At 68.1% G+C, this 57,671-nt stretch carries 36 protein-coding genes and 1 pseudogene (1 of these 37 running past the window's edge); 23 read left to right on the plus strand and 14 right to left on the minus strand.

Annotated features, from left to right (window positions below):
* The 4 genes and pseudogenes from ASD38_RS17435 to ASD38_RS17445 form a co-directional block, all read right to left on the minus strand.
* On the minus strand, nucleotides 1-1,803 hold the full coding sequence (locus ASD38_RS17435) for an IlvD/Edd family dehydratase (RefSeq protein WP_056461960.1): 1,803 nt from the start codon (nucleotides 1,801-1,803) through the stop codon (nucleotides 1-3).
* Nucleotides 1,804-1,807: 4 nt separating this feature from the next.
* A pseudogene (locus ASD38_RS25155) lies at nucleotides 1,808-1,903 on the minus strand (hypothetical protein); the annotation flags it as partial.
* 75 nt (nucleotides 1,904-1,978) lie between these two features.
* On the minus strand, nucleotides 1,979-3,877 hold the full coding sequence (locus ASD38_RS17440; protein ID WP_056461963.1) for an NPCBM/NEW2 domain-containing protein: 1,899 nt from the start codon (nucleotides 3,875-3,877) through the stop codon (nucleotides 1,979-1,981).
* Nucleotides 3,878-3,910: 33 nt separating this feature from the next.
* Nucleotides 3,911-5,014 carry an alpha/beta hydrolase gene (locus ASD38_RS17445; protein ID WP_056461965.1) on the minus strand — a complete coding sequence of 368 codons (1,104 nt, stop codon included), beginning with the start codon at nucleotides 5,012-5,014 and terminating at the stop codon, nucleotides 3,911-3,913.
* A 254-nt stretch (nucleotides 5,015-5,268) separates the two neighbouring features.
* Between ASD38_RS17445 and ASD38_RS17450 the strand changes: the two genes are divergently transcribed.
* Nucleotides 5,269-7,341 (plus strand): alpha-L-arabinofuranosidase C-terminal domain-containing protein, encoded by a 2,073-nt coding sequence (locus tag ASD38_RS17450; protein WP_056461967.1) that lies wholly within the window; start codon nucleotides 5,269-5,271, stop codon nucleotides 7,339-7,341.
* Between the two features lie 17 nt (nucleotides 7,342-7,358).
* Here ASD38_RS17450 and ASD38_RS17455 read toward each other — a convergent pair whose 3' ends face one another.
* Together ASD38_RS17455 and ASD38_RS17460 are read right to left on the minus strand one after the other, a co-directional pair.
* A complete protein-coding gene (locus ASD38_RS17455; RefSeq protein ID WP_235523872.1) occupies nucleotides 7,359-8,309 on the minus strand; it encodes a cupin-like domain-containing protein in 951 nt (316 codons plus the stop codon).
* Nucleotides 8,310-8,389: 80 nt separating this feature from the next.
* On the minus strand, nucleotides 8,390-9,067 hold the full coding sequence (locus ASD38_RS17460; protein WP_056437270.1) for a SapC family protein: 678 nt from the start codon (nucleotides 9,065-9,067) through the stop codon (nucleotides 8,390-8,392).
* A gap of 406 nt (nucleotides 9,068-9,473) precedes the next feature.
* Here ASD38_RS17460 and ASD38_RS17465 point away from each other — a divergent pair, with 406 nt between their 5' ends.
* From ASD38_RS17465 to ASD38_RS17525, 13 genes are all read left to right on the plus strand, one after another.
* Nucleotides 9,474-12,338: a TonB-dependent receptor gene (locus tag ASD38_RS17465; protein WP_235523873.1), complete on the plus strand. Its 2,865-nt coding sequence runs from the start codon at nucleotides 9,474-9,476 to the stop codon at nucleotides 12,336-12,338.
* Between the two features lie 70 nt (nucleotides 12,339-12,408).
* On the plus strand, nucleotides 12,409-13,953 hold the full coding sequence (locus ASD38_RS17470; RefSeq protein WP_082560807.1) for a tryptophan halogenase family protein: 1,545 nt from the start codon (nucleotides 12,409-12,411) through the stop codon (nucleotides 13,951-13,953).
* Complete coding sequence (locus ASD38_RS17475) at nucleotides 13,950-16,142, plus strand: right-handed parallel beta-helix repeat-containing protein (protein WP_056461979.1); 2,193 nt, start codon at nucleotides 13,950-13,952, stop codon at nucleotides 16,140-16,142. The genes ASD38_RS17470 and ASD38_RS17475 overlap by 4 nt, the downstream gene beginning before the upstream one ends.
* A 9-nt stretch (nucleotides 16,143-16,151) precedes the next feature.
* Nucleotides 16,152-18,857, plus strand: a complete 2,706-nt coding sequence (locus ASD38_RS17480; RefSeq protein WP_056462464.1) for a glycoside hydrolase family 3 C-terminal domain-containing protein — start codon at nucleotides 16,152-16,154, stop codon at nucleotides 18,855-18,857.
* A 19-nt stretch (nucleotides 18,858-18,876) separates the two neighbouring features.
* On the plus strand, nucleotides 18,877-20,811 hold the full coding sequence (locus ASD38_RS17485) for a sialate O-acetylesterase (protein ID WP_056461981.1): 1,935 nt from the start codon (nucleotides 18,877-18,879) through the stop codon (nucleotides 20,809-20,811).
* Nucleotides 20,812-20,958: 147 nt separating this feature from the next.
* Nucleotides 20,959-21,855 carry an alpha/beta hydrolase gene (locus tag ASD38_RS17490; RefSeq protein WP_442857058.1) on the plus strand — a complete coding sequence of 299 codons (897 nt, stop codon included), beginning with the start codon at nucleotides 20,959-20,961 and terminating at the stop codon, nucleotides 21,853-21,855.
* A gap of 166 nt (nucleotides 21,856-22,021) precedes the next feature.
* The gene (locus ASD38_RS17495) at nucleotides 22,022-23,695 is read left to right on the plus strand and encodes a GH39 family glycosyl hydrolase (protein WP_056461983.1); all 1,674 of its coding nucleotides are present in this window, start codon (nucleotides 22,022-22,024) and stop codon (nucleotides 23,693-23,695) included.
* Nucleotides 23,696-24,050: 355 nt separating this feature from the next.
* The gene (locus ASD38_RS17500) at nucleotides 24,051-25,211 is read left to right on the plus strand and encodes an AraC family transcriptional regulator (protein WP_056461986.1); all 1,161 of its coding nucleotides are present in this window, start codon (nucleotides 24,051-24,053) and stop codon (nucleotides 25,209-25,211) included.
* A 342-nt stretch (nucleotides 25,212-25,553) separates the two neighbouring features.
* The gene (locus ASD38_RS17505; protein ID WP_235523874.1) at nucleotides 25,554-28,250 is read left to right on the plus strand and encodes a TonB-dependent receptor plug domain-containing protein; all 2,697 of its coding nucleotides are present in this window, start codon (nucleotides 25,554-25,556) and stop codon (nucleotides 28,248-28,250) included.
* A gap of 160 nt (nucleotides 28,251-28,410) precedes the next feature.
* On the plus strand, nucleotides 28,411-30,018 hold the full coding sequence (locus tag ASD38_RS17510; protein ID WP_056437247.1) for an AMP-binding protein: 1,608 nt from the start codon (nucleotides 28,411-28,413) through the stop codon (nucleotides 30,016-30,018).
* Nucleotides 29,999-30,865: a 3-hydroxyacyl-CoA dehydrogenase family protein gene (locus tag ASD38_RS17515; protein ID WP_056461991.1), complete on the plus strand. Its 867-nt coding sequence runs from the start codon at nucleotides 29,999-30,001 to the stop codon at nucleotides 30,863-30,865. The genes ASD38_RS17510 and ASD38_RS17515 overlap by 20 nt, the downstream gene beginning before the upstream one ends.
* A 112-nt stretch (nucleotides 30,866-30,977) precedes the next feature.
* A complete protein-coding gene (locus tag ASD38_RS17520) occupies nucleotides 30,978-32,282 on the plus strand; it encodes a spinster family MFS transporter (protein ID WP_056437242.1) in 1,305 nt (434 codons plus the stop codon).
* A complete protein-coding gene (locus tag ASD38_RS17525) occupies nucleotides 32,282-33,943 on the plus strand; it encodes a carboxylesterase/lipase family protein (RefSeq protein ID WP_082560780.1) in 1,662 nt (553 codons plus the stop codon). Before ASD38_RS17520 ends, ASD38_RS17525 begins: the two co-directional genes overlap by 1 nt.
* Before the next feature lie 65 nt (nucleotides 33,944-34,008).
* Here ASD38_RS17525 and ASD38_RS17530 read toward each other — a convergent pair whose 3' ends face one another.
* Entirely contained in the window at nucleotides 34,009-35,637 is a 1,629-nt protein-coding gene (locus tag ASD38_RS17530; protein WP_056461994.1) for an ABC-F family ATP-binding cassette domain-containing protein, read from the minus strand.
* 248 nt (nucleotides 35,638-35,885) lie between these two features.
* On the opposite strand from ASD38_RS17530, the gene ASD38_RS17535 reads away from it, so the two are divergent.
* The 5 genes from ASD38_RS17535 (at nucleotide 35,886) to ASD38_RS17555 (ending at nucleotide 42,435) form a co-directional block, all read left to right on the plus strand.
* Nucleotides 35,886-36,404 (plus strand): RNA polymerase sigma factor, encoded by a 519-nt coding sequence (locus ASD38_RS17535; RefSeq protein ID WP_235523875.1) that lies wholly within the window; start codon nucleotides 35,886-35,888, stop codon nucleotides 36,402-36,404.
* A complete protein-coding gene (locus ASD38_RS17540) occupies nucleotides 36,401-37,480 on the plus strand; it encodes a FecR family protein (protein WP_056437232.1) in 1,080 nt (359 codons plus the stop codon). The genes ASD38_RS17535 and ASD38_RS17540 overlap by 4 nt, the downstream gene beginning before the upstream one ends.
* Before the next feature lie 56 nt (nucleotides 37,481-37,536).
* Nucleotides 37,537-40,131, plus strand: coding sequence for a TonB-dependent receptor domain-containing protein (locus ASD38_RS17545; RefSeq protein WP_235523876.1), 2,595 nt, complete (start codon nucleotides 37,537-37,539; stop codon nucleotides 40,129-40,131).
* Between the two features lie 157 nt (nucleotides 40,132-40,288).
* The gene (gene treF / locus ASD38_RS17550; protein ID WP_082560781.1) at nucleotides 40,289-41,887 is read left to right on the plus strand and encodes an alpha,alpha-trehalase TreF; all 1,599 of its coding nucleotides are present in this window, start codon (nucleotides 40,289-40,291) and stop codon (nucleotides 41,885-41,887) included.
* 83 nt (nucleotides 41,888-41,970) lie between these two features.
* The gene (locus tag ASD38_RS17555) at nucleotides 41,971-42,435 is read left to right on the plus strand and encodes an NUDIX domain-containing protein (RefSeq protein ID WP_056437230.1); all 465 of its coding nucleotides are present in this window, start codon (nucleotides 41,971-41,973) and stop codon (nucleotides 42,433-42,435) included.
* On the opposite strand, the gene ASD38_RS17560 is transcribed toward ASD38_RS17555, so the two are convergent.
* Together ASD38_RS17560 and ASD38_RS17565 are read right to left on the minus strand one after the other, a co-directional pair.
* On the minus strand, nucleotides 42,432-44,060 hold the full coding sequence (locus ASD38_RS17560) for an MBL fold metallo-hydrolase (protein ID WP_056462001.1): 1,629 nt from the start codon (nucleotides 44,058-44,060) through the stop codon (nucleotides 42,432-42,434). The two genes, ASD38_RS17555 and ASD38_RS17560, sit on opposite strands and share 4 nt — an antisense overlap.
* 167 nt (nucleotides 44,061-44,227) lie before the next feature.
* Nucleotides 44,228-44,686 carry a hypothetical protein gene (locus ASD38_RS17565; protein WP_056437225.1) on the minus strand — a complete coding sequence of 153 codons (459 nt, stop codon included), beginning with the start codon at nucleotides 44,684-44,686 and terminating at the stop codon, nucleotides 44,228-44,230.
* A gap of 145 nt (nucleotides 44,687-44,831) precedes the next feature.
* Here ASD38_RS17565 and ASD38_RS17570 point away from each other — a divergent pair, with 145 nt between their 5' ends.
* The 4 genes from ASD38_RS17570 to ASD38_RS17585 all read left to right on the plus strand — a co-directional run bounded on the left by ASD38_RS17570 (nucleotide 44,832) and on the right by ASD38_RS17585 (nucleotide 48,445).
* On the plus strand, nucleotides 44,832-45,944 hold the full coding sequence (locus ASD38_RS17570) for an efflux RND transporter periplasmic adaptor subunit (protein WP_056462004.1): 1,113 nt from the start codon (nucleotides 44,832-44,834) through the stop codon (nucleotides 45,942-45,944).
* A complete protein-coding gene (locus ASD38_RS17575) occupies nucleotides 45,941-47,200 on the plus strand; it encodes an ABC transporter permease (protein WP_056462007.1) in 1,260 nt (419 codons plus the stop codon). Before ASD38_RS17570 ends, ASD38_RS17575 begins: the two co-directional genes overlap by 4 nt.
* On the plus strand, nucleotides 47,197-47,877 hold the full coding sequence (locus ASD38_RS17580; protein ID WP_056462008.1) for an ABC transporter ATP-binding protein: 681 nt from the start codon (nucleotides 47,197-47,199) through the stop codon (nucleotides 47,875-47,877). The genes ASD38_RS17575 and ASD38_RS17580 overlap by 4 nt, the downstream gene beginning before the upstream one ends.
* A gap of 94 nt (nucleotides 47,878-47,971) precedes the next feature.
* A complete protein-coding gene (locus ASD38_RS17585) occupies nucleotides 47,972-48,445 on the plus strand; it encodes a pyridoxamine 5'-phosphate oxidase family protein (RefSeq protein ID WP_056437215.1) in 474 nt (157 codons plus the stop codon).
* A 161-nt stretch (nucleotides 48,446-48,606) separates the two neighbouring features.
* Here the strand turns inward: ASD38_RS17585 and ASD38_RS17590 are convergent, their stop codons facing one another.
* From ASD38_RS17590 to ASD38_RS17610, 5 genes are all read right to left on the minus strand, one after another.
* Complete coding sequence (locus tag ASD38_RS17590; protein WP_056462012.1) at nucleotides 48,607-51,825, minus strand: glycoside hydrolase family 2 TIM barrel-domain containing protein; 3,219 nt, start codon at nucleotides 51,823-51,825, stop codon at nucleotides 48,607-48,609.
* A 184-nt stretch (nucleotides 51,826-52,009) separates the two neighbouring features.
* On the minus strand, nucleotides 52,010-54,880 hold the full coding sequence (locus ASD38_RS17595; RefSeq protein WP_056462016.1) for a TonB-dependent receptor: 2,871 nt from the start codon (nucleotides 54,878-54,880) through the stop codon (nucleotides 52,010-52,012).
* A gap of 346 nt (nucleotides 54,881-55,226) precedes the next feature.
* Nucleotides 55,227-56,033 (minus strand): IclR family transcriptional regulator, encoded by an 807-nt coding sequence (locus tag ASD38_RS17600; RefSeq protein WP_056437206.1) that lies wholly within the window; start codon nucleotides 56,031-56,033, stop codon nucleotides 55,227-55,229.
* A 90-nt stretch (nucleotides 56,034-56,123) separates the two neighbouring features.
* Nucleotides 56,124-57,380 carry a DUF2264 domain-containing protein gene (locus tag ASD38_RS17605; RefSeq protein ID WP_056462019.1) on the minus strand — a complete coding sequence of 419 codons (1,257 nt, stop codon included), beginning with the start codon at nucleotides 57,378-57,380 and terminating at the stop codon, nucleotides 56,124-56,126.
* Between the two features lie 8 nt (nucleotides 57,381-57,388).
* Nucleotides 57,389-57,671, minus strand: partial view of a glycoside hydrolase family 88/105 protein gene (locus ASD38_RS17610; protein WP_082560784.1) — the 3' end only. 914 nt of this gene lie beyond the right edge of the window; the window shows 283 of its 1,197 coding nt (coding positions 915-1,197); its start codon lies beyond the right edge, outside the window — the gene reads right to left on this strand; its stop codon occupies nucleotides 57,389-57,391.

The raw sequence follows: 57,671 nt of genomic DNA on the forward strand, positions 1-57,671 counted from the left end.
CTAATGGTTATCCCGGGGCAGGCCCTTGGTCTGGGCGATGCGCTGGTACTTGACCGCCGGCTCCAGCACCGCCCCGGTGTCCATCTGGCCGATGATGGCCCGCTGGATCTCCTGCCAGGGCGTCTGGCTTTGCGGATAGGCGTAGCCGCCGGCCGCCTCCAGCGCCTTGCGCCGTTCGACGATCTCCTCGGGGGTGACCAGCACGTCGACCCGCGACTTGCGCAGGTCGACCCGCACGCGGTCGCCGCTCCTGAGCAGGGCCAGGCCGCCGCCGGCCGCCGCCTCGGGCGAAGCGTTGAGGATCGAGGGCGAGCCGGAGGTGCCCGACTGGCGCCCGTCGCCCAGGCAGGGCAGCTGGTGGATCCCGCGCTTGATCAGGTAGTCGGGGGCCCGCATGTTGACCACCTCGGCCGCGCCCGGATAGCCGATCGGCCCGGCCCCGCGCATGAACAGCACGCTGCGCTCGGTGATGCCCACCGACGGATCGTCGATCCGGCGGTGGTAGTCCTCGGGGCCGTCGAACACCACGGCCTCGCCCTCGAAGGCGTCGGGGTCGTCGGGGTCGGACAGGTAGCGGTCGCGGAATTCGGCGGTGATCACGCTGGTCTTCATGATCGCCGAGTTGAACAGGTTGCCGCGCATGACCACGAAGCCGGCGCGCTGGACCAGCGGCTTGTCGAAGGGGCGGATCACCGCCTCGTCCTCGATCGCCGCGCCGCGGCAGGCCTGGCCGATCGTCTGGCCCGACACGGTCAGGGCGTCCTCGCGGATCAGCCCCTGGCCCATCAGCTGGTTGACCACGGCCGGCACGCCGCCGGCTCGGTAGTAGTCCTCGCCCAGATAGTCCCCGGCCGGCTGCAGGTTGACCAGCAGCGGCACCTGCTCGCCATAGGTCTGCCAGTCGTCGACCGAGAGCTCCACGCCCATGTGGCGGGCCAGGCCGTTCAGGTGGATCGGGGCGTTGGTCGAGCCGCCGATCGCCGAATTGACGACGACGGCGTTGAGGAACGCGTCGCGGGTCAGGATGTCGGACGGCTTGATGTCCTGCAGGGTCAGCTCGACGATCCGCAGGCCGGTCTCGTAGGCGTTCTGTTGTCGATCACGGTAAGGGGCCGGAATGGCCGCCGAGCCGGTCAGCGACATGCCCAGCGCCTCGGTCAGCGAGTTCATGGTCGTGGCCGTGCCCATGGTGTTGCAATAGCCGGTCGAGGGGGCCGAGCTGGCCACCAGCTTGATGAAGCCGGCCCGGTCGATCTCGCCGGCCGCCAGCATCTCGCGGGCCTTCCAGACGATGGTGCCCGAGCCGGTGCGCTCGCCCTTGTGCCAGCCGTTCAGCATCGGGCCGACCGACAGGGCGATGGCCGGGATGTTGACCGTGGCGGCGGCCATCAGGCAGGCCGGGGTGGTCTTGTCGCAGCCGATGGTCAGCACCACCCCGTCGATCGGATAGCCGTACAGGATCTCCACCAGGCCCAGGTAAGACAGGTTGCGGTCCAGCCCCGCGGTCGGRCGCTTGCCGGTCTCCTGGATCGGGTGGACCGGGAACTCCAGGGCGATGCCGCCGGCCGTGCGGATGCCTTCGCGCACCCGCTCGGCCAGGACCAGGTGGTGGCGGTTGCACGGCGACAGGTCGCTGCCGGTCTGGGCGATGCCGATGATCGGCTTGCCCGACTGCAGTTCGTCCAGCGACAGACCGAAGTTCAGATATCGCTCCAGATAGAGCGCCGTCATGTCCGCGTTGTCCGGATTGTCGAACCAGGCGCGCGAACGAAGGGCGCGGGGCGGAACGGCGGCAGAGCTCATGATNTCGCTCCAGATAGAGCGCCGTCATGTCCGCGTTGTCCGGATTGTCGAACCAGGCGCGCGAACGAAGGGCGCGGGGCGGAACGGCGGCAGAGCTCATGATCGTCAATCGTCCCATTTCATGCAGGTCTTCAATCGCACTTCAGTCTCCTCGCGGCTGGATCGCCGCCTCGCGCTAACGGTGCAGCGCCGCGTCGCCCCAGGTGACGGGGTCTGGATGGCGCGATGGCGACGGCGTCCGCACCACCAGCTCCAGCACCTTGACCCCGGAAACCTCGACGCCGAGATCCTGCGGCGGCTGGCCGAAGCTCAGCGGCCGCGACGTCGCCAGGAGCTTGCCGTCACCATAGACGAGGAAGGTCACGGGCTGGGCGCGTTCCTGCGCGGAATCATCGACGCCCACGCTGGCGGTGAAGCGGCGAAAGCCCGCGTTGCGTACTTCCAGGCGCGAGTTGGCCAGGACGCCGAGGCCCGTCTCGAACCGCCGCCCGGCGATCGCCAGTTCCTGGTCGTAGGGGGTGCGGTCGGCCTGGGCCCCGCCCCAGCCCCCGTAGCGCGGCGGTTCGCCAAAGCCGCGCGTGCCGCGCCAGGGCAGGATGGCGCGGTGGACCAGCGGGTCCGCCTGCGGGGTCACCACCCCGTCAACAGCCGGATTCACCGCTCCAGGCTGTTCGGAAAGAAAGACGCCGTCGCCGAGCTTGCGCGCCCCCCTGGCCCGGAACACCAGGGTCTGGCGCGGCGCCAATTGGAACTTCCGGTCGGCGCGCAAGCGGGTGGCCGCGCCGGTCCACAAGTCCGTGAGCTCGATATCGGCCGTGGCCAGGAACTTCAGGTGCTCGGCGGTCAGCACGGCCTCGGTGGGGGCGGCCGTGCGGTTGAGGATGGCCACGGCCTTGTCGCCGCCGGCCAGCGTCTTGACGAAGATGGAGACGTCGTCGGAATCGAAGGCCAGCACGGCCTGATTGCCCGCCGGATCCTGATTCAGCGCGATGATCTCGCGAGCGCCCAGGACCTCCAGCAGCGACGGCGCGGCCGTCCTGAGGTCGTAGCCGATGATCAGCGGCGCATTGACCATCGCCCAGAGCGCGAAATGCGAGCGAGCCTCGACAAGGTGCGCCGCGTCGAAGTCGCCCTTGCCGACATACAGCATGTCCGGATCGTTCCACGAGCCGGGATGGGCGTAGAGGGCGCGTCGGGAGACGCTGTCGAGGTTGTGCAGCATCCGGCTCCAGGTCGGGGAGATGTCCTCGCTGGTGCGCGACATGGCGCCGACATCCTTGCCCCAGGCGCGCACGTCGGCCGCGCCCCAAAGGCAGATCGAATAGACGAAGTCGCCGTCGGGGTTGCTGCGGTCCAGGGCGTCGCCCACGGCCTGGTAGAGCGACCGAACCGCCGGAACGTCCGTCCGTCCCAGGGAATCGACGTCGACCAGCGGCTCAAGCGCGCGATATTGCCCCGCCTTCACCCGGGCGTCCGTGGACGGCAGGCCCCGCACCCCGCACCCATCGACCTTGATCAGGTCGAAGCCCCACTCCTGGAAATAGAGGGCGATGTCCTGGTCGACGTGGCCGTAGAGCCCGACTTCGCGTTCGCCCACGTCGCCTTCGGGCTGGTTGGGAAAGGTCGATGTGAAGACCTGGCCGCAGCTGTTGCGGCCGATGTCGGAATAGATGCCGGCCTTCAGACCCATGGCGTGGAGCCGGTCGGTCAGCGGCCGAAAGCTGGTCCCGCCGTCCGGCGTCGCGGCCGACGGGAAACGGGCCGTACGGATGAGCATTCGGCCGTCGCCGGCGCGACGCTTGAGCCACCAGCCGTCATCGATGTTCACATAGCGATAGCCCTTGGCCGACAGGCCGGCCTCGACCAGGACCCGGGCCGAGGCCATCACCTTGTCTTCGTCGATGTCGCTGGTGAAGGCGTTCCAGCTGTTCCAGCCCATCGGCGGCGTCCGCGCCGCCGCGCGCTCGTAGGCGGTCCAGCGGCCGGTCGCCGCGAGCGGATCGGCGGCCCTCGCCATCGTAACGCCGGCGCTCGCGATAGCCAGGGCCGCGGCGGCGGCGCGGGCGAAGATCATGGGCGTCCTGGACAAGGGCTCGATCTCCGCACTCTAACGCGCCGTGAACGCCAGGTTCTTGCTGAAGAACGGCAGCACATGATCTTGAAACCGCCCCGCCACGTCGCTGGTGTGGTCGCCGGAATAGATCTCGAAGCTGTTGGCGACGCCGTAACGGTCCATGGATTCGTGCAGCTTGGCCGCGTCGACCTTCAGGCCGTCGCGATCGCCGACGTCCATGGCGATCGCCTTGTAGCGGCGCAGCTGCCCCACATACTGATCGAAGAAGGCCAAGGGCGCGTTGGCCGCCCACCTGGCCAGCACCTCGGGCTGGACCTGGCCGTTCTCCACGGGGAGGTCGAGATAGAGCGGCGGCCTGTTGGGGTTCGGCGACCAGGCCGCCGCCGTCGCCAGCTGGGCCCGCAGCCCCCAGGGCAGTTTCTGGGCGTCCTCCAGGGTCTTGACCTGGGCCAGGGCGGTCGCGGCCTCGGCGTTGAACTGGCCCGGGTCGCGCGGCGAGAGGCAGCAGGGGCTCATCATGTAGAGCGCGCCGAAAACGTCGGCATGGCGCATGCCGATGCGGCTGGCGCCATAGCCGCCCATCGAATGACCCACCAGGCCTCGGCTCTCGCGCCTGGGCAGGGTGCGATAGTGACCGTCGACGTAGCCGACCAGGTCCCTGGCGATGAAGCTCTCGAAATCGCCTGTCGTCTGGGAGCTGGAGTACATCGATCCATTGTGAACGGTCTTGCTGTCGGGCAGCACGACGATCATCTCGGCCGCGCCGCGCGCGAAGGCGCCCTCGATGGTCTGGGGAACGTGAATCTCGCCGATCCACTGTTCCGCGCCGATCGAATAACCGTGCAAGGCGTAGACGACCGGATAGCGCCGTTCAGGATGGCTTTTGTAGCCTGGCGGCAGGACCACGATCACGTCGCGGTCGGCGCTCTCGCCCTCCAGATTGCCCTCGATGGCGACGGAATGGACCTTGATCCGCTCGATCGTCACCGGCTTGGCGCCGGCGACCGGCGGCGGCGCGTTGGTCGACACTCGGGCCTCCGCCCTCATCGGAGCGGCCAGCCCGAGCACGACGATCGCCACCAAGCGAGCGCAGGACCGGAGGGCGCGGGCGCCGGCCCGAGTGTCGCGAGCGATCATTTCCGTCCTCCCTGTCGCGCGTCTTGACATGGCATGGCGCGACTTGTTAGCGCTACCATTTGTCGGACTTAATATGGCCGTGTCAAGGGAGGCTGGAGAGGGCTCCACAGGCTTTCCAAGGCCGACCCAAGACCAGGCCGGCGATACCGGTGTCTGCGCGGTCAGCTCTTCAATTTCCGCGAAAGACCAACAAGAGCGCGGCGGGCCTGCCTCGAGGGCGCCAGACAAACGACTGAGTCATTAGGGAGAATGTCATGCGGTATGGATGGATGCTGGCCGCCGGCTTGGGACTGACCATGGCCGCGGCGACGGGAGCCGACGCCGAGCCCGTCAAGGTGACGATCGACGCCGCGCGCCGCGCCGCCCCGGTCACCAAGTACGAGTACGGCATGTTCATCGAGCCCATCGGCGGGTTGGTGGCGCGCACCCTGTGGGCGGAAATGCTGGACGACCGCAAGTTCTACTACCCGGTCCTGCCGGCGTCCCAAGACGCGCCGCCGCCCCTGAACGCCGAGGGTCGCCCCGGGGTGAGCTATCGCAAGTGGCGCCCGGTCGGCGGCGACGACGCCGTGGTCATGGATTCCAAGGCCGCCTATGTCGGCGCCCAGAGCCCTCGCGTCGCCCTCGACGGGACGATCCGCAAGGGCCTTTCGCAATCGGGCATCGGACTGGCCAAGGGCAAGCGCTATGACGGCTATGTCTTGCTGTCGGGCGACGCCGGCGCCCAGGTCGAGGTCGCGCTGGTCTGGGGACCGGGCCCCGACGACCGCCAGACCGTCGCCCTTCCCTCCCCCGACGGTGGCTGGAGTCGCGCCCCGTTCAGCTTCACCCCGGCCGCCGACGCCGCCGATGCGCGCCTGGAGATCACCGGCCTGGGCTCGGGCTCGTTCCGTGTCGGCGCGGCGTCCTTAATGCCTTCCGACAATGTTCGCGGCTGGCGCGCCGACAGCACGGCGATCGCACGTTCGCTCAATTCGGGCATGTGGCGCCTGCCCGGCGGCAACTTCCTGTCCAATTGGGACTGGCACGGCGCGCTCGGCCCGCGAGACAAGCGCGCGCCGATGTTCGATCACGCCTGGAGCGCGATGCAGCCCAATGACATCGGCATGGACGAATGGATGGACCTGACCAAGATCCTCGGCGTCGAGCCCTATGTCACCGTCGACGCCGGACTCGGTGACGCCAATTCGGCGGCCGAAGAGGTCGAATATCTGAACGGGCCGGCGACCAGCGCTTGGGGCGCGCGCCGGGCGGCCAACGGTCACCCGCGGCCGTATGGCGTCAAGTTCTGGAACATCGGCAACGAGCCCTATGGCTGGTGGCAGATCGGCAAGACCTCGCTCGACTATTTCATGATCAAACACAACGCGTTCGCCGCGGCGATGCGCGCGGTCGATCCGACGATCACCCTGATCGGATCCGGCGCCATGCCCGACCAACTGCATCCGCGCGACACCAAGGAGAACGCCTCGCTCGAGAGCATCGCGCCGAAGTTCGGCACCGAAGAGGACTGGACCGGCGGTCTTCTGGCCAAGGCCTGGGGCAATTTCGACGGCATCTCCGAGCACTGGTACGACCGGCCCGAGAAGCGCCCCAACGCCCCAGCCGACGCCGAGTTGATGGAATATGTCCGCTCGCCCTCGAACCAGGTGCGGATGAAGGCCGAGGAGTGGAAGATCTACGAGCGGCGCTTCCCGGCCATCAAGGACAAGAAGATCTTCCTGTCGATCGACGAGTACGCCTATTTCGGCGAGGTCAATCTGAAGTCGGCCCTGGCCTACGCCGAGGTCCTGCAGGAGATGCTGCGCCACACCGACTTCCTGACCATGGCCGCCTTCACCACCGGCGCCTCGACCATGGACATCACCCCGACCGACGCGACGCTCAACTCCACCGGCGTGGTCTTCAAGTTCTACGGCGAGCACTTCGGCGCCGGCGTGACGCCGGTCGCTGTCCTGGGAGACTCCGAGCAGCCGGAACCGCGCTATCCGGTCGGCTATGATCATCCCAAGGTCAGGGCCGGCAGCCCCACCTATCCGCTGGACGTGATCGCGGGCCTCAGCCCCGACGGCAGGACCCTGCGGATCGGCGTGGTCAACGCCACCACCCGAACGCAGACGTTGAACCTGGACTTGAGGTCCCTGGCCTTGTCCGGCGCGGGCCGCCGCTGGGTTCTGACCGGCGCTTCGTTGGCGGCGACCAATAAGGTCGGCGCGCCGACCGGCGTGACCGTCGCGGACGGTTCGGTCGCCCGTGGCTCGCGCCTGACGGTTCCGCCCATCTCGGCGACCGTGTTCGCATTCCCGGTCTCGGCCGGCTCACGATAGGCGGGGCGGAGCCGCCCTCAGCCGCCCCGCAACATCCGCATGACGCTGGCGCGGACCTTCCCGTAGTTCCCCTCCGCCAAGGACCCAAGGATCCCATGGCGCGAGGGCGGGAGATGATCCAGCGGGTGACCGTTCGGGCGAAAGACGTAGTGGTCGAAGAACGCGCGCCAGGCGTGACGTTCGGCCGGCGGGCGCTCGGCGATCGCGATCATCGCCAGCATCATCGTGACGAACGGCGCGTCGGGACCGGCCGCGAACGCGTCCCACCAGTAGTTGACCAGCAGATTGCGGGAATCCAGCGCTTCGACCTGATGCCACCACAGCTTGGGCAGGTAGAGCGCGTCGCCCGGCGCCAGTTCGACCACGGCGGCCCGATCGCGCGCTGCTTCGAAACGCGGAAAGCGCGGGTCGCCCGGTTCGGCTCCAGCCGCGAGCGCCACCGGCTGCCCGGCCATGGTGTGGTCGATCGGCCCGACATAGAGGTCTCCGATCGCGTCCGGCGGATAGAGCGTGAAGCGTCGCCGGCCGGCGACAACGCAGGCCAGGTTGTCGTAGGTGTCGTAGTGGCAGGCCACGCGGCTGGCGTTGCCGAGCCAGACGCGAGGCCGCGCGGCGGACGGCAGGAAGGCGACCCGGTGGTCCTGGTCGAACCCCGGCAGATAGTCGTCGGTCGGCAGGGAGCCCATGTAGACGCTGGCGCGCCCAGGATCGGCGGCCGCCTGGTCGATCCGTTCCAGGGTCTGGCCCAGGGTCAAGGACTCGCGATCGAAATTGAACCCGCCCGGCCCCTCGCCGTAGTCATAGCGCCCGGCGATGGCCGGCGCGCCGATGAAGGCCTGCCCCGCCAGGCCGACGTCGAAGCCCTTGAGATACGCCGCCAAGTCCGGCCAGGACCTGGCGGCCGCCCGCGTCGACGGCCAATCGCGGCACAGTCCCCGCAGCACGACGGGGTCACAGGCCTGCGCCATGTCTGGTCCGAACCCGCCGGCGCCCTCCGCGTTCGCGGCGTCGATCTCGACGGCCTTTGCCCGCGGGGGCCGCCGCCCGCTCATGCCGCCAGTCGCTCGTTTCTTAGATTGGCCAGCACCGACACCTGCTTGAGCGACCCGGCCATCGCATAGGCGAGTTGTAGGTGGCCGCGCCGAAAGAGATCGACCACGGCGGCGTCGTTCAGTTCGCCGAGCGCGTCGAGGCTGACGGTGTAGAGACCGGCCAGACTCAGGGACCGGCCGTCGTCGAAGGACAGGTCGATATCGATCGGTTCGACCAGCCCCAGGGCGACGAGCGATTGGATGAAGGCGTCGGTCGCCGGCACGCCGACGTTCAATTGTCCGAGCACATGCTGGATGCGCCGCAGCGCCTGGCTGGGCAGTCCATCCTTCTCGAACAAGGCCGCCCCTCGCCCAGTGGAGAACCGCGGGTGGCCGGGATCGATGGCGACGCCGCCGGGCGCGAGGAAGTAGCCCTGCCGCTCGAGATCCAGCGGCAGGAACGCCCCGCGCCCGGACGCACCGCGCCTGAGCAGGTTCTCGCCCGGCTCGAAACCGAACATCGCGCCCGCGTAAAACTGCCCGGTTTCCGGGCTCTTTGTCAGGAAAATCGGACAGGTCGCGGCGGCTGTGGCGAACTCGGACGCCACGATCTGAACAAAATGCGCGCCGTCCACGGGAACCTCGGCCTGGTGCAAGCCAAGGTGACGCTCCGCGTTCAGCAGTTCCAGGTCCATGGTCGTTTCCTCGCTGACCGTCGCGAGATCGAGCCCGCGAGCGCCTAATGCCACAGATCGATAACCGCGATCGACGGGGCCGTCCACCAGCGTCAAGCCAAGCCAATTACACCGACAAATAGGTCTTGATACCGGTACCTGTTAGCGCTACCTTCAATACAACAAGAAAGATATTGCGCAGGGAGGTTGTGATGCAATCGTGCCGTAGGGACGACAGCTAGACCCCTTCTATTCCGAAAATTGAGACGTAACGGCCAGGAACATGCACCCGGCCGAGCGATAGCGCACGCGTTCACCCAGAGGAAACAGGAGGGGAAACATGATAAAAGCCCAGCTCACTAATCAGAGTAATTCGGGAGCGCGATCACGCGCTTCAAAGGCTGCCCTGGTCGGTGCGTCCAGTGTCATGGTCCTGGCGCTTTGCGGCGCGGCCAGCGCCGCCGAGCGCGAGGAGCCCATCATCACGGCGGCCGCCGTCGCCGCTCCGGCGGCCGAGCAGGCTTCGGCTCCGCGACCGAACAACGAGACCACCACCGTCGACGAGGTCATCGTCACGGGTCTGCGCGGCTCGCTGCAACGCAACCTCGACATCAAGCGAACCTCGGCCGGCGTGGTCGACGCCATCTCCGCGGAGGATATCGGCAAGTTCCCGGACTCGAACGTCGCCGCGTCGCTGCAGCGGCTGCCCGGGGTCTCCATCCAGCGCGCCGGCGCCCGCGGCGAGCCGCAAGGCATCACCGTCCGCGGCTTTGGCGGCGACTTCAACGAAACCCTCTACGACGGTCGTCGGATTTCCACGGCGACCGGCGGTCGCTCGGTCGACTTCAGCACCGTGGGCGCCGACTTCGTGGGCGGCCTGTCCGTGCTCAAGACGCCCGACGTGACGCTGTCGAGCAGCTCGATCGGCGCGACCGTCAATGTCGCCTTCCCCAAGCCGTTCGATCACCCGGGCCGCCGCATGGCGGTCACCGCCTCCGGCTCGCTGCAGGACGACGCCGGCAAGGTGGTTCCCACCGTCGGGGCGCTGTTCAGCGACACCTTCGCCGACAACAAGTTCGGCGTGCTGGCCGACGTGATGTACACGCGCCACGACACCCAGACCAACCGCGTCTACGTCAGCGGCTGGCCGGGCGGGCGCTACGCGCCCTGCCAACTGACCGCTGCATGCACGTCCGCCGAGCTGGCCAACAAGACCGTCGTCGGCTGGTTCGAGCAGCAGGCCGGCGCGAGCCAGATCTATACCAAGGACGAACGGCTTGACGGTCGCATCGCCTTGCAATGGAACCCGGCGGAAGGCGTCACGGTCACCCTGGACGACAACTATTCGCGCCAGAAGATCCGGGCCGACAATTTCGGTTACGGCATCTGGTTCAATCAGGGCGGCCTTCGGAACGTCAAGCTTGACCAGAACGGCACGACGGTCGACTTCACCCAGGCCGGATCGCAAACCGATTTCGTGGCCGGCACGGACCGCTCTGTCCTCGAGACCAACCAGACCGGCCTGAACCTCCAGTGGGACGTGTCGCAGAATCTGAGTTTCGAGGCCGACGCCAGCTACGCCAAGAGCCAGCTCAACCCAGATGGCCAGATCAGCAGCGACAACGGCGACGTGGGCTACGGCTTCGCGATCGGTCCGTCCCTGGGCATCAGGATCGACGGCGACAGCAAGGACACCTTGCCGGTGCTGCACGGCTTCGGGCCGAACGGCGACGCCGCGCGCTGGGCCGACACCTCGGTCATGGGCTCCCACGTCACCGTGCGCCAAGCGCAGGAGAACACCGACACGGTCAAGCAGGTGCGCGTCGCCGGGGCCTGGGAGCAGGAGGGCTTCCGCATCAAGGCCGGCGGCAGCTATCTGGAAGACCACTTCCAGTTCCAACAGAGCAACACCTTCGTCAACAACTACTGGCAGGCCTATCCGGGCTACGGCCCGCCGTCGGGCCCCAACGGCGGCGTGCTGGTGCCGGCGAACCTCTTCACCCAGCAGGTCAGCACCAACGGGTTCATCCCCGGCTTCTCCGGCGCCCTGCCGCCGACGTTGCTGAAGTACGACGCCCACGCCTACCAGGCGTTCCTGACCAGCCTTGGCAACCCGCAGACCCAGAACATTCCCGGGTTCAACTACGGCGGCGGCAACGTCGGCACCACGTTCACCGGGGCGTTCAACCTGGCGCTCGACAACGGCAGCATCCGCGACATCACCGAGAAGACCTGGGCGCTGTTCCTGAAAGCCAACTTCGACGTCGACGTGGCCGGCATGCCGTTCCACTTCAACGCCGGGGTGCGCGAGGAGAACACTCACGTCACGTCCGCCGGCTTTGGCCAAGTGCCAACCGCGATCACCCAAAGCGCCGGCGACCCGACCCTGCTGACCGTGACCCTGAGCGCGCCTCAGGCCGTGTCGACCAAGAGCAACTATTCTTACCTGCTCCCGAGCGTCGATATGAAACTGGAGCTGACCGACAGCATCCACATTCGCCTCGACGCCTCTCGGACCCTGACCCGTCCCAGCCTGAACCTTCTGACGCCGGTGGCCAGCGTCGGCACCGGCCAGCGCGTGGGCGCCCTCACCGCCAGCGGCGGCAGCCCGTCGCTCAAGCCGTATCTGGCCGACAACTTCGATGCGGCGGTCGAGTGGTACTACCGGCCCAACTCCTATGCGTCGGTCAATTTCTTCATCAAGGACGTGAGCAACTTCATCGTCGGCGGCACCCAGCGGCAGACGATCAACGGCGTGATCGATCCCACCACCGGCCAGCCGGCGATCTTCAGCGTCACCCAACAGGTGAACGGACCTGAAGCGACGGTGCGCGGGGTGGAAATCGCCTGGCAGCACGTGTTCGGCGAGAGCGGCTTCGGCTTCAACGCCAACGCCACCCTGGTCGACACCAACAAGCCCTACGATCGCACCGACATCTCCCAGAGCGGCTTTGCGATCACCGGCCTGGCCGACTCCGCCAACCTCGTGGCCTTCTATGACAAGAACGGTCTCGAGGCGCGGATCGCGGTCAACTACCGCAAGGAATACCTGCGCCAGTTCGGTCAGAACCAGAACACCGGCGCCTTCGGTTCGGAGCCGACCTTCGAAAATCCGAACCTGCAGATCGACTTTAGCACCAGCTACGCCCTGACCAAGCAGATCAACCTGTTCTTCGAGGCCCTGAATCTCACCAACGAGACCCAGAGCACGCACGGACGGTTCGACAACCAACTGCTTGACGTTTTCGCCTACGGTCGGCGCTACACGGCCGGGGCCCGCTTCCGCTTCTAGGTCCCTCCCCTCGACTGGGAAGATCATTCGTTTGATCTTCCCAGTCTATTTTTTTCTGGGTTTCGAGGCCATGGTGCGTCCGATCAAGAATATCGTCATCGTCGGCGGCGGGACCGCCGGGTGGCTCACCGCCGGCCTCATCGCCGCCAAGCACCGCGCGCGCATGGCCGCCGGTTTCACCGTCACGCTGGTGGAGTCGCCAAACACGCCGATCATCGGGGTCGGCGAAGGCACCTGGCCGACCTTGCGCACGAGCCTGGCCAAGATCGGCGTGTCCGAGGCCGACTTCTTCCGCGAATGCGACGCGGCGTTCAAGCAGGGCGCCAAATTCGCCCGCTGGACCACGGGCGCGGCCGACGACGCCTATTATCATCCCCTGATGCTGCCGCAGGGCTTTTCGCAGGTGAACCTCGCGGCCCATTGGCTGGCGAGGGGAGGCGCGCAGAGCTTCTGCGACGCGGTCAGCCCGCAGGGCCGCCTCTGCGACGACGGCCTGGCCCCCAAGACCATCACCGCCGGGCCTTATCAGGGCGCGGCCAACTACGCCTATCACCTCGACGCGAGCAAGTTCGCTCCGTTCCTGCAGCGTCACTGTTGCGACAAGCTCGGCGTGCGCCATGTCCTGGCCGACGTGCAAAGCGTCTCCATGGCCGAGGACGGCGACATCCGCGGCGTCGTCACCCAGCAGCGCGGCGAGATCCAGGGCGACCTGTTCGTGGATTGCACGGGCTTTCGCGCGCTGCTCCTGGGCGACGCGCTCGGCGTGCCGTTCCGCGACTGCGGCGACGTCCTGTTCTGCGACACCGCGCTGGCGATCCAGGTCCCCTACGAGAGCGAAACCAGCCCGATCGCCAGCCACACCATTTCCACGGCCCAGTCGGCCGGATGGATCTGGGACATCGGCCTGCCCACGCGTCGCGGCGTCGGACACGTCTATTCCAGCCGCCACATCAGCGACGAGGACGCCGAGCGGGAACTGCGGGCCTATATCGGGCCGGCTGGTCGCGACCTTTCCGCCAGGAAGATCCCGATCCGTTCGGGTCACCGCGAGACCTTCTGGGAGCGCAACTGCGTGGCCGTGGGCCTGGCGGCCGGCTTTCTTGAACCGCTGGAAGCCTCGGCGATCGTGCTGATCGAACTGTCGGCCAAGATGATCTCCGAGCAGATGCCGGCCTGCCGCGAGGTGATGGACGTCGTCGCCGCCCGCTTCAACGCCACGACCCATTATCGCTGGGGCCGGATCATCGATTTCCTCAAGCTGCACTACGTTCTCAGCAAGCGGTCCGACAGCGCCTTCTGGCGCGACAATCGCGCGTCCGAGACCGTCCCCGAGCGCCTGGCCGACCTGCTGCGCCTCTGGCGCCATCAGCCGCCGTGGCTGCACGAGGAGTTCGACCGGGTCGAGGAAGTCTTCCCGACGGCCAGCTATCAGTACGTGCTCTATGGCATGGGCTTTCGGACGGAGATCGAACCCGAGGCCCTGGCCGACGAACGCGCGATGGCCGAGCGGGCGCTGCGCGAGAACGCCGTCCAGACCGATCGGCTGCTGGCGAGCCTGCCGCGCCATCGCGACCTGATCCGCAAGATCGTCGAGCACGGCCTGCAGCCTGTATGACGACCGCCGTCGCCTCCGATGCGACCGTCCGGCCCGGCGCCGAGGCGGCGAGCGTCCGATCGCGGTCTCGCCGCCAATTCTGGGGCGCGCCTGCGCTGGGTCTCTTCCTGCTGGGCGCCGGGTCGGCCTCGGCCCAGTCGCTGCCGACCTTCGCCATCCCCGCGACGTCGCCGAGCGACCGTCCCAATTCCGAGCAAGCCTTCGCTTCGGTCGAGATTCACGAGCGCCCTGCCCCCGCCCCCGTCGTCCTCGAGGTCTCGCCGCGCGGATCGGACGCCGGCGACGGATCGGCGGCGCATCCCTTCGCGAGCCTCGAACGCGCCCAGGCCGCGGTTCGCGGCGTGAACGCCGTGCACGCCGTGACGGTCCGCCTGGCCGATGGCGTCTACCGCCTGGACGCGCCCCTGCGCTTCTCCGAAGCGGACGGAGGCCAGAACGGCTTCGTCGTGCGCTGGGAAGCGGCCAAGGGCGCGCGCCCCGTGATCTCGGGCGGCGTCCCGGTCGTCGGCTGGCGGCGCGCCGACGCGCGTCGCGACATCTGGGTCGCCGACATCCCGCGCGGAGCCGATCCGCGCCAACTGTGGGTCAACGGTCGCATGGCGCGTCGCGCCGAGGTCGAAGCCCCGCGCAAGGCGTTCGCGTTCCATGACTGGGGCATTCAGATCCTCGATCCGGCCTGGCGTTTCCTGGCGGAGCTTCCCGACCAGACCCGCCTCGAAGTCGAGAACACCGGCTTCTTCACCGATCGCCGCGCTCGGGTCGAGAGCATCCGCGGCGACCGTATCCTGCTGGCGCAACCGGGCTGGCGAAACAACCTGATCGGCTACGACACCTTCGCGCGGCCCGTCTCCGGCGACCGCGCCCGGTTCTTCATCGCCAACGCGCTGGCCTTCGTGCGCGAGGAAGGCGACTGGTGGGCCGATCCGGCCCGAGGCCGGCTCTATTACAAGCCGCGCGGCGGCGAACCGATGGCCGCGAGCCAGGTGGTCATGCCCACGCTCCAGGCCCTGGTCTCGATAGCCGGCGCCCCGGGCCGTCCGGTCCATGACCTGCAATTTTCCGGGATCGGTTTCCAGCATACAAGCTGGCTTGGCCCCTCCGGTCCGCAAGGCTACGCCAGCCAGCAAAGCGGCGCCTATCTCGCCGACGACGTGCCGAACTATCCGTCCGAGCCGATCCGGGACTGCAGTTGGGGGTGCTGGGCCTTCGAGGCGATGCGCAACCATTGGCGCCAGCAGCCGGCCGCCGTGCAGGTCGCCGCGGCGGCCCGGATCCTCTTCGAGGACGTCGAGTTCGCCCACCTGGGGCAGATCGCCCTCGGCGTCGGCAACGACGCCAGCGCCAATCTCAGCGGCGCCGGCCTGGAGGCCCGCTCGGTCGAAGTCGTCCGCAGCCGATTTTTCGACCTGGCGGGGGGCGCGATCATGGTCGGCGGGGTCAGCCCCGACGCCCACCACCCTTCACGACCGGAGCTGGCGGTGCGCGACATCGTCATTCGCGACAACACCATCACCAAGGTCTCGCAGGTCTATCGCGAGCAGGCCGCGATCCTGGTCACCTACGCGACCGCCCCCCTGATCCTGCGCAACGACGTCTCCGAGACGCCCTATGACGGCATCGACGTGGGCTGGGGTTGGGGCGTCAACGATCCGGGCGGCAACACCGCCTACATGTCGCTGAACCGGGGCTACTACGACCAGCCCGGCAACCGGGTCTATGACACCCCGACCATCCTTCGCGACACGGTGATCCTGGGCAACCGCGTGCATGGGGTCAAACGCTGGTTCCCCGACGGCGGGGCGATCTATCACCTGTCGGCCGATCCCGGCGCCCTGATCGCCGAGAACCATGTCTACGACGTGCCCGGCGGGATCGGGGTCTATCTCGACGAGGGCTCGCGGTACGTGACCGTGCGCGACAACGTGTTCGACGGCCTGGGTCTCTGGGTCAATCTCAACGCCCTGGACGGCGCCCATCCCCGGCGAACGGCGATGGACAATGTCGCGCGCGGCAACTGGCACAACGCCGGCAAGGCCAATGGAAGCTGGTCCGACTACGCCGCCAACCGGCTCGCCGACAACATCGCCGTCGACGGCCAGGCGTGGCCGGAAGACGCGCGCAAGGTGATCGACCGGGCGGGTCCGGCGCGATCAGCCGCTCCCGATCGAACAAGCAAGATCAAGCCATGAGGTGGAATGATGCCTAGGTCCAAATGGCGCCGGCGCGGCCTGGCCGCGACCCTTTGCGGAGCCTTGTCGGTTGGCGCGTCGCTGGCCCACGCGGCCCCGGCCGAGGCCCCCTCGCCCGCTGTCTCGCCTGAACGCGCCAAGGCCGATCGTCTGGCCGCCCAGCTGGTCGGCCAGATGACGACCGACGAAAAGGTCGAGCAGCTGCTGAACACGGCCCCGGCCATCCCCCGGCTGGGCATTCCCGCCTACAACTGGTGGACGGAGTCGCTGCACGGCGCTCTGGGCGCGCTGCCGACGACGAACTTTCCCGAACCGATCGGCCTGGCCGCCAGCTTCGACCCCGCGCTCGTCCACGACGTCGCCGACGCGATCGGGTCGCAGGTGCGCGGGCTGCACGTCCTGGCGCGCAACACCGGACGCATGGGACGCATCGGCACCGGCCTCGACACCTGGTCGCCCAACATCAACATCTTCCGAGATCCGCGTTGGGGTCGGGGCCAGGAGACCTACGGCGAGGATCCGTTCCTGACCGCGCGCATGGGCGTGGCCTTCGTCCAGGGCGTCCAGGGGCCCAATCCGGACCTGCCGCAGGTGGTGGCCACGCCCAAGCATTTCGCGGTTCACAGCGGCCCGGAATCGACGCGCCACGGCGCCAACGTCTTCGTCTCGCGCCACGACCTCGAGGACACCTACCTGCCCGCGTTCCGCGCTGCGATCACCGAGGGCCGCGCCGGATCGGTGATGTGCGCCTACAACCGCATCGACGGCCAACCGGCCTGCGCCAGCGACCTGCTGCTCAAGGACCATCTGCGCGGAGCCTGGAATTTCGACGGCTATGTCGTTTCCGACTGCGATGCGGTCAAGGACATCAGCGACCATCACAAGTACGCTCCGGACGCGGCCACGGCCGTCGCCGCCGCCATGCGGGCCGGCGTCGACAACGAGTGCAACGGCGCGACCCTGACCGACACCGACGGGGTGGCCGATCGCTATCGCGAGGCCTTGCGGCGCGGCCTGATCAGTCCCGCCGAGGTCGATCTGGCGCTGGTGCGATTGTTCTCGGCCCGCCTGCGCGCCGGCGATCTGCCGGGCGTCCGCACGCCCGAGGCGGCCTTGGCGGCGCCGACGAGCGTGATGACGCCGGCCCACGAGGCCCTGGCGCTGGCCGCCGGCGAAAAGAGCCTGGTTCTCTTGAAGAACGACGGCCTGCTGCCGCTCAAGCCGGACCTACGGATCGCCGTGATCGGGCCGCTGGGCGACGCCACCCGGGTCCTGCGCGGCAACTACTCCTCGGCCTTGTCGGCCCCACCGATCTCGGTCGTCGAGGGCCTGCGGCGAGCCATGCCTTCGGCCCAGGTCGTCTACGCGCCCTTCGGCGCCTCGTTCACGGACGGCGACCGGGTGCCGACCACGGCGCTGCGGACACCCGACGGCAAGTCCGGCCTCCTGGCGCGCTACTACAACACGGTCGAGCCGCCCCCTAGACGCTTCGCCCCCGGGACGTTCGGCGAGGCCGTCGCCAAGATGCGCTATGCTGAAAAGCCGGTGGTCACCCGCGTGGAGGCGGACGTGGCGGCCCGCAGCCTGGATCTGGCGACGGTCTCGGACCACCATCGCGTGGTCTGGACAGGCTTCCTGGTCCCCCCCGAGAGCGGGACCTATCGCCTGGGCCTGACCGGCTTCAACGGCGAGCTCAAGTTCGACGGCAAGCCGTTCGCCGACCTGCGCAAGGCCGGTTGGGGCAGCCTTCCCACCCTCAAGACCATCTCACTCGAAAAGGGCCGAAAGTACCCGATCGAGGTCGTTTCGGAATCCCACGCCCTGTCCGGCATCGATCTCGTCTGGAAGCGCATCTCGACCGATCCGGCCGGCGACCTGAAGGCGGCCGCCGCCCAGGCCGACGTCCTGGTCGCGGTCGTGGGCCTGACTTCCGACCTGGAGGCCGAGGAATCCCCCGTCGAGATCCCGGGCTTCAAGGGCGGCGACAAGACGACCCTCGACCTTCCCGCCGATCAGCAGGCCCTGCTGGAGCAAGCCAAGGCCCTGGGCAAGCCGCTGGTGATCGTGACAATGAACGGCAGCCCGTTGAATCTTTCCTGGGCCAAGGACAACGCCTCGGCGATCCTGGAGGCGTGGTATCCGGGCCAGGCCGGGGGCCTGGCCATCGCCAACGTGCTTTCGGGCAAGACCAATCCCGCGGGGCGCCTGCCGCTGACGTTCTACCGCTCGGTCGACGACCTGCCGCCGTTCGGCGACTACGCCATGGCCGGCCGGACCTATCGCTACTTCGAAGGAACGCCCGTCTACCCGTTCGGCTATGGCCTCAGCTACACCCGGTTCGAGTACCAGCCCCTGAAGGTCGAGCCGGCGACCGGCGGGGCCGGCAAGGGCCTGCGCGTCACGACCAGCGTGCGCAATGTCGGCGCCCGGGTCGGCGACGAAGTGGCCCAGCTCTATCTCGACTTCCCCGACACGCCCGGAGTCCCGCGCCTGGCCTTGCGCGGCTTCCAGCGGATCACGCTGAAGCCGGGCGAGACCCGAGCGGTCACCTTCGCCCTGTCGTCGCGCGATCTTTCCTCGGTGGATCTCGACGGCGCTCGCCGGGTGGCGACGGGGCGCTATCGGGTCAGCGTGGGCTCGGGCCAGCCCGGCGACGATACGCCCAGCCAATCGGCCGCCTTCGTCGTCGACGAAGCGGTCGGCCTGCCGAAGTAGAGCCTCAGTGAGATCGCCAATGAAAGTTTCGATGTTGGCGTCAGGCGCCGTCCTGGCGCTGAGCCTAGTCCAGGCGGCGTCGGCGGCGCCCCGTCTCGATGGCGTGGTCAGCGACCACGCCGTGCTCCAGAGGGACCGACCCCTGGTCATAACCGGAACCGCACGGGCTGGTGAGGCGGTGCTGGTCAACCTGGCGGGGCGGACCGCGCGCGGCCGGGCCGACGGCGACGGACGCTTCAGCCTGACCTTGCCGCCCCTGGGCGCCGGCGGCCCCTACCAGATGCTGGTCACCGCCCCCAGCGGCCAGGTGGTCGTCGACGACCTGATGATCGGCGACGTCTTCCTGTGCTCGGGCCAGAGCAACATGGAGCTCGCGACGGCCCAGGCGCAGAACAGCTTCCAGATCGCCGGCGCGGCCGACGAGGGCCTGCGGCTCCTGACCGTGGCCAAGCGCGTCGCCGCCACGCCGCAAAGCCGCTTCGACCAGCCGCCGGCCTGGGCGCCGGCGACGCCCGGGACCATCGCCGGATTCTCGGCCGTCTGCTTCTACATGGGCCAGGATCTGCGCAAGACGGCAAAGGCGCCGATCGGCCTGATCCACGCCAGCTGGGGCGGGTCGCGGATTTCCCCCTGGATGGCGCCCGAAGGCCTGCGGGCGGCGGGCATGGCCGCCGAAGCCGCCACGCTCGAGCTCTACACCCGCGACACCGCCGCCGCCGAGGTCACAGCGGCCGACACCTGGGGCAAGTGGTGGCGTGACCAATCGGGCGACGCGCCCGGTCGCGAGCCCTGGCATGCCGACGGGGTCCTGGATTGGCGGCCCGCGCCCGGCGTCGGCGCCTTCAACCGGTGGGGCGTCCCAGACCTGGCCAGCTATGTCGGCATGGTCTGGTTCAAGAAGGATGTCGTGCTGACCGCCGAGCAGGCACGGCAGGGCGCCGTGCTTTCGCTCGGCGCGATCGACGACGCCGACCGCACCTGGGTGAACGGCGTGCCCGTGGGGGGCGGCAGCATCGCCAGCGCGCCTCGGCGCTACCGCATCGCGCCCGGCGTCCTTGTCGAGGGGCGTAACGCCGTCACCGTCAACGTCGACAATGTCTATGCCGAAGGCGGCATGATCGGGCCGGCGAACCTGATGCGGCTGCGCTTCGACGACGGGACCGAGATCGCGATCGACGCCGGATGGCGCTACGTCGTCGCCGGTCGTCCGAAATCCAATGCGCCCAGGTCGCCGTGGGACGACATCAACGGCGCTGGCACGCTCTACAACGCCATGATCGCGCCGCTCGGCACGGTCGGCCTGAAGGGCGTGGCCTGGTACCAGGGCGAGTCCGACACCGACTTGCCCGGCTATGACCGGCGGCTGCGCGCGATGATGGCCGACTGGCGTCGCCAGTTCGCGACGCCGGACCTCCCCTTCGCCGTGGTCCAGCTTTCCGCCTATGGCGCGACGGCCTCGCGTCCGACCGAGAGCGGCTGGGCCAGGCTGCGCGACATCCAGCGCCGGACGACCGAGGCCGACGGCCATGCGGCGGCCGTCGTGACGATCGACCTTGGCGATCCGCTCGACATCCACCCTGGCGAAAAGCAGGAGGTCGGCCGCCGGGCGGCTCGGGCAATGCGCGCGCTGGCCTATGGCGAGGACGTCGCCCCGTCGGGTCCTGGCGTGTCGGCGGCGGTCCGTAATCCCGACGGCGGCGTGACCCTGGCGTTCAAGGGCGCGAGCGGCGGACTCGTCACCCACAGCGCGAACGTCGCCATCGGTTTCGAGCTGTGCGCGGAAACCGGCTCCTGCCGCTTCGCCGCCGCGGTCGCCTCGGGCGACACGGTGGTGCTGGCCGGAGACGGCAAGTCCGTGGCGCGCGTGCGCTACGCCTGGGCCGACGCTCCGGCCGTGAACCTCTTCGACCAGAGCGGGCTGCCCGTTTCGCCCTTCGAGATCGCCGTGCCTTAGCGAGGATCTCGAAGTTCGTCGGGACGCCCCGCCGGCGCGCCCGCACTCAAAACAAAGATCAAAGGGAGAAACACCATGAGGAAGATCAACGTCGCGGAAGAGGTCCGCTCCAAGGGGGCGACCTGGACGCGCCTGGCCGCGGCCGGGATGGCCGTCGCCTGCATCCTGTCGACGCCGGCCCAGGCGCAGAACGACAAGATGCAGCCCGTGCCGATCCCGGCCCAGCCGAACGCCATCGAGCTCGGAACGGGTCCGCTGCCCGGCGCGACGGCCTCGGAGTCCTGGCACACCCAGTATGGCAGCCTGTTCGCCCGGAACGTGACGGTGGCCACGCTCACCCCGTACCTCCCGGACCCCGCCAAGGCGACCGGCGCGGCGGTGATCGTCGCGCCCGGCGGCGGGTTCCGGACGCTGTCGATGGAAAACGAGGGCTCGGACGTGGCCCGCGCGCTCGCCGCCAAGGGCGTGGCCGCGTTCGTGCTCAAGTACCGTCTGAACCAGACCCCGGCGGACATGCCCGGGTTCGAACGTTCGATGACCGAGATGTTCTCGGCCACGGCGGCGCGGCCGCCGCGGATGGACCCAGAGAAGGCGATGGCGGGCCTGGCGCCCCAGATCGCCGACTCGCGCGCCGCCTTCACGCTTGTTCGCAAGCGCGCGGCGGAATGGCGCGTCGATCCCGATCGGATCGGCATGGTCGGCTTCTCGGCCGGCGCCATGCTGACCCTGTCCACCACCCTGGTCGGGCAGGACGCCAAGCCGGCCTTCATCGGCCTCATCTACGGCCCGCTCGCGCCGGTGACGGTCCCCGCCGACGCGCCGCCGATGTTCGTGGCGCTCGCGGCCGACGACCCGTTCTTCGCCAACGGCGGGTTCGGGCTGATCGACAGCTGGAAGACCGCGAAGCGGCCGGTTGAGTTCCACCTCTACGAACAGGGCGGGCACGGCTTCGGCATGTATCCGAAGACAACCACCAGCACCGGCTGGTTCGACGCCTTCGCGCGGTGGCTCGACATGCACGGCATGCTGAAGCCCAAGGGTTGAGCGAGCGAGGTCGGTCCGCTGACCGACGCCGAGCTGGAGATGGCCCCGTGGCCAATTCCAGCTCGGCGGCAAGGCTTGGCGTATTTGACAGGCGGTCGCCTTTTGTCGGAGTAAACGTCACGACGACCGCATCTCGCCCGTTGGCGTTGGAAGATCGGAGCCCGGTATGTGGAAACGGCTTTCAGGCGCGGCCGTCGGCCTGGTGATCCTGACCACCGCCCCGGCGCTCGCACAGGATCCATCGTTTCCCGTCGCCCTCGCCGTGGACGTCTCTCGATCCGGAGAAACGGTCAAGCCGGTCTGGCGCTTCTTCGGCGCGGACGAACCCAACTACGCGACGATGAAGGACGGCCGCGCCACGCTGGCGACGCTGGGCGGCCTGGCCCCCGATCATGTCTTCTTCCGCACCCACAATCTGCTCACCTCGGGCGACGGAACGCCCGCGTTGAAGTGGGGCTCGACCAATGTCTATACCGAGGACGCCGCCGGCCGGCCGGTCTATGACTGGACGATCGTCGACCGCATCTTCGACACCTATCGCGCCCGCGGCGTGAAGCCCTATGTCGAGATCGGGTTCATGCCCGAAGCGCTCTCCACCTCTCCCCGACCCTACCAGCACGATTTCAGGCCAGGCTCGGGCGCGTTGCGGACCGGTTGGGCCTTCCCGCCCAAGGACTACGGCAAGTGGGAGGAGCTGGTCTATCAATGGGTGCGCCACTGCGTCGAACGCTATGGCCGCGCCGAAGTCGCCAGCTGGTATTTCGAGACCTGGAACGAGGCCAACCTGCCCCAGTACTACTGGGGCGGAACGCGCGAAGAATTCTTCCTTCTGCACGACACCGCCATCAAGGGGGTTCGCCGCGCCCTGCCCGAGGCCCGGGTCGGAGGCCCCGACGGCGCCGGGGCCGGCGACCAGTTCATCACCGCCTTCATGGAGCACGCCAAGGCGGCCGGAACCCCGGTCGATTTCCTGTCTTTCCACGCCAAGGGCTCGCCCAAGGTCATCGCCCAAGGCGACACGAGCCACGTCCGCATGGGCGTGGCGACACACCTGAAGGCGGCCGACCACGAGTTCGCCCAGATCGCCGCCGACCCGGTCTTCCGCGGCAAGCCGATCATCATCGGCGAGTCCGACCCGGAGGGCTGCGCCGCCTGCCAGGGCCCGGCCAACGCCTATCGCAACGGCACCATGTATTCCTCGTACACCGCGGCGTCCTTTCCCCGGCTCCAGGCTCTGGCGCGACGCCGATCGCTCGATCTCGAAGGCGTGCTGACCTGGGCGTTCGAGTTCGAGGACCAGCCCTATTTCGCGGGCTTCCGGCAACTGACGTCGGCGGGCATCGACCTGCCGGTGATGAACGTCTTCAAGCTGTTCTCGAAGATGTCCGGAACCTATGTCGCGACGACCTCGGATCATGAGGCGACCCTGGACGACATGATGAGCGACGGGGTTCGAGGCGCGCCGGACGTCGCATCCGTCGCGACGCGGGACGGGGACCGGCTCTCGATCATGGTCTGGCACTATCACGATGACGACCTGGCGGGCCCCGACGCGAAGGTGAGCCTCGACGTCAACCACCTGCCCAAGGCGTTCGCGCACGGCGCGCGCCTGACGCACTACCGGGTCGATCGCGATCACTCCAACGCCTACGCGGCGTGGCTGAGGATGGGCTCGCCGATCGCCCCGACGGAAGCGCAACGCCAGACATTGATCGACGCCGCCCGACTGGCGACGCTGGATCCGTCGCCCTCGGCGGTCGCGGTGAAACGCGGCGACGCTCGGATCGATTTCGAGCTCCCCCGCCAAGGGGTTTCGCTCCTGGTCCTGACTCCGGACTAGCCGCGCCGCAAGGCCAGCGTCGGCGCGCCGGCCGCCCGCTCGGCCCTACACCTTAGGCGGTCAAACGACGCCTTGGGCAGCGCCCGGGAATCGCCCTCACCCAGCCCCTGGCGCGGCATGCCCGACAACAGGCCCCAGGCAACCGCCGTCAAGCCTCATCGGCTGTCGGCGCTGGTCCTGAGTTGAGAAATGAATCGGCGCGGCTAACTTGCAAACGCCAGTCACGATATGTCGGAGAATTGCCGCGGCCCGCGTCTGTTCCCAGCTGGGGCGCGGCGCACCGACGGCGGTCGCGGATCAGGAGGAAGACGCCAATGCCCGGTATCGTTGAAACTTCAGAGAGGCGCTGAGATCCATGGCCGCCAAGCCGAGCGCGCCACCGGCCCCGTCCGCGCCGTCGCCCCCGATGGTGCCGCCCGCCGCGGCGGACGGATGTTCCGGGCTGGACGGCCTCGCGGTCGAGAAGCTGCTGGGCGGCGCGGTGCTCAAAGGGCACGAGCCGAGCGAGATATTGCGCGAAGCCGGGATCGACCCGTCGGTCTATGGCAATGAGCAGGCCGTGATCGACGGCAGCGCCTTGTTCCGTCTGGTCGAGCGCATCCAGCTAAGGCTGGACGACGCCTATGTCGGGTTCCTGCCGGAGCGATGCCGCCTCGCGCTGGAGAACGAGCGCACGCGGGCCTATCTGCACTCGGGCACTTTCGGCGAAGCGCTCAGGGTCAGCATCCGGTTCACCCAGGCGCTCTCCAGCGATATCGGCCCGCGCCTCGTCGAGACCGAACGCCTCGGGGTGATGCATGTCTGCGCCTACAACACCGTCGAAGGCGTCGATCGCGACATCTTCGTCTGGCTGCGGTTCGTCTGGATCTATCACCTGTTCAGCTGGCTCATCGGCCGCCCCTTGAAGCTGCGCCGCGTGTTCGTTCAGGGTCGGCGCCCGGTGCAGGCGAACGGCTTCGATCGATTCGCCTTGTTCAACTGCCCGATTGAGTTTGGAGCGCCGGTCGATGCGCTTTGCTATGACCGCAACGACCTCGACGTCCGCCTCGTGCACGGGACCCTGGCCGAGTATGAGGCCCACAATGCGAGCGCTCCGGACTGGTTCGCGCCGCCCGGCGGCGAACTCAGCTGGCGCAGCCGCACCGAACAGGTGCTGATCCAATTCCAGCGCGAGGGCGTGTGGCTGCCGTCGATCGAGGACGTCGCCGAACGGCTCCGAAGCCAACCGCGCCGCCTGAGGCGCAGCCTCGCGCGCGAAGGGGAATCGTTTCAGCACGTCAGAACCCGGCTGCGCGGTGAAATGGCGGGCGCCCTGCTGCTCGCGACCGATCTTCCCGTCACCAATGTCGGCTACACGGTCGGATTCAACGAGCCGGGCAGCTTCACGCGGAACTTCAGCGAGTGGGCGGCGATGACGCCTTCCGAATATCGCCATCGCTACAAGTCCGACACCGCGCGAATGGCGGCCGCCACCACTCTGGTGGCCGAGCGGCGCGAGCCCCACGTCGAGGCATAAGCTGGTCACTTGCGTTAAATCTGCACGTCACCCGCGCCATAGCCAATCTCCCCGCTCTTGGACATCGATAGCCAACGACCGCGCCGCGCCAACCGGTGCGGAACAAGAATGAATGAGGGGGAAATCCTGACCCGCCGGTCCATGCCCGGCGTCGCGCCCGCTGGAGCGCGCCGCATCACCGGCATATCGCCACGCCCAACGCCGCGTCGGTGAACCAAAGAAGCACTGAGGCCGCCATCGAATAGTCGGCGAAAGACTCCCCTGAACGCGGGAGAGGATCCGATCGCCATTCGAAGGTCCAAACAATAATAAAATACGGGAGGGAACACTTTGCCTAATGCCTTGAATAAGAGATCGCGCCTGGCGTTGTCCGGCGCGTCGTTGCTGGCCTTGGCGCTGCTGGCCTCTGGGCCGGCCTGGGCTCAAACCTCGGACACCGCCGAACCGTCGAAAGCGCCCCAGCCGAAGTCGGACACGGATCGCGCCGCGCAGGACGTTCCGGATCAGATCTCCGAGATCGTCGTGACGGGATCGAGCATCCGCGGCGTCCCACCGACGGGCTCGAACCTGATCAGTGTCTCGCGTGAAGACATCCGGACCATCGGCGCGAACACCACGCCGGACTTGCTGGCCAGCGTGCCGCAGTTGAACAGCTTCAACACCGCTCCCCGGGCCGCCAACGGCGGGGCGGGCGCGTTCGCTCCAGGTCTGCGCAGCCTGCCGGCAAGCGCGACGCTGCCGCTGATGAACGGTCACCGCCTGGTGGCCGGGGGCACAAACCAGACCAATCCCGATTTCCCGTTCATTCCCGACCTGGCGATCGAACGCGTCGAGATCGTCGCGGACGGCGCCTCGGCGATCTACGGCTCGGATGCCGTGGCGGGCGTGGTGAACTTCATCACCCGCCAGCACTTCTCAGGCGTCGACGCCTCGGTCCGCTACGGGACGGCCGATGACTACCATACGTTCAGCGCGAGTGGATTGGTCGGCCGCGACTGGGGACGCGGATCCGTCGTCGCCTCTTACCAATACGCGGAAAACGGCGACATCCTCGGGGCCGACCGCGACTACCGCATCGTCGACCTCCGTCCCTATGGCGGCGTCGATACCCGCACGACGGTCTGCCCGTCGCCCAACGTGCGGGTCAACACCACCTTCTATGCCGTCAACTACGCGGCGCCCGCCCTGGCTCCGAACACGACCAATTCCTGCGATAACGGGGCGGTGACCTCCCTCGTCCCGAAGTCGCGTCTGCACAGCGCCTATGTCACGGCCCGTCAAGATTTGAACGACCGCGCCACCTTGTGGGGCGAGCTTCTGTATTCGGACCGCAAGGACACGGTTCAAGCGCCGCCGCCGCCCGCGGCCGGCGCGTCGGGCGGGGTGATCCTCTACAACCTACCCGGCTTCGCCAATCCCTTCTTCAAGACGCCGCCCGGCACCGGCGCCACGACGGAGTTCGTCCAGTTTCGTTCCGATAATCTGTATGGCGCCGACCATATCGACAACATCTTCCGTGTCCGGGCCGGCAACTCGTCGGCGGGTGTCGACGCCAAGCTCCCTCGCGATCTGAAACTGAGCGTCTACGGCACCTATGATTGGGCGACGAACGACACTTACCTTCCCGCGATCAACCCGGCGGCGCTCGACGCGGCGGCGCTCGGGACCACGGCGGCCACCGCGCTTGATCCGTTCGGCGCCGGCACGTCGCCTTCGGTCGCCGCCAAGATCACCGACTATGCCGGCGACCTGACCATCCACCAGCGCACCTATCTGGGCGCGGCCAAGATCGACGGACCGCTGGCGGACCTCCCTGGCGGACAACTGAAGATCGCGGTGGGCGCCGAGTATCGGCGCGAGACGTTCAAGCAACGGGGCATCTACGGCGGGACCCAGGTGCCCGAAGACCTGACCCGCGATATCAAGTCGGTCTATGGCGAGCTGTTCGTGCCCATCGTCGGCGACGGCAACCAAGCCCCCCTGGTGCACCGCCTCAACCTGTCGCTTTCGGGGCGCTACGACCACTATAGCGATTTCGGATCGACGACGAACCCGAAGGTCGGGGTCAACTGGGATCCGGTGAGCGGCCTCACGCTTCGCGGCACCTACGGCCGCTCGTTCCGGGCGCCGGGCCTGCGCGACGTCGGGGCGACCGTCGGCGCCTACTACTACAACGCCGCCGCCATCGCCGGCAGCACCTTCCGCGATCCGACGCGGGGCGCGGCCCAGGTCGACACGGTTTTCCTGCTCGGCGGCAATCGCGACCTTCAGCCGGAAGAGGCCCGGACCTACTCGGTCGGCGCCGACCTGCACCCCGACGCCCTGCCCAACTTCCATGCGAGCGTGACGTTCTACGACATCCGATACACGAACGTGATCGGAACGCCCGGCGGCGCCATCGCCTTCACCGATCCCACCTTCGCCTCGGTGATCTATCGCAATCCCACCGCGGCGCAGCTCTCCAGCCTTCTGGCGATCGCCGTGCCGGTCAACTTCGTGCCGGGGGCCCTGCCGACGATCGGAAACCTGCTCGACTTCCGCCAGGGCAATTTCGGCGTCCGCAAGACCAACGGCCTGGATTTCGACGTCGGATATCGTCAGCCGACGACCTTCGGCGCGCTGTATGCCGGCTTGGCTGGCAACTACATCTTCAAGTTCGAAACCCAGCTTTCGCCGACGTCGCCGGTCTCCGACAGCCTGAAACTGGGTGTGCCCAAGGCGACATTGAGAGGAACGCTGGGCGCGCAGGTCGGTCAGTTCAACGCCGTGGGATTCATCAACTATCGTGACGGGGTGACGGGCCTATACGCCACCCCCACCGGCACCGCGGAGTACAGCGCCAAGGCCTATACGACCGTCGATCTGCGCTTCTCGATGAAGTTGCCCTACAGCGGCTTGGCCAAGGGGACCGAGCTGGGTCTGCAGGTGAACGATCTGTTCGATCAAGACCCGCCCTTCTTCCCGCAGGCCGAAGGAATCGGCGGCAGCTACAACCCGATCGGCCGCTACGTGGCGCTGAGCCTGCGGAAGAGCTTTTGATCAAACCCAGCGCCGCCCGATCGGCCGCTGAAGCCCCGCGGGAGTGTGCGAGCGATCGCCGCTCCCGCGGCAAGGCGCGCCTGACCCTGCTGTCACGCGAACGCCAACGATCCGCGACAGCCCCCGCTCTCATTCCTGAACTCGGTAAGCATCGAAGATAATGCAACAGTATCCGCTGACACTCGACAAGTTCATCGACCACGCGGCGAAGTGGCACGGGGCCAGCACGGTCGTGACCGCCTCCCGCGGGACCGTTCAGCGGCGTGTCGGCTATGCGGAACTGCGCGCGCGCAGCAACCGCCTGTCGGGTGCTCTGACCGCGCTGGGGCTGGGGCTCGGGGATCGCGTGGGCACGCTGGCGTGGAACACCCAGCATCATCTCGAGCTGTATTACGCGACGATGAGCGCCGGCCTTGTCTGCCACACCCTGAACCCCAGGCTCACCCCGGCGCACCTCTCCGCGATGATCAACGAGGCCGCCGACCGGGTGCTGGCGATCGCCGCGAACCTTGTGTCGATGCTGCCGGAATTGCTGCCGCTGTGCCCGACGATCGAGCGGGTGCTCGTGTTGGACGAAGCCGTCGACCCGTCAATTGCCTGCATCTGTGGGGTCCCCATTGAAGGGCTCGAGGCGCTGATCGAGGCGCGCGGAAAGACAGTCCAATGGGGACAATTCGACGAGACCAGCGCCGCGGGTCTCTGCTTCACCTCGGGCACGACCGGCAAGCCCAAGGGCGTGGTGTTCAGCCATCGCTCCAACTACCTCCATACGCTGATGTCGATCCAGCCGGACGCCTATTGCCTGTCGGCGAAGGACACGATCCTGGTCGCCATTCCGATGTTCCACGCCAACGCCTGGGGCCTTCCCTTTTCCGCGCCGGCGGTCGGCGCCAGCCTCGTGCTTCCCGGACGGGACCTCGACGGCGCCAGCCTGGCCTCGCTGATCAGAAGCGAGAACGTCACCATCGCCGGCGGCGTGCAGACGGTGTGGATCGGCCTGCTCGACCATCTCGACGCCACCGGGGAGGACGTGCCCAGCCTGGAGCGCGTCATCATCGGCGGATCGAAATGCCCCGATGCGCTGATGCGGCGCATGGAGGATCGCCTGGGCGCGCGGGTCCAGACGACCTGGGGCATGACCGAGATGTCCCCGCTGGGGACGGTGGATTCGATCCAGTTCCCCCCGGCCAGCGAACGATCCTCGGGGCGCCCGCCGATCGGCGTCGATCTCAAACTGACCGACGCCGATGGCGCCACGCTGGCGCGGCAGCGCGGCGTGATCGGCCATCTGAAGGTCAAGGGCCCCTCGATCATCGACCGCTATTTCAACGCCGCGGAGAGCGCGCTCGATGCGGAGGGTTATTTCGACACGGGCGATCTGGCCACGATCGACGAAGGCGGGGCGCTCACGATCTGCGGACGCTCCAAGGACCTGATCAAGTCCGGCGGCGAGTGGATCAACCCCGCGGAGATGGAGGCGATCATCGGCCGCGATCCCCGTGTCGGTCAGGTCGCGGTGATCGGCAAGCCTCACCCCAAATGGGGCGAGCGTCCGGTGCTGGTGGTGGAGCTGCGCCAGGGCGAGACCGGCGACGCGCGGGCGTTCTTCGACGCCCTGCGGGGCAAGGTGGCCGACTGGTGGCTTCCCGACGAGATCGTCCAGCTGCCGGCGATGCCATTGGCCGCGACCGGCAAGATCGACAAGGTCCGGCTGCGCGCCGACTATGAGACGGGGGAGCTTGACCGCTATGTCGCGACCCGCCCCTGAAACGAGGATTGGCGTCGTCGGCGCCGGGCTGATGGGCGCCGAGATCGCGCTCGTCTTGGCGCTGGGCGGCATGGACGTGCTGCTCCACGATCGCGACGCGACGGCGCTGGAGAACGCGTTGACCCGACTGGGCGCGCTTCTCGACCGCGGCGTATCGCGGGGCCTCTACACCGCGGACCAGCGCGCGACGGCCCTCGACCGCGTACGGCCGGCGTCGGATCTCGCCAGCTTCGGGGACCGCGACCTGGTGACCGAGGCGGTGTTTGAATCGCTCGAGGTCAAGGGCGAGGTCCTGGCGGCGCTCGACAAGGCGTGCCCGGAGGCCTGCGTGATCGCGTCGAATACGTCGACCCTGCCCATCTCCACCCTCGGCGCGGCGCTTTCGCCGGAGCGCCGGCCGCGCTTTCTCGGCACGCACTATTTCTCGCCGGTGTCCCGGATGCTTCTGGTCGAGGTCGTGCCGGCGTTCGAGACCAGCCCCGAGACCATCGCCTGGACCACCTCGATTCTCGAGAACATCGGCAAACAGCCAATCGCGGTGAAGGACGTCACGGGCTTCGCGGTCAATCGGATGCTGCACGCGATGCTGATCGAGGCGGTCAGGCTGGTCGAGGAAGGCGTCGCCACGCCGGAGGATCTGGATGCCGCGTGCCGGCTGGGTCTTGGTCATCCGATCGGACCGTTCGCCCTCATGGACAACGTCACCTCCGGCCTGTGCCTGCAGGTCCAGGAGATTCTGCGGGAGTCCCATGGCGAGCGCTTCCGTCCGCCCGCCCTGCTGAAACAGCGCGTCGCCGCCGGCTATTCCGGCGGACGGGGCAAGCCCGGCTGGCTGGGCAAGGCATGAAAACGAAGATGTCTGAAGAGGCGAACGTCGAGATGGTGTCAGCAGTCGAAAGACCGGGCCAACGCCCAGCCCGCGCCGGCGGGCGGGCGCATGATCACCTAGGAAGCGGCGCATGACCCGCGCCACGCCCCCCCGGCAGACCGCGGTCGTCCCCAGCGGCGCGCGGATCACGCTGGCGATGCTGTGTTTTGTCTATGTGCTCAACTTCCTTGATCGCCAGCTCATCTCGATCCTGGCCAAGCCGATCCAGGACGGCCTGAAGATCAGCGACGGCCAGTTGGGCCTGCTGACCGGCTTCTATTTCGCGCTCTTCTATTGCTTCATCGCCATCCCGATCGGCTGGCTGGCCGACCGCACGAGCCGCGTCAGGGTTCTTGCCGTCGCCTGCGCGCTGTGGAGCGGCGCGACCGCCGCGTGCGGAATGGTCGGCAACTATGGACAGCTTGTCGTCGCGCGCATGATGGTCGGCGTCGGAGAGGCGGGCGGAGTTCCGCCGTCCTACGCCATCATCTCCGACTCGTTCCCGCGCGAGCGGCGGACCACGGCCATGGCGATCTTCAATCTCGGCCCGCCGATCGGTTCGGCGCTGGGCATCGCCTTCGGCGCTTCGCTGGCCTCCGCCTTCAGCTGGCGCATCCCCTTCTACGTTATCGGCGTCATCGGCGTGGTCGCCGCGGTGGCCGTTCATCTGATCGTCCGCGAGCCGAAACGCGGACAGATGGACACCGCGGTTCGCTCCACCGGCGCTGACACGGCCACCGGACTGGTCGCGACCATCACCCAGTTCTTCGGCAACCCGCTGATGCTCATGGCGTCGCTGGCCAGCGGCGCCGGCAACTTCATCACCTATGGCCTGCTCAATTTCACGACGCTGTTCCTCATGCGCGAAAAGGGCATGCATCTGGCCGATGTCGCGATCTGGTACGCCCTGGTCGTCGGGATCGGCATGAGCGCCGGCATCTATGCCTCGGGGCGGATCGTCGATCGGTTCGCCGCGCGCAGCAAGGCGGCCTACGCGACGGTCCCGGCGATCTCGCTGGTGCTCGCCCTGCCCTTCTTCCTGGCCTTCGTCTGGGCGCCGACCTGGCAGCTGTCTTTGCTGTTCCTGCTTGTTCCGATGTTCCTCAATTCGTTCTTCCTGTCGGCGACCGTGACCTTCGTTCAGAGCGAGGCGCCCGCCGAACGGCGCGTGATCTCCGGCGCGTTGCTGCTGCTGGTGATGAACTTCATCGGCCTCGGCCTGGGCCCGACCTATGTCGGCATGGCCAGCGACCACTTCCGCCCCGTCTACGGACCCCACGCGCTGCGAGCGGCCTACTATGCGCTCGCGCCGATGTACCTGATCGCGGCCGTGCTGTTCCTCATCCTCGCGCGCCTGATCCGCCGCGACCAACGCCTCCAAGAAGGAGCCCTCTGATGACGAGTCTTCCGCGCCTGATGGGCGTCCTCCTCTTCGCATGCGTCATGGCCGCTGGAGCCAGCTTCCCCGCGGCGGCCGAGGTGGCGCCGGTCGTGACCGCGCCGGCCGGCGCCGTGGAAGGCCTGCGCGAGGGGGACGCCAAGGTGTTCCACGCGATCCCCTATGCGCTTCCCCCGGTCGGCGAGCGCCGCTGGAGGCCTCCGGCCGCGATGCCGCGATGGCAGGGTGTGCGCGCCGCCCAGACGATGGGCGTGGCGTGCATGCAGCCGCCGATGGCGGCCGGCCCCTACGATCGGGGCAAGGTGCCGATGGCCGAGGATTGTCTGACCCTCGACGTGACCACGCCCGCCAATGCGCGCAATGCCCCGGTGATGGTCTGGATCCATGGCGGAACCCTGATCTGGGGATCGGGCCATTCGAAGATGTACGACGGCCAGGAATTCACCAAGCGCGGGGTGGTGCTGGTCTCGATCAACTATCGTCTGGGCGTGTTCGGCTATCTGGCGCATCCGGCGCTCAGCAAGGAATCGCCCGAGGACACGTCCGGAAACTACGGTCTGCTCGACCAGATCCAGGCGCTGCAATGGGTGCGCGACAACATCGCCTCCTTCGGCGGCGATCCGCGCAACGTGACGATCTTCGGGGAATCCGCCGGCGCGCTCAGCGTGGAATACCTGCTCGCCTCGCCCCGGGCGCGCGGCGCGTTCGACAAGGCGATCGTGGAGAGCGGCTATCTGTTCACCATGCCCGAGCTGCGCACCAAGCGAGGGGAGGAATACTCGGCCGAGGACATCGGCCTCTGGCTAGCGGGCAAGCTGCAGAAGCCCGACATCGCCGCGCTGCGGGCCATGGACGCCCGTCAACTGGCGGAGGCGTCCGCAGCGACCGGCTATGCGCCCTATGGGACCATCGACGGCAAGGTCCTCAAGCGCCAACTGGTCGATACGTTCGACCATGGCGAGCAGGCGCCGGTGCCGCTGATCGCCGGGTTCAACAGCGGTGAAATCCGCACCCTTCGTTTCCTGGCGCCGCCGGTCCCGCCCAGCCCCACGGCCTATGTCGAAGGGATAAGGGCGCGTTACGGCGATCTGGCGGACGAGTATCTCCGCCTCTATCCGGCGACCGCCGATCTCGAACAGAACGGGCTGGACAGCACGCGTGACACGGTCTTCGGTTGGACCTCCGAGCGCCTGGTGCGCAACCAGGCCGCCCTGGGTCAGCCCGCGTTCCTCTATTATTTCAGCCACAGCTATCCCAGCGCGGACGCGGCGGGCTTGACGGGCTTCCATGCCAGCGAAGTGCCGTTCGTCTTCGGCGCGATCGGCAAAACGCCGGCGTTCTGGCCGGCGATCCCCGACACGGCCGCCGAGCGGCGGATGTCCGACGCGATGCTGGACTATTGGACCAGCTTCGCGCGGGACGGAAAACCATCGTCCGAGCACGGACCGACCTGGAGCGCGTTCGGCTCCGCGAGCGCCTTCATGCACTTCGCCGAGGTCCCGCGGGCGTCGACAGGCTTCATGCCGGGCATGTACGCCCTCCACGAGCAGGTGATGTGCCGGCGAAGGGCCGAGGGCGGCCAATCGTGGAACTGGCGCACCGGCAGCACCGCGCCGGTGCTGCCCGCGCGGACGAACGGCTGCCAGTCGCCGCCATGAGCCGTGTCTCGGCGTCAGCTCCGGGGGCGTGGCGATCCCCATAGGCGGCTAAGGGGCCGACGCCGCTATCCTCCCGGGTGCAGCCCCGGCGCTTCCTGGCCCGTGCGGGTGACATATTCCGTGTAGCCGCCGCCGTACTGATGGACGCCCTCGGGCGTCAGTTCCAGCACGCGGTTCGACAGGGCCGACAGGAAGTGGCGGTCGTGCGAGACGAAGAGCATGGTGCCCTCGAAGTCCGTCAGGGCCGCGACCAGCATCTCCTTGGTCGCCATGTCGAGGTGGTTGGTCGGCTCGTCGAGCACCAGCAGGTTCGGCGGATCGAACAGCATCTTGGCCATGACCAGGCGCGCCTTCTCGCCGCCGGACAAGACGCGGCAGGGTTTCTCGACATCGTCGCCGGAGAAGCCGAAGCATCCCGCCAGGGTGCGCAGCGCGCCCTGGCCGGCCTGCGGGAACGAACGCTCCAGAGACTCGAAGATCGTCTCTTCGCCGTCCAGCAGGTCCATCGAGTGCTGGGCGAAATAGCCCATCTTGACGCTGGCGCCGACATTGACCGTTCCCTGGTCGGGCTTGGTGTCGCCGGCCACCAGTTTCAGCAGGGTCGACTTGCCGGCGCCGTTGGCGCCCAGGACGCACCAGCGCTCCTTGCGGCGCACCAGGAAATCCAGGCCCTCATAGATCGGTTGGGCGCCGTAGCCCTTGTGGATATTGCGCAGGTTGATCACGTCGTCGCCGGACCGCGGCGGGCTCTGGAACTCGAACTGGACCGTCTGGCGACGGCGCGGGGCCTCGACGCGTTCGATCTTGTCGAGCTTCTTGACCCGGCTCTGGACCTGGGCGGCGTGCGAGGCGCGCGCCTTGAACCGCTCGATGAACTTGATTTCCTTGGCCAGCATGGCCTGCTGGCGCTCGTATTGCGCCTGGCGTTGGGCCTCGCCCAGCGCGCGCTGCTGGTCGTAGAAGTCCAGATCGCCCGAATAGGTGATCAGCGAGCCGCCGTCGATCTCCACCACCTTGCCGATGATGCGGTTCATGAAGGCGCGGTCGTGCGACGTCATCAACAGGGCGCCGTCGTAGTTCTTGAGGAAGGCCTCGAGCCAGATCAGGCTTTCCAGGTCCAGGTGGTTGCTGGGTTCGTCCAGCAGCATGCCGTCGGGCCGCATCAGCAGGATGCGGGCCAGCGCCACGCGCATCTTCCAGCCGCCGGACAGCAGACCGACATCGCCATCCATGCGTTCCTGGCTGAAGCTCAGACCGGCCAGCACCTCGCGCGCCCGCGCTTCCAGCGCGTAGCCGTCCAGTTCCTGGAAGCGCTCCAGCACCTCGCCATAGCGTTCGAGGATGGCGTCCATCTCGTCAGCCTGGTCCGGATCGACCATCGCCGCCTCGAGCTTGGCCATTTCGGCGGCCAGCGCGCTGACGGGACCGACGCCGTCCATCACCGCGGCGACCGCGCTCTGGCCCGACATTTCGCCGACATCCTGGCTGAAATAGCCGATCGTCATGCCGGGATCGATCGCGACCAGTCCGTCGTCGGGTTGCTCCTGGCCGGTGATCATGCGGAACAGCGTGGTCTTGCCGGCGCCGTTCGGGCCGACGAGCCCGACCTTTTCCCCCTTCTGGATGCCCATCGAGGCTTCGATGAACAGGATCTGGTGGCCGTTCTGCTTGGAGATATTGTCGAGGCGGATCATGGGGCGGTCTGCTAACGCGGGTGGAACGAGAACGCCAGCCTTAGAGTCAGGCCAATTCCAAGCGCGCCCCCGGGCGCTGGACATCCAGCGGAGCCTGTCGCCACCGTTTTGACTCCGGACCTCGCCACGGCCGACTCCGTCGCCGAACAGAAAAGTCGTCACGGCGCGCTGTGGGTTGGCCGTTGTCGTGCGTCATGCACGGTGAGACAAAACCTCTTGAACCCGGGCTGACGCCCATGGGCGGGATCGTGCGAGCAGCCATCGAACCAGATCTGCGAGGACTCGACCGGCGCTATCGTCCGGCGCTGATGGCGTTCTTCATGCGCCGCGCCGCCAGCCACAGCGACGCCGAGGACATGACTCAGGAGCTGTTCGCCAAGCTGGCCACGGCTCAGGTCAGTCCGATGGACAACGCCGACGCCTACATCTTCCAGATGGCCGCCAACCTGCTGCGCGACCGAGGCCGCCGCGAGCGGGTCCGGGCCAACTACCGCGCCAGCGTCCATGCCGGGATCGGGTCCGGGACCGGCGACCTGGAGTCCCTGGATCCCGCCCGCGTGCTGCTGGGCCGCGAAAGTCTGGGCGAAGTGTCCGACGCCCTGCGCGAGCTGCCCGACCGCACACGCGCCATCTTTCTTCTGTTCCGTCTGGAAGGCATGAAGCAATCCGAACTCGCCGCCCTGTACGGCGTCTCCGTCAGCGCGGTGCAAAAGCACATCTTCAAGGCCATGACCCATCTGACCCGACGCGTGAGGGCCGGCGAATGACCGTGACCCCGTCCGAAGAGCGCCTGGACGCCGCCCGCGAGCAGGCCGCCCTGTGGTGCGTGCGCCTGGCCGACGACGAGCTGACCCTGGCCGAGCAGGCCCGACTGCAGGCCTGGTTCGACGCCGACGAGGCCCATCGCGGCCTGCTGGACGACGCCGTCACCGCCTGGCGCGCCGTCGAGGAGCAGGCCGCCAGCCCCGGCATGATCGCGCTTCGTCGCGAAGCGCTTGAAGACCTGCGCCGCGCCCAGCACGGACGCTGGGCCCGCCCCGGCCGGCGCCCGGCGCTGTGGACCGCCCTGGCCGCCTGCCTGGTGGTCGCCGTCGGCGGCGGCGTCGCCTGGCGGGCCAGCCTGCCCGACGTCTACCGCACCACCGAGGGCGAGCGGCGGATCGTCGAGCTGGCCGACGGCTCGCGCGCCTCGCTCGACAGCGCCACGGTGCTGAAGGTCAAGTACGAGCGCGGCCGCCGCCGTCTGTGGCTGGACAGCGGCCGGGCCAAGTTCTCGGTCGCCAAGGACCCGCTGCGCCCATTCTCGGTGGCGGCCGGCGACAAGCTGGTGGTGGCCACCGGCACCGTGTTCAGCGTCGAACGCTTGACCGGCCAGATGCGGGTGGTGCTGTACGAGGGCCACGTGGCGGTGCTGGACGACAAGACGGGCCGCGCCGACGCCGCCGTGCCGGTCAAGATCGGCGGCGCGCCGGCCGACCGGCTGCTGACCCCCGACCACGAACTGGTGACCTCGACCAAGACCAACGCCACGGTCGTCAGCCAACTGGACCCGATCCGCGCCAAGGCCTGGGAGAACGGCCAACTGGTGTTCCAGGACGAGCCCATGGACCTGGCCGTCGAGCGGGTGAACCGCTACGCTCGCGACAAGCTGAAGATCGGCGATCCCGGCGTCGCCCAGTTGCGGATCAGCGGGGTGTTCACCTCGGGCGACACCAGCGCCTTCGTCGACGGGGTGACGGCCGTGCTGCCGGTCCACGCGGTTGCGGCCAATGGCGTGACCGTGCTGAAAATCGACCGCGGACAAAAAAATTCCGCGCCGGCCGGTGTGTCTTCGACGAGCTGAGGCGTCTCACCTTCCAAAGCGCCGCAATCAACGTCGGCGCATAGGGAGGGAAGACAATGCCCAAGTCGCTGTCCAAGCCGTTCGACCGTCGTCTGGCCTGGGGCTCCACCGCCGCCGCGGCCCTGATGCTGCTGGCCGCCCCCGCCGCCGTTCATGCCCAGCAGACCCCTCAGCAGACGAGAGGGTCCACCTACAGCTTCGACATTCCCGCCCAGGACCTGAGCAGCGCCCTGCGGGCCTTCGGCCAGGCCTCGGGCCAGCAGCTGGCCTTCGACGAGGCCAGCGTGCGCGGCAAGCGCGCCCCGGCCCTGTCCGGCGCCTACACCGCCGAGGCCGGCCTCAAGCGCCTGCTGAACGGCACGGGCCTCAGCGCCCAGCCGACCGCCAGCGGCGTCTACGCCATTCGCGCCAAGACCCTGCTGGTGGCGACCAGCGCCCAGAGCCAGGCCGCGCCCGCCACGGCCGTCGAATCCGAGCCCGAGACCCCGGCCCAGGTCGAGGAGGTGATCGTGGTCGGCACCCCCGGCGGCAAGGGCATCGACAAGCTGGCCGCCAGCTTCGCGGTCACTACCGTCAACGCCGACGACATCACCAAGGCCTCGCCCAAGAGCACCGCCGAACTGCTGACCCTGGTGCCCGGCGTCTGGGTCGAGACCTCGGGCGGCGTGGCCGGCGCCAACGTCTTCGTGCGCGGCTTCCCCGCCACCGGCGACGCCGAGTTCCTGACCATCCAGCTGCAGGGCTCGCCGATCTATCCGCCCTCGACCCTGTCGTTCCTGGAGAACAGCTCGATCTTCCGGGTCGACGAGACGATCTCGCGTATGGAGGCCCTGCGCGGCGGCCCCAACCCGATCTTCTCCAACGGCCAGCCGGGCCTGACCACCAACTTCCAGCTCAAGGAAGGCGGCGAGGAAACCCACGGCCTGGTCAAGCTCTCGACCTCCGACTACGACCTGCGCCGCGTCGACGGCCTGCTGAGCGGCAAGCTGGCCGACGACCTCTATTTCATGGTCGGCGGCTATGCGACCACCTCGCCGGGGGTGCGCGACACCCAGTTCGACAGCGAGGTTGGCCAGCAGTTCACGGTCAACATCACCAAGCGGATGGAGCACGGCAAGCTCAACCTCTACGCCCGCTACACCGACGACCACGGCGCCTGGTACCTGCCGTTCGCCATCAACGTGCCCGGCGTCGACAAGGGAACCTACACCCAGATCGGCGAGGCCAGCCGCTTCCACACCCTGCAGATCAACGCGGCCGGCGCGACCCGCAACTTCGACTTGGCCGACGGCCGGGGCTTCAAGGGCTTCGTGGCCGGCGGCGGGTTCGAGCACGAGTTCGGCGACGGCTGGACCGTGCGCGACCGCTTCAGCCTGACCGACGGCGACGCCAACACCTACGGCCTGGTGCCGGACGGAGCGGCGATCACGGTCGTCTCGCTGAACACCGTCGTGCCCGGCACGATCTCGACGCGCGGCGGCGCGGCCCTGGGCCCCAACGACTACGTCCAGAACTGGGGCGCCTGGATCGTCGAGAAGAAGATCAAGGCCCTGACCAACGACCTGTCGATCGGCAAGACGGTGGGAACCCACCAGTTGTCGGCCGGCTACTACGCATCCAGCTTCAAGTCAGACGACTTCTGGACGATCGGCAATGTCGAGCCGATGCAGGTCAAGGCCAACGGCGACTACCTGGCCGCCCCGGTCACCTGCGCCGACCTGGCCACGGCCGGCAGCACTTCCAGCTGCTTCAAGTTCGGCCTGACCTCGGCCGGCGACGGGCGGGTGGACGCCCTCTACCTGGGCGACTCCTGGCAGGTGATCGATCCGCTGCGCATCGACCTGGGCGTGCGCCGCGAGCGCTTCCAGACCGACTACGTGGTCGACGACGGCCCCGGCTTCCCCGACGGCCTGGCCCCGCGCACCACCGACTACAGCAACAGCAAGACCAGCTACACCGTCGGGGTGAACTACGACATCAACGGCGTGTCGGGCGTGTTCGGCCGCTATTCGCGCGGCTACAAGTTCCCCAGCTTCGACAACTTCCGCGAAGGCCTGACCGACACCCTGTCGGTCGACCAGTACGAGCTGGGCTACAAGCTGCGCAGCGGGCCGTTCGAGCTCTACGCCACCGGCTTCGCCAACGAGTTCAAGGGCGCCAAGTTCGCCGACGTCGGCGGCATCCAGGAGAGCAACAGCAACAAGGCCCACGGGCTTGAGCTGGACGGCCGCTGGCGCTCGGACTTCGGCCTGTCGCTGGCCCTGAACGGCACGTTCCAGAAGACCGAGATCACCAAGTCGTCGATCCCGGCCAACAAGGGCAACAGCGCCCAGCGCCAGCCCGACTGGATGATCCGCTTCACCCCCAGCTATGACGTGACCCTGGGCTCGGTGGAGTCGACCTTCTACGGCACGGTCAGCGCGGTGGACGACCGCTTCGCCGACAACGCCAACAGCCAGGTCCTGAAGGGCTACACCAAGATCGACCTGGGCGCGATCTTCGACGTCGCCGACTTCACCGTCCAGGTCTCGGGCGACAACCTCACCGACAGCCACGGCCTGACCGAGGGCGACCCGCGCTCGACCAGCGGGGCCAACGCCCGCCCGATCCTGGGCCGGTCGTTCAAGGTCAGCGTCGGCTACAACTTCTGACCGGTTCTCCCGATCAGGATCCGCCGGACCGCCCCCAGCGGCCCGGCGGACGGGTTGCTCCCCCAGCAACCCCTGCTGGCGGATCGGGTCCCTCATCGGACCCGATCCGCGCTTTTCCCGTTTAAAGCTTGAGCTGTCTGCCTTCCGGAGGAACGCCGTGAACCGTCGCCACGTCCTGATCGCCTCCGCCGTCTGGCTCACCCTCGCCGCGCCCGCGCTCGCTCAAGCGCCCCAGACCGCGCGCCCCAAGGCCAGCGAGATCCCCTCCCCCGCCGACACCTATGCCGAGCTGTTCCACCAGGTGCAGATGCGCAAGCTGTTCCCGGACGGCAAGACCTTCGTCGACGCCTCGCCCAAGCGCCCCCCGGCCCAGATCCTGGCCGCCTACCGCGCCCACGCGACCTTCACCGACGCCGAGTTGAAGCGCTTCGTGACCGCCAACTTTGTCGTGCCGCAAAGCACGCCCGCTCCGCCGCCGTCCAAGGACCGCACCACGCTGAAGGCCCACATCGCCGCCCTGTGGCCGGTGCTGACCCGGCCGCCGGTCAAGGCGGTCGACGGCGACAGCGCCCTGCCGCTGGACAAGCCGTTCGTGGTGCCCGGCGGGCGCTTCCGCGAGATGTACTACTGGGACAGCTACTTCACCCTGCTGGGCCTGGCGGCCGACGGCAGGACCGAGGCGGTCGAGAACATGGTCGATGACTTCGGCGGGCTGATCGACCGCTACGGCCACATCCCCAACGGCACGCGCACCTACTATCTCAGCCGCTCGCAGCCGCCGTTCTACTTCGCCATGGTGGGTCTGGCGGATAAGACCGACAAGGCGCGGTTCAAGGCTCGCCTAGACTTGATGCGCCGAGAGCACGCCTTCTGGATGGACGGCGAGAAGACCCTGGCGCCCGGCCAGGCCTATCGCCGCGTGGTGGCCCTGCCCGACGGCGCGGTCCTCAACCGCTACGCCGACGACCGGGCCACGCCGCGCGACGAGTCCTATCGCGAGGACGTGCTGACGGCGCGCGAGGTCGCCGACCGCCCGGCCGGCGAGGTCTTCCGCGACCTGCGCTCCAGCGCCGAAAGCGGCTGGGACTTCAGCTCACGCTGGCTGGCCGACGGCAAGAGCCTGAAGACCATCCAGACCACCTCGATCATCCCCGTCGACCTCAACGCCCTGATCTACGGTCTGGAGACGGCGATCGCCCAGGGCTGCGCCGACCTGGCGGACGCGCCTTGCGTCGCCGAGTTCAGCGGCCGCGCCAAGGCCCGCCGGACGGCGATGGACGCCTATCTCTGGGACGCCCCGCGCGGCCTCTATCTGGACTACCAGTGGCGCGAGCGGGCACGGCTGGACCATCCCAGCGCCGCGACCCTGTATCCGCTGTTCGTCGGAGCCGCGAGCGCCGACCAGGCCAAGGCGGTGACGGCGAGCACCCGCGCCCTGCTGCTGGCCCCCGGCGGCCTGCGCACCACCACCGTCTCGACCGGACAGCAGTGGGACACCCCCAACGGCTGGGCCCCGCTGCAGTGGGTGGCGGTCTCGGGCCTGCGCCGCTACGGCGAGGAGGCCCTGGCCAAGGACATCGGCGAGCGCTGGCTGGCCACGGTCGACCGCGAATACCGGGCCAGCGGCAAGATGCTGGAGAAGTACGATGTCGAAGAGGCCAAGGCCGGCGGCGGCGGGGAGTATCCGCTGCAGGACGGCTTTGGCTGGACCAACGGCGTGACGCGGGCGCTGCTGGAGCTCTATCCCGCTCCGTGAGGATCGATTGGCCAAGCCACGTCAGGGCTGGCGCCGGTCACGCCCGCCTTGTCGCCGGCCGCCGGCGCCCTCAGGATAAGCCTATGCCCCAGCACGCCGCCGGCGTCCTCGTGTGGCGCGGAGACGCCCACGATCCGCGCTTTCTTCTGGCCCATCCCGGCGGTCCGTTCTGGCGGCGCCGCGACGCGGGAGTCTGGTCGATCCCCAAGGGTCTGATCGAGCCGGGCGAAACGGCGGAGGTCGCCGCGCGACGCGAGTTCCAGGAAGAAACGGGCTTGACGCTGACGGCTCCGCTCCAGCCGCTCACGCCGAGACAGGCCTATCGCGGCAAGATCATTACCCCGTGGCTCGCGCGGGCCGATCTCGACCTGGGAGGATTTCACAGCGGGACGTTTCGGCTGCAATGGCCCCCGCGATCGGGGGTCTGGATCGACACGCCCGAGATCGACGCGGTGGCCTATTTCGATCTGGCCGCCGCGCTCGACAAGATCCTGGCGGCCCAGCGGCCGATCCTGGTCGAGGCCGCCTCCAGGATCGCCGCGCCCTAGAGGGCGTCAGGCGGCGCCGGCGAGCCAGAACGGCGGTCCGAAGGCGCGTCCAGCGCCGCTTGCAGGGCGGCCAGCAACCGCTCGCGCGCGGCGTCGTCCGGCGCCGACTGCAGGGCGGCGTTGAGGGCGAGATTGAACGCCGCGCGATCATTGTGCCAATCCAGCCGCGAGACGGCCTGGGGCGGCAGGCGCCGGGCCGGCCGGTCCTGGGGCAGAGCGCGGCCAGGCGCCAGGGCGAAGCCTTCGTCGAGTTCCGGAACCAGGATCTGGTCCTCGGTCAGACCCGCCTCGACGAGCCGCCGCTTCAAGCCGGCGGTCGCCTCGGGCTCGCCATGGGCCAGGAAGATCGAGCCGGCGACGGGCCCCCGCGCCTTGACCCAGCGGACCAGACCGCTGGCGTCCGCGTGGGCCGAATAGGCCTCCAGCTTGCGGATCCTGGCGCGCACCCGCACCTCGTCGCCCTGGATGCTGACGCGCGGCGCGCCGTCGGCGATCAGCCGCCCCAGCGTGCCGACGGCCTGGTATCCGCAGAGCAGGACGGTGACCTCCTTGCGCCACAGCAGGCGCTTGAGGTGCTTGCGAATGCGGCCGGCGTCGCACATGCCGCTGGCCGCCAGGATGATGTGCCAGCCCGACAGCTTTTCCAGCCCGTCGCTGTCCCAGGGCCGATCCAGGAAGTGCAGGTTCTCCGAGGGTCGGACGGCCGCGAACGGATTGACCTGGGCCTGGGCGTTCCAGCCGCGATCCTGGAAGACCTTGCTGGCCTCGATGGCCAGGGGCGAATCCAGGAAGATGTCGCCGCGCGGCGCGCGTCCCTCCTCCATCAGGGCCAGCAGATCGACCAGCAGCTCCTGGCTGCGTTCGACGGCGAAGGCCGGGATCAGCAGCGGCCCGCCGGCGGCGTGCGCGGCCTTCAGTTCCTCGGCCAGGGCCGAACGCCGCGAAGCCGCGTCGCCGCCGATACGGTCCCGGTCGCCATAGGTGGATTCCACCACCAGGTGGTCGACGCCCTGGGGCCCTTGCGGATCGCCCACGAACAGGCTGCCCCCAGATCCGATGTCGCCCGAAAACAGCAGGCTCTGGCGGCCGGTGTCGGTTTCGACCTCCAGGGCGATGGACGCCGCGCCCAGGATGTGTCCCGCCTCCCAGTAGGTGGCGGTGACGCCGGGCGCGACGGCGACGGCCTCGCCCAGCTTGACCTTGCGAAACTGCGGCATGATCGCCTTGCCGTCGGCGGCCGTGTAGATCGGTTCGACCTGAGTCAGGCCGCGCCGCTGGTTGCGGCGGTTGAGCGAGGCGACCTCGGCCTCCTGGATGCCGCCCGCGTCGACCAGCATCACCGCGCACAGATCGCGCGTGGCGGCGGTGGCGTAGATGGGCCCCTCGTAGCCGGCGCGCATCAGCTTGGGCAGCAGGCCCGAATGGTCGACATGGGCGTGGGTCAGCAGCACCGCGTCGATCTCGCGCGGATCAAAGGGAAAGTCGCCGTAGTTCAGCGCCTTCAGGGTCTTGGAGCCCTGGAACATGCCGCAATCGATCAGAAGGGTCGCCTGGCCGGTCTGCACGCGGGCGCAAGAACCGGTCACGCATCCGGCGGCGCCATGAAAGGTCAGGATCGGGGTCATCGGGTCAGCCTTCGACGAAAGAAGGGAGGCGCCGCCATCGACCGTCGGGCTTTCGTGTCCGACTGCACGGGCGGGACCTCCGTCGCCCCGACCCTCGCGCGACGCGCGGACCCGCATCGTGACTCAGATCAAATTCCGCGGCCCGCCGCGCGGCGATCGATCGCTCGTCAGCCGAGCCTGACCCGGACCCCGCCGGCGGCGACGGCGATGTTCAGCCCCTGCCCGCGGGCCTTGACCCGGATCTCCACGCCCTTGGCGTTGCGCAGGACCGCCGTGGCGCCGCTGAGGATGATAAAGGAGCCGCTCGCCCCCGCCAGGACGTAGACGCCCTCGAAATCCTCCACGTTCCGGAGGTTGCGGACCTCGGCCGTTCCTTCCACCTGCTCGGCGCCGACGCCAACCAGGCTCAGCCCGACGATGGTGAAGTCGTGGTCGTGCCCGTGGAAGCTCAGGCGTCCGCTGCCCCAGCTGTAGCCCACCCCCAACGCCATGGTGTCGGCGTCGAAGGTGGCCACCGCGTCCGGCGGAGGACGGGGCTGCTCGGCGCGAGCGGGCCCGACGGGGCCGCAGGTCGCCAGGACCAGGCTCGACAGCCCGATCAGGATCCAGGGATGTGAGGGTCGCAATCGGGCCTCCTATGACCGCCCCATCCTGACCGATCGACGCCGCCTGAAATTGATCTCCGGCAAACGCGGACGACGTTCGATCAGGCAGGATCGATTTGGCGACGAGTCCCGTCCCGCCCACGGGCGCGATCGCCTGGAGACGATCTTGAACGAGGCTTCCGCTTCCCCGGTCGATGCGACCCGGCCCGCCGTGACGCAGCCCGTCCTGGTCAAGTCCATCCTGCCCGCCGTCGTCACGCCCGTCCGCGGGTCGATCGCCCGGCGGTGGCGGATCGCCGCCGCCGGAGCGGCCCTGATCGGAATCGTGCTGGTCGGCCTGACGGTCTTGCTGGGTTCGCGCCCGGTGCAGATCGGCCAGGTCCGCCTGGGCGCGGCCGTGGACGTGGTCTACGCCTCGGGCGTGGTCGAGCACGCCCGCCAGGCCCATGTCGCGCCGGTGACCACCGCGCCGATCCGCAGCGTGGCCGTCGAAGAAGGCCAGGTCGTCCGGCGCGGTCAGGTTCTGGCCCAGTTGGAAGACGGTCCTCAACGCGGCACGGCGATGCAGGTCGAGGCCCAGGCCGCCCAGGCCCGGGTCATCGCCAACCGGACCCAGCGCCTGCTGCAGGCCGGGTTCGCCGCGCCGGCCGCCGACGAGGACGCCCAGGCCCAGCGCAAGGCCGCCGAAGCCGCCGCCGCGAGCGCCTGGTCCCGCCTGGCCGACTACCGGATCACCGCGCCGATCGCCGGACGGATCCTGCGGCGAGACGCCGAGCCGGGCGACCTGGCCCAGTCGGGGAAGGTGCTCTTCCTGGTGGCCGATCCGGCGCGTCTGCGCGTCACGGCCGACGTCGACGAGCGCGACGTGGCACGTCTGGCGGTGGGCCAGACGGCGTTGATCCGCGCCGACGGCTTCCCGGGGGAAACGTTCAAGGGGCGGATCGATCAGATCACGCCCGTCGGCGACGCCATCGGGCGGGTCTTCCGCGTGCGGGTCGGCCTGCCGCCCGCTTCGCGCCTGCGCCCGGGCATGACCGTGGAGCTCAACCTGGTCACGGCGCGCCGCGACGACGCCCGGCTCGTCCCGTCGACCGCCATTCGCGACGGCGCGGTCTGGGTCGAGGCGGACGGCAAGGCCCGGCGGGTTCCCGTGGTCGTCGGCGCGGCGAGCGGCGACCAGGCCGAGATCGTCTCGGGGCTGGCCCCGGGCGCGCGGATCATCCTGTCTCCGCCCAAGGACCTGCGGGACGGCGCGCGGGTCAAACCCGCGAAGCCATGATGGCCATGCTCCGGGTCCTGGCGGGCATAGCGTTCGCCCACCTGTGGGTGCGCGCCCGCGCGACCTTCGTGGCCACCCTGGGGGTGGCCATCGGCGTCGGGTTCTTCCTGGCGGTCTCGGGAATGATGGTCGGATCCCAAAAGGATTTCATCCGTACACTGATCGACACGGCGCCGCACATCATCGTCCGCGACGAGCGTCGCGCGCCCACCCGCCAACCGGCCCTGACGGCCTTCGCCGGGGACGCGGTGCGGATCGAGGGTCTGCGGCCCCAGGAAGAGGTGCGCGGCCTGAAGGATTGGCCGGCCATGCTGGCCGACGTTCGGGCCCAGCCCGGCGCGCAGGTCGCCCCTTCCCTCTCCGGCGCGGTGACGATCGGCTATGCGGGCCGCACCGCGGCCGTCGCCCTGAACGGGGTGGACCCCCGGCTCGAAGGAAGGCTGACCAAGATCGACGAGACCCTGATCGGCGGCCGCCTGTCCGACCTGGAAGCCCGGCCCGACGGCCTGATCATCAGCCGGCCGATGGCCGACCGCCTGGGCGCGCGACTGGGCGACACCCTGGTCGTCACCGCCTCGACCGGCGCCCTGCAGCGCATGCGCATCTTGGCCCTGATCGAGCCGGAGGGTCGAGCGGGCTTCTATGCCGGCGACGCGGTCGCCTACGGCCTGCTGCGCACCGCCCAGGTGCTGTTCACCCGGCCCAACGTCGTCAACCAGCTGCACGTGCGGCTGGCCGATCCGGACGACGCCCGGCTGCTGGCCGGGACCCTCGAGGCCCGGTGGGGCTACAAATGGGAGTCCTGGCAGGAGCGCTCGGCCGACATCCTCAACCTGCTCGTGGTTCGCAACGTCATCATGTACGCGGTGATCCTGGCCATCCTGATCGTCGCCAGTTTCGGCATCTACACCGCCGTCTCCAACAGTGTCGCCGACAAGCGGCGGGACATCGCCATCCTGCGGGCCATGGGCTTTTCGGCGTTCGACGTCCAGGCCATCTTCCTGATCGAGGGCGTGGCGATCGCGATCCTGGGCGCGGTCATGGGCTTCGCCATCGGAACCGGCCTGCTGGAGATCCTGGCCCGCCTGCCGCTGTCGATCGGCGGCAAACCCCTGGTCCTGCCGCTGGATCGCGGGCTTGGCCAATATCTGATCGCCGGCGGCGCCTCGATGACCGCGGCCCTGCTCGCCGCCTGGCTGCCGGCTCGCAAGGTCGCCCGCGTCGATCCGGTGTCGGTGTTGCGGGGCGCGGCGTGAGCGTCCGCCTCGAAGGTCGCGGGCTGACCCGCCGGCTGGTCGATCCGGAACCGTTCACCCTGGTCGACGCCGTCTCGCTGACGGTCGCCGCCGGAGAGCTGGTCGCCGTCGTCGGCCCTTCCGGCTGCGGCAAGTCCTCCCTGCTCTACCTGCTGGGCCTGCTGGATCGTCCCGACGCCGGCGAGGTGCTGATCGACGGTCAGGCGACCAGCGCGCTTGGCGACCGGGCGCGTACGCGGCTGCGCCTGGAGCGGATCGGCTTCGTGTTCCAGTTCCACTTCCTGCTTCCGGAATTGACCGCCGGCGCCAACATCGCCCTGCCCATGCGGCGATTGGGGCAGCTGGGCGAGGCCGGCATCGAGGCGCGGGTCGACGAGCTTTGCGCCAAGCTCGACCTGCCCGACCTGAAAGGCCGGCGACCCGACCGGCTGTCGGGCGGCCAACGCCAGAGAGTGGCCGTCGCCCGCGCCCTGGCCAACGACCCGGCGCTGCTGCTCTGCGACGAGCCGACGGGCAATCTCGACAGCGCCAACACCCGCCGCGTGATCGAGGAATTCGGCCGCCTGGCCCATGAAGAGGGCCGCGCCGTGGTCTGCGTGACCCATGACGAGGGTTTCGCCCAAGCCGCCGACCGCCGCATTCACATGCTCGACGGCCGCATCGTTGCCCAGACTTGAGAGCAAGGCGGCGATTTGACCGGCGTCAAGGCCGGCCCCCGCGACGCGCGCACGATGTCCTCCTGTTCGGACGCCGCACGCCAGGGAGGTCGCCATGGACCAGACGCTTCGACACGAAATCCTCTCCATTCTGGAGGCCGGCCAAGACCTGACCCTGGCCACCCTGCGCGAGGATGGCTTCCCTCAGGCGACCACGGTGTCCTACGCGAGCGATGGGCTCTCGATCTATTTCGGTTGCTCGGCCCAGTCGCAGAAGGCCAGAAACCTGGCGCGCGATCCCCGCGTCTCCCTGACCGTCGATCTGCCCTACGAGGCCTGGAGTCAGATCCGCGGCCTGTCGATCGGCGGAACGGCCACGCGCCTGACCGCCCCCGACCAGGCCCTGGCGGTGGGCCGGCTGTTCGTCGCGAAGTTCCCCGAGCTGGGCAACGGCTTTTCGCTCGGCGACCAGGAGATGGCGCTGTTCTGCATCACCCCCCTGGTCATCTCGGTGCTCGACTATCGGAAGGGCTTTGGTCACGTCGATCATGTCGAGGCGGCCGAACTCGAGACCGCGCCTGTCGCATGACGAACGGCCGTCCAGTTGGGCTCGGTCGCGGCTCAGAGAGTCCGTGACAGCAACCCGGGCGCGGCGCCTTCCCTCCCCCGCGCCCTCGTCGCGGCGTCGGCTTGTCCGGCCGACGCCGCGCTCGCCCCCTCGGAGGGCCGCCTGACACCCAGCGTTTGAGGTCACTGAGGCGCGGTAGACCGGGCCGGCAGGGCCTTGTCGGGGGTCGTGCCTTCGCCGTCGAACGGCTCGAGCCTGAAAGCCACGCGCGTGGGCTCCAGACGCGTGCGGTACTGCATGTGGGGCTGGCCGACATGGTTCCAGGCCGTGTCGCCGCCGACGCCCCACTGCGCGCCGTCGACCAGCAGCGAGACCTCGCCGTGCGGCGTGATGTCGGTGCTCTTCCAGGTCCCCTCGGGGCGGCGGTAGAGGTCGGTGTAGGGGAAGGCCAGGACGTTCATCATCAGCGGCGTCTCGCCCCGGACCCGCAGTCCCCTGCCCTCGCCCGAAACCTCCATCCAGCGGACATCGACCTTGTTGCCGGTGTCCTGGGGCCGCATGTAGTCGTGGTTCTGATCGGCGATCGCCCCCCGCCACAGCCCGATCGCCGCGCTGGTCTTGCGGTCGACATAGGTCTCGTGCGGCCCGCGGCCGTACCATTCGACCGTCTTGACGCTGGTGGGCATCGAGAACGCCAGGCCCACCCGGACCGGCGGGGGCAGATCGCTCTTCAGCGGGGTGAGCAGTCCGGCCACGTCGACGGTCCCGTCGCCGTTCATCGTGTAGGTGGTGACGAAGCGGGCCGCGCCGGCGCCCAGCTCGTGATCGACGCTGACCTCGACCGCGCCGCCCGGCAGCCGACGGGCGGCGATCGACCGCAGCTGGCGCTCCCGGGTCATGATCTTCCACGGCGTCTGCTGCGACACGATCCCGGTCAGGGTGTCGTTGTCGGTCTCGGCCCGGAAGAAGTTGGGCGCGCCGCCGGTCAGCAGCGCCGATCCCGCCCTGCCGTAGCCGGTGACCAGCCCCGTCTTGCGATCCAGCGTCAGGCCGACGCCGCCCGCCGACAGCGAGAAGCTCTCGGCGCTTTCCTTCAGGTCGACGGGACCGCCGGCCACCGCGGCCGGCGCGGCCATCGGCTGTCCCAAGGCGAACTGCTCCCAACCCACGACATAGCCTTCGGGCGTCAGCGGCACGGAATCCGCCTTGGCCTTGGCGCGAACGGTGACGAAGTATTCCGCGCCCGGCTTGCGCTCGATCCTGGGCAGCGGAAGGGTGACCGCCTGGGCGGCCCGCGCCTTGACCGCCAGGGTCGGCAGATCGCCCGAGGCGATCGTCACGCCGTTCTCCTGCACCGCCCACTCGAACGCGAAACCGGTGAGGTCGCGGAAGTCGTGACGGTTGCGGACCGTCACCGTTCCGGTCGCCGGATCGAAGCCCTCGAACTGGATCGGCGAAAGGACCTTCTGGACCTCGTAGATGTGCGGATTGGGGGTGCGATCGGGCTGGTTCAGACCGTCGCCGAACTCGACGTCGCCGCCGGGATTGGGACCGTACTCGCCGCCGTCGCCCCAATAGCGGCGACCGTCCTTCGTGTAGCGGTACATCGACTGGTCGACCCAGTCCCAGATGAAGCCGCCCTGCAGCTTGTCGTACTTGTAGATGGTGTCCCAGTAGTCCTTGAAGTCGCCGCCGGAGTTGCCCTGCATGTGGGCGTACTCGCACTGGATCATCGGCTGGGTGCGCGTCGGATCCAGCGCCCAGTCCACCATCTTTTCGATGTCGTCGTACATCGGCGCGTAGATGTCGACATACGCGTTGGGCGCGTGCTCCCAGTCCAGCGTGCCCCAGCCCAGGTACGAGATCAGGCGCGAGGGATCGCGTTTGCGCGCCTCGGCGGCGGCCTTCTCGAAATTGGGTCCGATGCCGGCCTCGTTGCCGAGCGACCAGAAGATCACCGAGGGATGGTTCTTGTCGCGCTCGACCATGTTGAGCACGCGGCTGACATGGGCGCCTTCCCACGCGGGGTCAAAGCCGAGCTGCAGCTTGGGCCGGAGCTCCGGGCGCTTGTTGGCGTAGTCCATGTAGGCGTGGCTCTCGATGTCCGCCTCGTCCATGACATACAGGCCGTACTCGTCGGCCAGGGCGTACCAGCGCGGGTCGTTGGGATAGTGCGAGGTGCGCACGGCGTTGATGTTGTTGCGCTTCATCAGCTCGATGTCGCGGCGCATCGAGGCTTCGGAGATGACGTGGAAGGTCTCCGGATCGTGCTCGTGGCGATTGACGCCGCGGATGACGATCGGGCGGCCGTTGACCATCACCCGACCGTCCTTGATCTCGACGGTGCGGAAGCCGATCCGCTGGGGCGTGGCCTGGATCAGCTGGCCCTTGGCGTCGAGCACCTCGACCAGCAGGGTGTAGAGGTTGGGCGTTTCGGCGGTCCACTGGCGGACGCCGGGCACGCTGGCCGACAGGGTCTGGGTCCTGGCCGCCCCGGCTCCGACCTTGGCCGCCTTGCTCAGGACGACCTTGTCGCCGTCGAGCAGGGTCATCCGCACGGTGACGGCCTGATCGCGCTGGGTCAGCGCCACGTCGGTCGACAGCACGCCGTCGCGATAGGCCTTGTCCAGACCGGCGTGGACGAACAGGTCGCTCAGCCCCGCCTTGGGCGCGGCCTTCAGATAGACCGACCGCTCGATCCCCGAGACGCGCCAGAAGTCCTGGTCCTCCAGATAGCTGCCGTCCGACCAGCGGTGGATCTGGATGGCCACCACATTCTTCTGGCCGGGCGCCAGCAGCGGCGTGACGTCGAACTCGCTGGGCAGCTTGGAGTCTTCGGAATAGCCCGCCTCCTTGCCGTTGACCCAGACCCGGTAGGCCGAGCCGGCCGCGCCGATGTGCAGGATGACATCCTGGCCCGACCAGCCGGCCGGGATCTCGAAGGCGCGGCGATAGGAGCCGACCGGGTTCGTCGCGTGCGGGATCAGCGGCCGGTTGGCCGGAAAGGGATAGGTGATGTTGTTGTAGCGGGGCTGGTCGTAGCCCTCGGTCTGCCACATCGCCGGGACCTTGATCGTCTTCCAGGCCGAGACGTCGTAGTCAGGCTTTTCGAAGCCGTCGGGCACGGCGTCGGACGAGGGCGAAAAGTTGAACGACCATTGGCCGTCCAGGGACTGGTAGCGCGCCGAGCGGGTCGGGTCGCCGGCCAGGGCCGCCTCGCGGCTCTCGAACGGGAAGTGGGTGGCGCTGGCCGCCAGCTTGCCTCGCGCATAGACGGCCGGGTTCTCCCAGTCGGGCCGCGAGGCGTCCACCTGAACCGGCTGGACGCGTGGCGGCTCGGCGGCCGCCGCGATGCCCGCCACACCCAACCAGGCGACGCCGGTCAACAGCACCTTCTTCATGCGAACCCTCCCGCCGGATCGAATCCGGCCCATTCATCAGACAATTTGCATCGGGCCGACGTCAACGCCCACCCGCGCCGACGTCATGGACAAAGAAAAGGCCGGTGAGGGACACCACGTCCCGCACCGGCCAGTGCGGTCCGCCAGCGGGGGACGCTGACGGACCGATAGGGTCGCCGACGGGCTAGAACTTGCCGCGCACGCCGAACTTGATCGTCCGGCCGTCATACTTGGCGTAATCGAGGCGGGTCTTCCTGCCGTCGCCGTAGCGACCGGCGACGTCTTCGAAGTAATCGAAGCCCAACGTATTGGTGATGTTCAGGACATCGAGACGTAGTTCAAGCTCGTCGTTGATTTTGTAGCTGACGTTGCCGTCGAGATAGCCGGCTCCAGCATGCCAGCGCTCCAAATCAGAACCATCCGGGTTGGTGTCGATGATGTTCCGAGCCTTGTAGTTGTAGGTCAGTCGCGCGCCCAGCGGGCCCTTTTCGTAGTAGCCGGTCAAGCTGTACGAATATCGCGGGATGCGATTGACCATGTCGATCGACCCGTCCTGCTTGCGATACCTCAGGTCGGCGCTCTCCGAGTTGACCTTCGTATAGCTGGCGAGCGCGCCAAAACCGTCCCACGGCGCGGGCAGGAAATCAAAGGACTGCTGATAGGCGAACTCGAGACCGTCGAGATTCACCGTGCCGCCATTGATGAAGGTGTCGACGTCGATGGGGAGGTTGGGATCAACATGCCCGTTCTGGGTGTGCCAAATGATCGCCAGCGACTCGTCGGGAAGACCGAGACTGGAGAATGGCACGACCGAGCGTTGAGCGATCGTCGTGTCCTCCAGCTTCTTCTTGAAGTAACCGGCGCTCAGAATGCCGCCGCGCCCGAAGTACCACTCAATCGTGGTGTCCCAGTTCGTCGAGATCTCCGGCTTCAGCTCCGGGTTACCCGAGGTCGCATAGGTGTTGTAGATATTGGGAATGACCGTCTGGGCAGCGATCCTCGACAACGAGGCTCGCGTGATGGTCTTGCCCCAGGAACCGCGCCAGACCACATCGGGGATCACGTCGTACGCGAAGCTGACCGAAGGCAGGGTGTTGTCGTAGCTGCTTTCTTCGGTATTGGGCTGATAGGCGCCGCCGGTCCCCGTCTTCTTGAAGTTGTCGATGGTCATGTCGGTTTGCGAATAACGCACGCCGGCATTGATACGCAGTTCGCGATCAAGAACCTGGCCGCTGAAATCCGACTGGACAAAGAAGGTGCTGACCTGTTCGTCGGCGGTGAAGCTGCTGGAGAGATCGACCGGCGAGGCCATGGCGGCGCCGAGCGGGTCAAGCGCGTTGATCACGTAGCCGCGCGAGAAGGTGGCCCATTGCTGCGGGTAGTTGTCGCCGATGACGAGATTATCAAGCGGCACCGAATGCAACATCGACGCGCGTAGCCCCGCGGCGCCGATCGCGGCCAGGCGAGCCTGAACGATCGCGGTTCCGTTACGCTTGGTCTTTTGCTTGGTCGTATCGACGTATGACAGGCCAGCCTTCAGGTGACCCTTCCAGTCGCCGAGCCCGTAGTCCCAGTCGGCCACCAGCTTGGCGACACGCTCTTGGTCCACTTCGCGATTCCAGTCCACGGCCGTGCTGAAATCTTCGAAATTGGCCGGGTTCGTGAAGTCGACCCCCGGCGCCGAAAGCCCCGGATAGACCCGGTCGTCACCCCAGTCGAGGGTGGAGGTCACGCCGTAGATGTTCGAGACGATGCGCTTATTGTCATAGAAGGCCCGGCTGTCCGAAGCCGCGAGCTGACCCGTCAGCGTCAGCGAGTCGTTGACCTGGTACTTGGCGTTGAGGCCGCCGTACCCAAACTTGGTCTCGGCGTTGTAGTAGTAGCTCTCGCCCAGATAGGACGTGTTGCCGAACGTTCCCTGAAGCACGTTGCCGTCGACGATGCTGACGTTGATCGGCACGAGGCCGTTGTGACCCGCGGTGCCCGGACGGGCGGCCACATTGGTGGTGGCCGAGTTACGGATCGGCAGGCCGAAGGTGAATTCGTCGCGCGAGTCCTGGAGATGCGACAGCAGCGTATCGAAGCTCACATCCAGCTTGTCGTTCTTGTACTGGAGTGAGGACACCAGGCCGTCGCGATCGCGCGTATTTTCAGCGCCGTAGTACCGGTAGAAACGCGAAAGATAGGCGTTGTCGATCGCCGTCCGATTGCCGAGCATGCCCGCCGCGCGCGGATCGGCCCAGTCGAACGCCATGTTGAAGGGGCCATTGCGCATGGTCGGCGGCGTCTTGGTGTCGACGGGAACAGGGTGGCCAGCCAGATAATTGCTGTTGTAGCCGCCCGTCGCCTCGAAACCCGACTTCATGTTGACGCTTGTCGAGTGCGCGACACCGATCAGGAAGCCCCAATTGTTCCAGGTCTTCGAGAACAGACCAAAGACATTCGGGTCCATCTTCTTGGACGCCGTGTTGTAGGAGGCCACCGCGTTGAACCGCAAAATCTGGCCGCCGGCGCCGTCGAACGGCCTTGGCGTTTGAAGATCGACCACGCCGCCGACGCCGCCCTCTTCAAGTTCAGCCAGGGGCGTCTTGTAAAAGTCCACGCGGCCGAACAGCTCGGAAGCAAAGACGTCATAGTTGAAGTCGCGCGAAGATCCGCCGACGTTGGTCGACGAGGTCGTATGGACCGGAGCGCCGTTGAGGGTGGTCACCGTGTATTCGGGACCCAAGCCCCGGATGGCGATGCGTTGCCCTTCGTTGGAGGCGCCATCGCGGGTCATGTAGATCCCGGGGATGCGCTGCAGGGCTTCGGCGACGTTGGCCTCGGGGAACTTGCCGATGTCTTCGGCGACGATCGAGTCTCGGACGGCGATGGCGTCCTTCTTGAGGTTCAGGGCCTTCTCCAGCGATGAGCGAAACCCGGTGACGACCACCTCGCTCACTTGCTCGGTGTCGCCCGCTTGGAACGGCGGCGCCTGGGTCGCCTGAGCCCAAACCGAACCGGCGCCGCCGACCCCCACGGCCAGCACCGTCGATAGCAGAAGCTTCTTCTTCATGGGCTTTCCCCTCCCCTTCGCGGCCTTGCCGCATGGCAACTCGGGCGCCTGCCCTCGAACGGAGCAAGGCGGCGGTCAACGATCCAAAAGCGGTCGGCCGGCGTCAGGCGGCGCACGACGTGCGCGGACGTATTTCCTCACCCCGGGCGCTGGGCGCCTCTGAACTTCTGTCACGCATATCGACACAAGCGCGCAGCTATGGGAACGGCATTTGTAGTATTTTTCATTTAAACGGTCGCAGGGGCGCCTGAGCGTTGCGGACATGCAACACCTTTGCTTCGCTCCAACCGTGAAATGCGGAACAGGCCGAGGCGCCGCCGGGAACCAGGCGGCCGGACGACGACCTCTAGCGGTAGCCGAACTCGGCGCTGATCTTGGCGGTGGCTTCCTTGACGTAGGCGGTCACCGTCTCGATGCGCGCGTCGTCCATGTACTGGGCGATGGAGGAAACGGAGACGGCCGCAACGATCTTGCCGCTCATGTCCCGGATCGGGGCGGCCACGCATCGGATGTGGTCTTCGTTTTCGTCCAGATCCAGGGCCGAGCCCTTCGCGCGATAGGCCCGCATGACCTCCAGCCATTGCCGAAGGTCGTAACGATAGCGGGGATAGACGGCGGCCTCGCGCAGGAAGACCTCGCGCCAGACCTCCTCGCTCTCATCGAGCAGCAGGGCCTTGCCAAGCCCGGTGTGGCGCAGGGGTTGGCGCTCGCCGACCACGCAGCGCACCTCGATGCGGCGCGAGCCGGGAATCTTGTCGATGTAGTGCACCTGATCGCGTTCGAGGACGCCCAGGTTCACCGTGTCGCCGGTGTCGATCGACAACTGGCGTAAGTGCTCGCGGCTGACCCGCGTCAGGGTGATCTGCTGGGAGGCGGCGTAGCCGAGCTCGAGCAGCTTGGTGCCCAGCGCGTATCCGTCGCGGGAATTGAACGACAGGAAGCCGGCCTCCACCAGGGTCGAGGCCAGGCGGTGGACGGTGGTCTTGTTCAGCTGCAGCGCCTTGGACATCTGCCCCAGGGTCGCGTCGCCCTTGGCCACGCGGCTGAGCACTTCCAACCCCTTGAACAGCGTCAGCGCGCCGGCGCTGGCCCGCGGAGAGGCGGTTTGATCGTCCTCACCGTCGTGGACAACGGTATCGGCGGGCTGGGCCATGGATCAGGATTCTGCGTTTTGGTGCGAGAGCGTTCCGGTAGTTGATACGCCCCAGCGTCAATTTTGAAAACCCCGGCCCGCCTTCGACGGTCAGAAATCGACGGCGTAGTCCTTGGGAAAGGGCTTGCCGGCGAACGCCAGTTTCTGCGTCCAGGGCTGGGCCGGCGCTGTCCAGAAGCTGTCGGCGGCCGGCAGACCCAGCGCCAGGAGGCCCTCGGTCGTGACATACATGCTGCCGTTGTTCGAATACCAGTCGCCCAGGGTCGGGTGATGCCCGACGAAGCCGATGGTCAGGAAGCCGTCCAGCGTGAAGTTGCTCGGCTCGGTGAAGACGGCCTTGTGGGCGGCGACCAGCGCCGAACGCACCTGCCCCTCCGACAGCTTGGCCGGCAGCTGCTTGCGCCAGGCCAGCAGCGCCAGGGGCTGGAACACCGCCGTGCGATAGGTCAGCGACCGGCCGAACGGCGGGAAGGTCCCCTCGGGCGAAACGAAGCGCTCCAGGTGCTCGCTGTAGCGCTGGGCGCGCTTGACGGCCAGTTCGCGCCATTTGGTCAGGTCGTCCTTCCAGAACGGCGCCTTGTGGGCCTCCATGACCTCCAGCACCTGGATCATCATCGGGTGCATCACGAACGAGCCGTAGTAGTCGAAGTGGAAGGTCGCCCCGTCCTTGATCCAGCCGTCGCCGATGTACCACTCGTCGATCTTGCGGACCGCCGTGTTGAGCCGCATCGGGTCCGACTCCTCGCCGATCGACAGCAGGAAGGCCTCGTTCATCGCCGCGAACAGCAGCCAGTTGATGAAGGGCGGATTGACCCGGCGCAGGCCCTTGATCTCCTCGACGATGCGCTTCTTGGTGGTCGCGTCGAGGGGATCCCACAGCGCCTTGGGCGCGCGCAGCAGGGCCTGGGTGAAGTAGGCGGAATCGACCAGGGCCTGGCCGTGATCGCGCCAGGCCAGGTAGTCGGGGCTGGAAGGATCCACGGCGTGGACATAGCTTTGCAGCGCCTGGTCGGTGAGGCGCTTGCGCGTCCGGCCCTCGGGCGTGGCGTCCTCGGGCAGGCCCAGCCACGGCGACAGCCCCGAAATCAGGCGGCCGAAACACTCCAGATAGGCCACGTTCTTGTCGCGACCGTCCCAGGTCGGGCTGAGCTCCAGGGGAAAGGTCGCCTTGAGCCGCCCCTGCGACATCGCCGACAGCACCGGACTGGCCATCTTCTCCAGCAGGCCGGCCATATAGGCGCGGTCGTCGAGCGGGGCGCCAGCCCGCTTGGCGGCATTGGCCGAGGCTCCGGCTCCGAGGGACGCGGCGCCGACGAGGGCGGCCTTCATGAAATCGCGCTTGTGCATGGTCGCCCCTATCGAACCGGCTTGAGATCGAGATCCGCCATCGCCGTCGCCGCCAGCAGGAACGCGCCGACGCCATAGAACTGGGTGTCGTCGTAGCTGACGCTCTCCGGACGATCGGACACCGGCTGGACGTAGCCGAACTTGCCGTCCGGATGCACCGCGCGCGTCAGGGCGCTCCAGCCCTTGCGGACGGCGGGCTCGTAGGCGTCGCGATCGAGCAGGCCCGTCTTCACGCCCCAGGCCAGTCCGTAGGTGAAGAAGGCCGTGCCGCTCGATTCCGGCGGCGACTTG

The organism is Caulobacter sp. Root487D2Y, from assembly GCF_001427165.1.
Taxonomy (GTDB): domain Bacteria; phylum Pseudomonadota; class Alphaproteobacteria; order Caulobacterales; family Caulobacteraceae; genus Caulobacter.

Coding starts and splice junctions, on each gene's coding strand:
- ASD38_RS17575 (WP_056462007.1), top strand. CDS start 45,941: ATGATGGCCATGCTCCGGGTCCTGGCGGGCATAGCGTTCGCCCACCTG.
- ASD38_RS17475 (WP_056461979.1), top strand. CDS start 13,950: ATGACGACCGCCGTCGCCTCCGATGCGACCGTCCGGCCCGGCGCCGAG.
- ASD38_RS17440 (WP_056461963.1), bottom strand. CDS start 3,877: ATGATCTTCGCCCGCGCCGCCGCCGCGGCCCTGGCTATCGCGAGCGCC.
- ASD38_RS17470 (WP_082560807.1), top strand. CDS start 12,409: ATGGTGCGTCCGATCAAGAATATCGTCATCGTCGGCGGCGGGACCGCC.
- ASD38_RS17465 (WP_235523873.1), top strand. CDS start 9,474: ATGGTCCTGGCGCTTTGCGGCGCGGCCAGCGCCGCCGAGCGCGAGGAG.
- ASD38_RS17530 (WP_056461994.1), bottom strand. CDS start 35,637: ATGATCCGCCTCGACAATATCTCCAAGCAGAACGGCCACCAGATCCTG.
- ASD38_RS17555 (WP_056437230.1), top strand. CDS start 41,971: ATGCCCCAGCACGCCGCCGGCGTCCTCGTGTGGCGCGGAGACGCCCAC.
- ASD38_RS17495 (WP_056461983.1), top strand. CDS start 22,022: ATGTGGAAACGGCTTTCAGGCGCGGCCGTCGGCCTGGTGATCCTGACC.
- ASD38_RS17485 (WP_056461981.1), top strand. CDS start 18,877: ATGAAAGTTTCGATGTTGGCGTCAGGCGCCGTCCTGGCGCTGAGCCTA.
- ASD38_RS17480 (WP_056462464.1), top strand. CDS start 16,152: ATGCCTAGGTCCAAATGGCGCCGGCGCGGCCTGGCCGCGACCCTTTGC.
- ASD38_RS17590 (WP_056462012.1), bottom strand. CDS start 51,825: ATGAAGAAGGTGCTGTTGACCGGCGTCGCCTGGTTGGGTGTGGCGGGC.
- ASD38_RS17595 (WP_056462016.1), bottom strand. CDS start 54,880: ATGAAGAAGAAGCTTCTGCTATCGACGGTGCTGGCCGTGGGGGTCGGC.
- ASD38_RS17460 (WP_056437270.1), bottom strand. CDS start 9,067: ATGGACCTGGAACTGCTGAACGCGGAGCGTCACCTTGGCTTGCACCAG.
- ASD38_RS17510 (WP_056437247.1), top strand. CDS start 28,411: ATGCAACAGTATCCGCTGACACTCGACAAGTTCATCGACCACGCGGCG.
- ASD38_RS17540 (WP_056437232.1), top strand. CDS start 36,401: ATGACCGTGACCCCGTCCGAAGAGCGCCTGGACGCCGCCCGCGAGCAG.
- ASD38_RS17455 (WP_235523872.1), bottom strand. CDS start 8,309: ATGGCGCAGGCCTGTGACCCCGTCGTGCTGCGGGGACTGTGCCGCGAT.
- ASD38_RS17520 (WP_056437242.1), top strand. CDS start 30,978: ATGACCCGCGCCACGCCCCCCCGGCAGACCGCGGTCGTCCCCAGCGGC.
- ASD38_RS17605 (WP_056462019.1), bottom strand. CDS start 57,380: ATGCACAAGCGCGATTTCATGAAGGCCGCCCTCGTCGGCGCCGCGTCC.
- ASD38_RS17500 (WP_056461986.1), top strand. CDS start 24,051: ATGGCCGCCAAGCCGAGCGCGCCACCGGCCCCGTCCGCGCCGTCGCCC.
- ASD38_RS17490 (WP_442857058.1), top strand. CDS start 20,959: ATGGCCGTCGCCTGCATCCTGTCGACGCCGGCCCAGGCGCAGAACGAC.
- ASD38_RS17450 (WP_056461967.1), top strand. CDS start 5,269: ATGCGGTATGGATGGATGCTGGCCGCCGGCTTGGGACTGACCATGGCC.
- ASD38_RS17515 (WP_056461991.1), top strand. CDS start 29,999: ATGTCGCGACCCGCCCCTGAAACGAGGATTGGCGTCGTCGGCGCCGGG.
- ASD38_RS17560 (WP_056462001.1), bottom strand. CDS start 44,060: ATGACCCCGATCCTGACCTTTCATGGCGCCGCCGGATGCGTGACCGGT.
- ASD38_RS17585 (WP_056437215.1), top strand. CDS start 47,972: ATGGACCAGACGCTTCGACACGAAATCCTCTCCATTCTGGAGGCCGGC.
- ASD38_RS17525 (WP_082560780.1), top strand. CDS start 32,282: ATGACGAGTCTTCCGCGCCTGATGGGCGTCCTCCTCTTCGCATGCGTC.
- ASD38_RS17445 (WP_056461965.1), bottom strand. CDS start 5,014: ATGATCGCTCGCGACACTCGGGCCGGCGCCCGCGCCCTCCGGTCCTGC.
- ASD38_RS17600 (WP_056437206.1), bottom strand. CDS start 56,033: ATGGCCCAGCCCGCCGATACCGTTGTCCACGACGGTGAGGACGATCAA.
- ASD38_RS17545 (WP_235523876.1), top strand. CDS start 37,537: ATGCCCAAGTCGCTGTCCAAGCCGTTCGACCGTCGTCTGGCCTGGGGC.